Consider the following 56,830-nt stretch of genomic DNA (forward strand, 5'->3'; position numbering starts at 1 on the left):
CGCAGCAGAAAACGCCATGATACTCGTTACTCGAACCGTTCACGCACACCCGGCCGACGCCGGTGGGATTTTGGGGCATCCGAAGAGCGGGCAAACACCACGCCGGTTTCGGAACTGACTGGTTCGAAGCATGACGAATTATGGTAACCAAAGTGTTTACGAGTCCCTGCAAAAATAATTCGTTAAGGTCTGCGCATTGTCAGGCGAAGGCAAAACAATGACTTACGCGGGTACTGCGTGCATCTGCACCCCATCGTCCCGGAAGAAGGCCCCCAAGGGGCGTCATCGGCCTTTAAAGTTTCCGTCGCCGCATCGTCAGGTAAATTCCGACTTGGCCGGAAATTTGCTGCAAATGCGGCAGGACTGCGACAGGGCGCATGCCCATCGCCGGCCCCTGCGCCGGCACAAAGGTTGAAAGGGCACTTGATCCGCCAGGACCGGCTTGGCATCCTGCTGGCAAAAGGGAGGCACATCATGAAGGCGCTGCTGCTCATCGACATCCAGAACGGCTTTTGCCCGGGCGGCAATCTGGCCGTGGCCGAAGGCGACCAGGTCGTGCCCGCCGCCAATGCCCTGATCGACAATGGCGGTTACGATCTCATCGTCGCCTCGCAGGACTGGCACCCGGAAAATCACGGCAGTTTCGCCTCGCAGCACCCCGGCAGGAAACCTTTCGACATGGGCGAACTTTCCGGCAAACCGCAGATGATGTGGCCGGACCATTGCATTCAGGGCACACAGGATGCCGAATTCCACCCCGACCTGAAGACGGAAGCCTTCGACTATATTCAGCAGAAGGGCGAAAATCCCGCCGTCGACAGCTATTCCGCCTTTCGCGACAACGACCAGTCGGCGACGACCGGTCTTGCCGACTATCTGACCCGTCAGGGTGTGACGCAACTCGACATATGCGGTCTCGCCACCGATTATTGCGTCAGTTTTTCGGTACTTGACGCCATCGACATGTTGCCGGGCGTCAGGATCCGTTTCATCGAGGATGCAAGCCGCGGTATCGACCCGCAGGGCATCAAGGCCGCAATTGCGACCATGCGGGAAAAAGGGGCTGCAATCGTCAACAGCGGCGACATATTGCGCGACTGAGGAGCACTGGCCTTCTGACCCCTCCTCATTCCTGTTCCCCGGAACAAGCTCGAGGATGTCACGGCAATGAGGGACGAAACCTGTTCAACGCGGCTTCGGCTTTTCGAGCACGTCGATATCGGCAGCCGCATCGTCGAGACGCCTCAGGATCGCCGCATGGGCATCCCGGAGCCCCTGATTGTAAAACACATATCCCATGTCCTCGGCCAGAAAATCCACGAAGATTTCCGCCTGCAGAAGACCCAACTCGGTTTCGGTCTCTTGGGCTAGATAATCCCTTATCCTTGCCGCCAGCGCGGCCTTTTCCTGCTTTTCCAGCATCGCTCATCCATGATTTCGCGGTTTTGACGCATCGGTGAAATCCCCTGCGGTCTTCCGCCCGGCATTGCCTGTCGGTGTTACCGTAACGGAAGCTTCAAGGGAATCAATCGATCCATTCATGCAATTCGTTTGCCAGCCGGGCGACACGGCGATAGAGCGGCGGCAAGGAGTTTCCAGACATGTTCAATGCAGATTTTCGCGAGGGATTGAAGAGCGGTTTCCCGATCGCCCTCTCCGCCGCCCCCTTCGGCGCGCTGTTCGGCGCGGTCGCGGTCGATAACGGCCTGAGCATCACCGAAGCCACGATCATGAGCGGCACCGTCTATGCCGGCGCGAGCCAGCTTGTCGGCATCGAGCTGTTCGGCCAGAAGGTTGCGCCATGGCTGATCGTCCTTTCCGTCTTTGCCGTCAATTTCCGCCATATCCTCTATTCGGCCACCATCGCCCGGATGATCTCCGGCTGGTCGCTGCTGCAAAAGGCGGCTGGCTTCTTTGTGCTGGTGGATCCGCAATTCGCCGAATCGGTCCGGAAATACGAGAATACCGGCACGGTCGGTTTTGCCTGGTACATGGGCTTTGCCGCACCCGTTTATGTGCTGTGGCTGGCCATGACCATTCTTGGCGCGTCGCTCGGCAATCTCGTCGGCGATCCGAAGGCCATCGGCCTCGATGTGCTGCTGCCGATCTATTTCCTGGGCATGGTCCTGAGCTTCCGCCAGCGGGAGAATTTTTACCCGGTGATGCTGGCAAGCGCAGCCGGCGCGACGGTCGCCTATCACTTCGTCGGCTCGCCCTGGCATGTCAGTCTCGGCGCGATTGCCGGAATTGTCGTCGCCGTCCTTTATCCACCGAAACCCGACGGCGGCGCGAACGCCGAAAGCACGGTGGAAACGCCATGAGCGACATGCTGCACGCCGACACGATGCTCCTGATCGCGCTCGCCGCCATTGCCACCTATCTTACCCGTATCGGCGGCTACGTGCTGATGACGCGGATGAAATCCATTCCGCCGCGCATGGAGGCGGGGCTGAACGCCGTCCCCGTCGCGGTTTTGACCACGCTTGTCGCACCCGCCTTTTTCGAAGGCGGATACGAGGTCAAGATCGGCATGGTGGTGGCGTTGCTGGTTTGCCTGCGCTTTCCCGGCTTGACGATGCTCGCCATCGGCTGGGCGGTTGTCATCGCCATCCGGCACACCCCGCTGTTCTAGGCAGCCCGTTCCAGCGGTGTCGTCGCAGCGATGAGCCACGCCTTCACCTCTTCATCGGTGATCAGCGGCGAAAGCTTCTCGAGAACCCCGGCGTGATAGGCGTTCAGCCAGTTGAGTTCCTCATCGGTCAGGAGCGCGGTCACGACAAGCCGGCGGTCGATGGGGCACCAGGTCAACGTCTCGAAGGAGAACATCGGCTGGTCGCCGCCGGCCACCTCTTCCGCCGCGCGCACGTAGATCAGGTTCTCGATGCGGATGCCGAAAGCGCCGGGGCGATAATAACCCGGCTCGTTCGAGAGAATCATGCCAGGCAACAGTTCCTGCGTCGAAAGCCGCGAGATGCGCTGCGGCCCCTCATGCACCGAAAGATAGGAGCCGACGCCGTGGCCGGTGCCGTGGGCGTAATCCGCACCCGCTTTCCACAGCGCGATGCGCGCCAGGGGATCGAGGTCGCACCCGCGTGTTCCCTTCGGAAACCGTGCCGCACTGATGGCGATCATGCCCTTCAGCACCAGCGTGAAGAAACGCTCCTGCTCTTCCGGCACCGTACCGATCGCGACGGTACGCGTAATGTCCGTGGTGCCGTTGACATATTGCGCGCCGGAATCGACGAGGAACATCTCGCCATCGGCAAGAGTGCGATCCGTATCGGTGGTGACGCGATAATGGATGATGGCGGCGTGTTCGCCGGCACCGGAAATCGTGTCGAACGACACATCCTTCAACGGGTTCTGCAGCGCCTGCCCCACCCTCGCGCGTGCGGCCTCCAGCGCCTTGACGGCGGCGATTTCGGTGACGCTGCCCGGCTGCTGGCGATCCAGCCAGGAGAGATATTCGACCATGGCCGCGCCGTCCTGCACGTGGGCTGCGGCCGAACCGGCAAGCTCCGCCCCGTTCTTGCAGGCGCGCGGCAGGCGGACGGGATCGGCCGCCTCGACCAATGTGCCGCCCGCAGCCGTGATAGCACCCGTCAGCGCCACCGGCGTCAGATCGGCATCGACCATGACCCGGCCCTTGGCGCTGGCGATCGCATGCAGGCGGTCGGCGATCTTTGAGGGCGGCAATTGCGTCGCCAGCTGCGCCAGATAGGCCTCGGCCTCGATGCCGGTCTTGCGTTTGTCGAGAAAAATATCCGCCCTGCCGTCGGCATAGACGATGGCGCGGGCAAGCGGATGCGGCGTATGCGGCACGTCGTTACCGCGAATATTGAAAATCCAGGCGATGGAGGACGGATCGGTCACCAGCAGGGCATCCGCCCCCCTGGCCGAAACCGTTTCCGCCAAGAGCGTGATCTTTTCCTTCGCCAGAATCCCGGTAAAGGCGTCGGGCTGGATGACGACCGGTTCCAGCGGCTCGGAAGGACGATCCTGCCACAGGGCGTCGAGCGGATTGCGTTCCAGCAGGACAACGGAGCCTCCCTTGCCGGCCAGCGCCTTTTCCAGGCGCTTCAGTTCCGCGCCGGTATGCAGCCATGGATCGACGCCGAGCCGGAAACCCTGCGTCGCATGGTCGGACAGCCAGACGGAGGGCGGCGCCCCCACCAGATCGCCGCCGGTAAACACCAACTGATCGACCTGGGAGGCGAGCTGCGTCGTATACCGACCATCGACAAACACCACCGCCTGCGCGCGCGTTACCAGCGCAATGCCGGCCGAACCGGTGAACCCCGTCAGCCAGGACAGGCGCTCGGCGCAGTCCGGCACATATTCCCCCTGATATTCATCGGCCCGCGGCACCAGAAAACCATCGATGCCGAGGGCATCGAAACCGGCGCGCAGCGCCTCGACACGGGCCTTGCCGAATTGCGGCGCGGATTTGTTTTCAAAGGTCTGGAACATGGACGTCTTTCGGGAACTGTCATGAAAAAAGCGGTTCTGTCACGCCGTCGCATCATTGGCGCACAACGACAATGCCATGCCGGCAAAGCCGGTTTCAAGCCATATGTGACGGCAGCCGAAACGGCGATAAATTATGCATAATCAGCTAAATAAGTAATACTCAATGTTACGTGATATGCATTAATCGCATATCTACCTTGAAGTATCTCCTCTAACCAAACAAAAACACATCGCTTATCTTCACTTCAACACGGCGAGAGAAACACTCTCCCGGCAACCAAGGATTTGAAGCAATGGCAAAATCTTTCCTCCGCACCGCCTTCGATCGCGTCATTGAAGCACGCGAGCGTCAGGTCAGCCGCCATGTCAACGCAGCCCTTCTGAACCTCGACGACAAGTCGCTCGAAGCGCTCGGCATGAACCGCGCCGATCTTCGTCGCAAGGCAAAATCCAGCTACGTATTCTGATCACGTCGGGCGCGGCCTTCCTCCCTTACCGCGCCGGAGAGGAATACGTCGACCCGCTTGAGCAAGCTCCTCCCAGGTGCTCGCGGGTTTCCAGGCGGCGCGAAAGCGCCGCCTTTTCTTTTGCCGCTAAGGGATGCTGCGGGACCCTCAGTCCTTGCGCAGATGCAGCGTGACCCAGCCGTTGCGCCAGATGGTGCGGACGTGGGAAAGCCGGGCGCCATTATAGGCGGAAAGCACCTTCCAGCGCTGCGAGGCAAGGATGCCCGACAGGATGACGGTGCCGCCGGGCGCCAGATGCGTGACGAGCTGCGGCGCCATCTTGATCAGCGGCCGCGCCAGAATATTGGCGATGATGAGATCGAACGGGCCATGCTTGCGGAAAGCATCGGAATGGAAGCCCGGCGCCGTTTCCAGCGCCAGACCGGAAACGATGCCGTTCAGCCGCACATTTTCCTTCGCCACCTTCACGGCAATGGGGTCGATATCGGTAGCAAGCACGGGAACGGGACGCATCTTGCGCACGGCGATCGCCAGCACGCCGCTGCCGGTGCCGAGATCGAGCGCGTTGCGCACGGTCCGTGCCCGCAAAACCTCCTCGATCATTTCAAGGCAACCCGCCGTCGTGCCGTGATGGCCGGTGCCGAATGCCTGACCCGCCTCGATTTCGATCGCCAGATCGTTCGGCCGCACCTTGTCGCGATCATGCGCGCCATGAACGATGAAGCGCCCCGCCCTGACCGGCTTCAGCCCCTCAAGCGATTTGGCGATCCAGTCGACGTCAGGAACGATTTCCTTTTCGATGACGAGACCGGGAAAGGCAGGAGCAAGCAAAGCGCTGACGCGCTCGCGGAACTCCTCCTCCTGCTCGGCCATCAGATAGACGGAAGCTTCCCAGATGTCGCGCTTCTCATCCACCTCGGTCGTGGCGATCGCAACATCCTCCTCGCCGAAATAATCCGACATGAGATCGAGGATTTCGCCGGCGTTGATTTCGGTCGTGGTGACGTAAAGGCGGATTTCGCTCACGGCGGGCTGCTTTCCCTGGCTAGGGCATGCCTCCCAAAAAGTGCAGCGGTTTTGGGAAGACGGCATGCATCGAAACAAAAATTAAAGCGTGCCGCATTGGTGACGCGCTTTAATGGTCCTGTGCTTGCCTTTGCCACAAAAGCCGCGCCAGTCCAATAAGCCTGGCGCAATTATGCCGCCTCGGTCAGCCCTTCAGCAGATTCTGGAGCTTCTGCTCGGCGACATCGGGGTTTTCGCCATAAGCGATGGTGCCGGAGAACCGGCCATTGGCGTCGAGCAGAATGACGGATGCGGTGTGATCCATGGTATAGTCGCCATTCGGATCCTTCTCGTCCACCGGCACCTTCTTGGCGTAGATGCGATAGCCTTTCAGCGTCTCGGCGATCTTGTCGGCCGGACCGGTGATGCCGGTGATGCGCTTGGAGACGTTGGAGATATATTGCTGCATGATTTCCGGCGTATCACGCTCGGGATCGACGGAGACGAAATAGGCTTGCATCTTGTCGCCGGCCGGATCCACCTTCTCCATCCAGCCGTTCAGCTCGAACAGCGTTGTCGGGCAGACTTCCGGGCAATGGGTGAAACCGAAGAACAGTGCCGTCGGCTTGCCCTGAAACGCCTTTTCGGTGATCGGCTGGCCGTTCTGCGCCGTCAGCTCGAAAGGCACGCCGTAAGCCGTTTCCACCATCTCCTCGCGGGTCTTCGTCATTTCGATCGTCAGCCAGCTGACGACACCGGCAAGAACGACCACCACGGCCCACAAAACGATGCGAATATTTCTCATTGTCCAATCCTACCCCGAAAGCCGGCGGCATGTCGCAGGCCTTTGGCCGACTGATACCGAAGGACGGCGGCAACGGCAAATCAACTGGGCGTATTTGCGGGAACCGCGCTGATTTGTCACAAAGCCCGGACGGCCGAAAGGATCACAGACACCAGGCGATGCCGCTCTGCACCGTGGAAAGGAAAATATCCGTGCTGTGCCGTACCCAGCCGTCAAAGGCAAGAAGCACGATGGCAAGCGAAGCCGCGGCCGCAAGACTTGCCAGAATAAACTTCAGCGGATGGGATGCGTGTGCCTTCATATCCTTGTTATAACCTGTTTGCATGGGCGCGAAAACCGCCAAATTACTGGGCTTTGGCGCTATTGCAGCGGCAATTGTTAGGGAAAGTTTAAAAACTTGCGGCGCATTATGACCGCAGCGGTTAGAAGCCTCGACATGATGTCTCCCGGTCCATGCCGGCCACCGCATAAAGCTCAATCCTGCGCGGGCCTGTTAGAGAGCCATCAGAGGAAACCTGTCGTCATGTCCAACGCCATCAAGCAATCCGGCGCATATCTCGAAATCGTTTCCTTCCATCTGGGCGATCAGGAATTCTGCATCGACATCATGGCGATCCGCGAAATCCGCGGCTGGGCGCCGGTGACCCCGATGCCGCACACGCCGCCCTATGTTCTCGGCCTCATCAACCTGCGCGGCGCCGTCATTCCCGTCATCGACATGGCCGGCCGCCTCGGCATGAAGATGACCGAACCGTCCGAGCGCTCCGCCATCATCGTCACCGATATCGGCGGCAAGCTGGTGGGACTTCTGGTGGAACAGGTCTCCGACATGATGACCATCCGCTCCGAGGATCTGCAGCCCGCACCCGATATCATTCCGGAAGAGCAGCGCAGCTTCTGCCGCGGCATCGTGGCGCTGGAAAAGAGCATGGTCTGCTTCCTCAACCTCGACACGGTCATCGCCGACGAGCTGGCGCGCGAAGCAGCCTGACTGGGCCGGCTATTGCCTCTTGATAGGATTTGGAGCGCCTAGCGCCAGCACCATTGAAGCGGCGCGGGGCTCATAGTCTGGCAGTCCCGTTGCATCCGCACACCGTCACCCCGGACTAGATCCGGGGTCCAGCGCGATCAAGTCCTTGATCGCAAGAGACTCTTCTCACGGCGCAGACGCGCCGTGGCTGGATGCCGGATCAAGTCCGGCATGACGGACAGGGTCTGACAAACCCTCAAGGCTTGCCCTTCTGCCACGTCACCTGCTGGTTATAGAGCGGCACCGTCGATATCGCCATCTTGGCCGAACCGTCGGTCAGTTCGCGCGCATGCACCAGATAGATCAGCGTATCGTTCGCCTTGTCATAAACGCGGCTGACGACAAGCTTCTTCCAGACCAGCGACATGCCCTGCCGGAACACCTCTTCCCCGCCCTTCGACAGATCGATGTCGCCGATCTCCACCGGCCCCGTCTGGCTGCAGGAAATGGCGTTGTTGGACGGGTCTTCGAACCAGTTGCCGTTCTTCAGCCGGTCGATGACGCCGCGCTCGAAATAGGTAACATGGCAGGTGACACCCTTGATCTTCGGATCGGCGATCGCCTCGATGACGATGTCATTGCCGATCCAGTCGACCCCGACCTCGCCAACCACCTGGGAATGCGCCGCCGTCACCGGAAACAACGCCAGAAAGCCCGCAAACAAACCCGACAGAGTTTTCATCGTCATCGCATCTTCTCCGTTACCCTGCTTCAAAGATAGGTGCGGCCAACGGTTACGCAACCCGGAAGACGGCGCGTTTTTTCATGCTGCAGGGCTGATAGCCGCCGGAGGTAAGACGCCCGGCCACCATGCCGATCTTTTCCGGCAGGTCGTGGATATGGGCAACGCGCATTGCCTTTGCCGCCGCAATCGACGCGGCCGCACAGACGACGGCATCCTCGGCGGCATTGTGGTGCACGAAGCGCAGCTGGAGATGGTGGGCAATCACATTCAGCTTGTGCGATTCCAGATGTGGCCAGACATGCCGGGCGATCTTGACGCTGCACAGATAGGAAAGATCGGGATAGGACTGCCGGTACTTGTCGAAGGACGCCCGCATGACGCTGAAATCGAAGGCGGCATTATGGGCGATCATCATGGCGCCCTGGACGTCGTCGATGAACTCCTCCATCACCTCCGGAAATTCCGGCGCGTCCTCGACATCGGCCGGGCGAATGCCGTGCACGGCGATGTTGAAGGGCGAAAACCGCATGTCCTTCGGCCGGATGAGACGTTCCTCGACACGAACGATCTCGCCGCCCTCTATCCATGCAAGCCCGACGGAACAGGCGCTGCCCCGTTCCTCATTGGCGGTCTCGAAATCGATGGCGATGGTTTTCAAGAGTGATTCCCGTTGTTTCATTCCGGCATAGACCGGATCGACGTCAAAGAGAACCGGCCTCGGTCGAACGCGCCTCCGAAAGCATCCAGTCTATCAGCGTCGCCAGATCGGGATTATCCAGCATGCGCCGCGGATAAACGATGAAATAGGCAAGCGTGCTGGCCATGTCCTTGCCAAATGGTGCGATCAATTTGCCCTCCGCAAGCTCGCGGGAAACGAGCGAGCGCCGCGTCAACGCAATGCCATGCCCGGCCTTGGCCGCATCCAGCGCGCCATTGCTGTCAATGAAGACGGTGCCGCCGGAAGCGTCGACTGCGGATGCGCCTGCCGCCTCCAGCCAGCGTCGCCACTCGTTGCGGTTTTCATCATGCAGCAGCGGAACGGATTTCAAATCATCCGCTTCCCGAAGCGGTCCGTATTTTTCAAGAAGCGGCGGCGCGCAGACCGGCAATGTACTGTCATCGATGAAACGGATGCTCTCCAGCCCTTCATAACGGCCAAAACCGTGCCGCACCGCCAGATCGACATCGTCCCGCGAAAAATCCACCAGCCGGTTCGTGACGCTGATGCGGACGTCCACATGCGGGTTTTGCTGCTGGAAGGCAGGCAATCGCGGCATCAGCCATTGCACGGCGAAAGTAGGTGTGCAGCTGAGCGTCAGGACGATGGTTTCCGCGCGCACCGTCAGTTCCGCTGTCGCCTCGCGCATCATCCGGAAGGCAGTGCGAAGCGCGCCGTAATAACGCTCCCCTTCGCGCGTGAGCTGGATGCTACGCGGCCTGCGGAAAAACAGCTGCACGCCAAGCCGCGCCTCAAGCTCCCGGATCTGCAGGCTGACCGCGCCGGGCGTGACGTTCAGTTCGTTGGAGGCAAGCGTGACGCTGCGATACCGCGCGGCGGCTTCAAAGGCCTGCAATCCTTTCAATGATGGAAGTTCCGCTGCCATGATTTAGTCCAGCTCAATTATCTGGCGAGAAACAATCGTTTGAAAACACCATAAAACCGGGCGTAAATAGATGCAATGGGACATGAAAAGCAGCAGCAGGCCTGCAATATCCGCTTCAGATAAACTCAACCGATATCGGGTGGCTGACAACGTGCCTTCCTGCAATCATGTCGATATTCATACCCCGTGGGAGACGACGATGGCGATACAGAAACAGATGGATGCCCGAGAGTGGGTGATGCTCATAGCGCTCTCGCTGCTCTGGGGCGGTTCGTTCTTTTTTATCGGCATCGCGGTCAGGGAACTGCCGCCCGTCACCATCGTCACGCTGCGGGTCACGCTTGCCGCCGTGGCGCTTCTCGTCGTCTGCCGCATCATCGGCCTTCGCCTGCCGCGCCAATGGGCGGTGTGGCGGGCCTTTTTCGGCATGGGCCTGCTTAACAACATCATTCCCTTCTGCCTGATCGTCTGGGGCCAGACCCATATAGCCAGCGGGCTTGCTTCGATCCTCAATGCCACCACGCCGCTCTTCACGGTCATCGTCGCGCATTTTCTGACCTCGGACGAAAAAATGACCGGCAACAAGCTTACCGGCGTGCTGATCGGCTTTGCCGGCGTGGCGACGATGATCGGCCCGGCGGCCTTTGCCGGCTCATCCGGCCTCTGGGGCCAGATCGCCATTCTCGGCGCGGCCATCTCCTATTCCTTCGCCGGCATCTTCGGCCGCCGCTTCAAGGCCATGGGCGTGCCGCCGTTGATGACCGCCACCGGCCAGATTTCCTCCTCGACGCTGATGCTGATCCCGGCCGCCCTTCTTATCGACAAGCCATGGACGCTTGCCATGCCAAGCCTTGGCACCTGGGGCGCGCTGATCGGCATCGCCCTCCTGTCGACGGCGCTTGCCTATCTCATCTTCTTCCGCATCCTCGCCAGCGCCGGCGCCACCAACCTCGCGCTCGTCACCTTCCTCATCCCGGTCAGCGCCATCCTGCTCGGCTCGCTCTTGCTCGGAGAACAACTGGAAATGAAGCACTTCGCCGGCATGGCGATGATCGCCGCCGGGCTTGCTGCGATCGATGGCAGATTGCTGTCCAGATGGCGCCAGCCTCGCCAGCGGCTGCAATGAAGGCGGGACGATTAAGGCCTGCGTGATGAAGCCACACAGGGCACATCCACGGCCCGCCCTTCGAGGCTTCAAGCGCGTGAAGAATGATCCGCAAACACCTGCCGAATGGTCCGTCGCGACCATTCGGCCATTTTTTCGTTACGCCCGCGCTCGGCATCGAGCACGATCAGCGCCTTCCACAGTGCCCAGCCGCGCCCGCGCTGCCATGTGGCCTCGTCGAGATCAAGCGCCCGGCGAAAAACGCCCAGGCTTTCGGCTTCAAGCAGATTCCACGCGAGAATGAGATCGGACGACGGGTCACCCACACCGGAACTGCCGAAATCGATAACGGCCGACAGGTGGCCGTCCTGCACCAGCAGATTGCCCTCGGCAATGTCGCCATGTACCCAAACACCATCGCCCTGCCAATGGCTCGAAAGCGCGAGCTGCCAGATCTCCATGGCCAGCGCCTGATCCACCTCATCGACAAGGCGCGCCGTCGAGGCCCGCACTTCCCCGTCATAGACCGCAAGCGATCCGCCGCGATGGAAGTTATGCGCGCCCGCGCGCGGGCCATCCGAGGCATCGATATTATGCAGGGCCGTCAAAAACGCGGCAACATCCATGGCGATGACCGAAAGATCGATATTGCCCGGATGACGGGCGAGAGGTTTACCCTTGAGCCAGCGATAGACGGACCAGGAAAATGGATAATCCTCTCCTGGCCCTCCAAGCGCCAGCGGCACCGGGATCGGAACCGGCAGAAGCGGTGCAAGCACCGGCAGCCACCGATGCTCCTTCTCCACCTGCGCCACATAGCGCTCGGCGCTCGGCATGCGGATCAGCATATCGTCGCCAAGGCGAAAGCTGCGATTGTCCCAACCGCTCAGGTCCACCGGCTGAACATCGAGCGCCGCCCATTGCGGAAACTGGCTGGAAATAAGCGCCCGAACCTGCTGAATGGTGACGACAAGGCGGTCATCCATGGTGCGTTCCCCGTTTCAGGCGCAAACCGCTGCGGTACAGGACAACACGGCGATAACGCCGTATCAGCCGCCGATCAGCGCCAGCCACTCGTCCTCGTCCATGGTCTGCACGCCCAGTTCCGTCGCCTTGGCGAGCTTGGAACCTGCCCCCGGCCCCGCCACCAGAATATCCGTTTTTTTGGAGACGGACCCTGCCACTTTCGCCCCGAGGCTTTCGGCGCGGGCCTTCGCCTCGTCCCGGGTGAATTTTTCCAGCGAGCCGGTAAACACCACCGTCTTGCCCGCCACCGGGCTGCCTTCTGTCGAAGGCTTTTCAGCCTCCTTCGGCTGCAATTCGCGTATCAGCCGGTCGATGACATCGAGATTGCGCGGCTCCTTGTAGAATTCGACGATGGCGCGGGCCACAACCTCGCCGATGCCGTCGATGCTGTTGAGTTCCGCCCAGGCATCGCCTGCCGGATCCGCCGCCGCCTTCATGCTCTCTTCGAAATGTTGATAAGTGCCATAGGAACGCGCCAGAAGCTTGCCCGTGGTCTCGCCCACATGACGGATACCAAGCGCGAAGATCAGCCGATGCAGATCGATCTCGCGACGGGCGTCGATGGCGTCGAACAGTTTCCTGACACTCACCTTGCCGAAGCCGTCGATATTTTCGAGCTTGGTGAGATGCGACGCCTCCTGTCGTTCCCGCAGCGTAAAAATGTCCGGTGCGGTCTTGATCGACAAAGCGGCGTCGTCGCTTTCGAAGAAGAAATCGATCTGTTTGGTGCCGAGCCCTTCGATATCGAAGGCATTGCGCGAGACGAAATGTTTCAGATGCTCCACCGCCTGCGCCCGGCAGACGAAACCGCCGGTGCAGCGCGTGACCGAATCGAGCTTGCCTGTCTTCTCATTGCGCTCCCGCACCGCATGGCTGCCGCAGACCGGACATTTGTCCGGGAAAGGATATTTCTCCGCCCCGGCCGGGCGCTTTTCCAGAAGCACGTCCAGCACCTGCGGAATGACATCGCCGGCCCGCTGCACGATAACCGTGTCGCCGATGCGGATATCGTGATCCTCCGGGCGGATGCGCTCGCCGTTATTGCCGATGCCTTCGATATAATCGGCATTATGCAGCGTCGCATTGGTGACGACGACACCGCCGACGGTGATCGGGGTGAGACGCGCAACCGGCGTTAACGCGCCGGTGCGCCCGACCTGGATTTCGATATTCTCGACCGTGGTGAAGGCCTGCTCTGCCGGAAATTTATGCGCGGTCGCCCAGCGCGGGCTGCGCGAACGGAAGCCCAGCCGCTCCTGCAGATCGAGCCGGTCGACCTTGTAGACGACGCCGTCGATATCGTAATCGAGATCGGGCCGTGCGACACCGATTTCATTATAATGCTCAAGCAATTGCTCGGCGGAGGTGAATCGCTTCATCAGCGGATTGACCGGAAATCCCCACGCGCGGAACTTCTCGACGATGCCATATTGTGTATCGGCAATCCGCGCCGGCTGGCCGCCATTGGAGACTTCACCCAGGGCATAGGCGAAGAACCGCAGCTTGCGTTTCGCCGTCACATTGGCGTCGAGCTGACGCAGGGAACCGGACGCCGTGTTGCGCGGGTTCACATAGGTCTGCTTGCCTTCGGCTTCCATCTGGGCGTTCAGCGCCATGAAGTCGCTCTTGGCCATATAGACCTCGCCGCGCACCTCCACCACGTCGGGCGCATCGGCGGGTAGCGCGTTCGGAATTTCCTTGATGGTCCTGATATTGGCGGTGACATTTTCACCTGTCGTGCCGTCGCCGCGCGTCGCCGCCGTCTTCAGCCTGCCATTCTCGTAGCGGATCGACATGGAAAGCCCGTCGATCTTAGGCTCGGCGGTAAAGGCAATGGAATCGTCGGGCAGATGCCCGAGGAACCGATAGACCGAAGCGACGAAATCCCGCAGATCCTCTTCGGAAAACGTATTGTCGAGCGACAGCATCGGCCGCGCATGCACGATCGGCGCGAAGGTCGGAAGCGGCGTGAAACCGACTTTTTTCGACGGGCTGTCGGCCCGCACCAACGCCGGAAAAGCCGCCTCGATGGCATCGTTGCGCCGCTTCAGCGCGTCATATTCCGCATCTGAAATCTCCGGCGCGTCCTTGCCATGGTAAAGCGCATCGTGGCGCGCTAGCTCCGCCGCCAGAAATGCAAGCTCGGAAGAGGCTTCAAGCTCGGTGAGGGTTTCGACGGGTTTCTGGTCTTTCGACATGGCGGCCTCTTTTCGGAATTACCGAACGCTTTTAGCCGAAATAAAACACAATAAAAACAGGTTTTGCCGCCGGACTCACAGTCCGAAATCCCGGCCGGCAGCGGTCAGTCCTTGGCCGCCAGCAGGCGAGCCGCAGCAGCCCTCGCCTCGTCGGTCACCGACGCGCCGGCAAGCATGCGGGCAATCTCTTCGGTGCGGTGTTTCGGCTCCATGGTCGCGACGCGGGTGGCGATGCGCTCGCTGCCGTCGCCGGAAGGACCCTTGGAGATGAGAAGGTGGGTCGCAGCCCGCGCCGCCACCTGCGGCGCATGGGTGACGGACAGGACCTGCACGGTTTTCGACAGGCGGCGCAGCCGCTGGCCGATGGCATCCGCCACCGCACCGCCGACACCCGTATCGATTTCGTCGAACACCAGGGTCGGTGCCGAACCGCGATCCGCCAGCGCCACTTTCAGCGCCAGCAGGAAACGGGACAATTCGCCGCCCGAGGCCACTTTCATGATCGGTCCCGGCCGTGTGCCCGGATTGGTCTGGACATGGAATTCAACCGTGTCGATGCCGTCAGCCGTCGCCTGCTCCGGATCGGAGGTCACCTCGACGGTAAACCGCGCCCGCTCCAGCTTCAGCGCCGGCAGTTCCGCCATCACCGCATTGGAAAGCGCATCCGCCGCATTGCGGCGTTTGTCGGAGAGCGAATGCGCGGCACGGTCGAAATCGGCCTTCACCACGCTGAGATTGGCCTCAAGCTTGCCGAGCTTCTCTTCACCGGCATCAAGATCGGCGAGATCGGCCACCATTTTTTCGGCAAGAGCCGGCAGGTCAGGCACGGCGACATTATATTTGCGGCCGGCGGCGCGCAGTGCGAACAGCCGCTCCTCCACCCGCTCCAGCTCCCGCGGATCGAACTCGGTACGGCGCAGCGCCGCTTCCACTTCCATCTGCGCATTGGAAAGGCTGTCCAGTGCGGCATCCAGCAATTGCACGGTGTCTTCCAGCAGCCCGGGAGCTTCGTGGCTCTTGCGCTCCAGACGCCGCATCATCGAGGCGATGACGGGCACGGGCGAAGCATTGCCGTTGAGGAACTCGCTGGCTTCGGCGATATCGCCGGCAATGCGTTCCGACTTCTGCATCACCGCCCGGCGCTCGGCCAGCTCTTCCTCTTCCCCATCACGCGGCGAGAGTGTCTCAAGTTCCTCGACGGAAGAGCGCAGGTAATCCGCCTCACGGGCGGCAGCCTCCACCTTGGCGCGATGCGTCTTCAGCGCACGCTCGGCATCCTTCCAGATGCGATGAAGGCCCTGAACGGTGCGGGCTTCATCGCTCAGCCCGGCAAAGGCGTCCAGCAGCGTGCGGTGGGCATCGGTATCGACCAGCGCGCGGTCATCATGCTGGCCGTGAATTTCGACCAGCAATTGCCCAAGCTGGCGCATCATCTGTACGCTGATGGCCTGGTCGTTGATATAGGCCTTGGTGCGCCCGTCGGAGGATTGCACGCGGCGGAAAATCAGGTCGCCATCGTCATCGAGGCCATTTTCCCGCAGCAGAAGCCGTGTCGGATGATTGTTCGGGACTTCGAACGTGGCGGTAACCTGCCCCTTTTCCTCGCCATGCCGCACCAGGCCGCCATCACCGCGACCACCGAGCGCCAAAGAAAGGCTATCGAGAAGAATGGATTTGCCGGCGCCCGTTTCACCCGTCAACACGGAAAGGCCCGCCTCAAAACCGAGGTCGAGCCTTTCAATCAGGACAATATCGCGAATCGAGAGCTGGACCAGCATGGCCTATGCCCCGTCTCAGGCGCCGATGAGCTTCTTGCCGGCGCGCGAAATCCAGGACCCCTTGTTTTCCCGCGGCTCCAGCCCGCTGCCCTTCAGCAGCTTGTAGGAATCCGCATACCATTGGCTGTCGGGATAGTTGTTGCCGAGAACGGCGGCCGCAGTCTGCGCCTCGTCCGTCAGGCCCATCGCATAATAGGCCTCGGTCAGACGCGCCAGCGCTTCCTCGATCTGGTTGGTGTTCTGGTACTGCTCGACGACGATGCGGAAACGCGAAACGGCGGCGAGATATTCCTTGCGCTCAAGATAATAGCGGCCAACCTGCATTTCGCGGCCGGCGAGCTGGTCGCGGGCGAAACGGATCTTGGCCTGCGCGTCGGCGACATATTCCGAATCGGGATAGTCGTTGACGACCTTGTTCATCGCCTCGACGGTGCGCTGCGCTGCGCGCTGATCCTGCGTCACGTCGGCGATCTGCTTCGAATAGGCAAGACCGATCATGTACTGGACATAGGCGGCATCCTTGGCGCGCGGATATTGCCGCAGGAACCGGCTGCCGGTTGTGATAGCCACGTCGTTCTTGTTGGTGCGCGTGGCGATGAAGGTCTGCATGACAAGCGCCTTCTGGCCCCATTCGGTAAAGGGATATTGCTTGTCGATAGCCTCGAACTTGCGCGAGGCTTCCGTCATGTTGCCGGCGTTCATGTTGGCAAGCCCCTGCTTGTACAGAACATCCGGCGGATCGGTCTCAAGGCCGAGCTTGGTGATGTCGATATCCGGATCGGACTGGCAGGCCGTGACGGCGACACTTGCACCGATCAACAACAACGAAACGGCGATCCCCCGCATCGTACCCTTCATTGCACCAGACCCTACATGCTTCATTCGACAGTTCCCACTTCCCGCGCAAATACATAAGCATCGGCTTTGCACTGGCGTTTCTAGCCATAAAAGCATCCGCAGGGCAACGCAATGATGACGCATTAACGCATTTTTATGGCATCAGCCCGCGCAATCGCATGAATATCAGGCGATATGACGAAACATCTTGCCCTGCATCACAAAAAAGCCGCCCACGAAGGAGCGGCTTTTTCTGTCAATTGATAGCCTGCAAACAAACTCAGGCAGACCAGGGTGCGAATTCCGGCATGTTGACCGCAACGAATTCACGGGCGCGCACCATCTGGTTGCGGGCGGCCGGGGCTTCGACGACCTCATAGGCCGTACGATCGCTCAACAGCGCCTTCAGCGCATTCGCATTGACCTTGTGGCCGCCGCGGTAGGAGCGGTAGCAGCCGATGAACTGCGCGCCGGCAAGCGCCAGGTCGCCAACGGCGTCCAGCGTCTTGTGACGGACGAATTCGTCCTTGGCGTAACGCAGGCCTTCCATGTTGATGACGCTGTTGTCGTCGGAAATGACGACCGAATTCTCAAGCGAGGAGCCAAGCGCATAACCGGCGGCCCACAGGCGCTCCACATCGCGCATGAAGCCGAAGGTGCGGGCGCGCGACAGTTCGCTCTTGAAGCTCTCCGCCGTCAGGTCGCCCTTCCAGGACTGCTTGCCGATCAGCGGCGTATCGAAATCGATGTCGACCTCGAAGCGCGTGCCGTCATAGGGACGGAACTCCGCCCAGGACGCACCCGAATCGATACGCACCGGCTTGATGACGCGAATATAGCGGCGCTTCACGCCGAGGCTCTTGATGCCGACCGATTCGATCGCTTCGATGAAGGGAGCGGAACTGCCGTCCATGATCGGCGCTTCCGGACCGTCAACCTCGACGACGAGGTTGTCGAGGCCCATGGCATAGATGGCCGCCATGACGTGCTCGATCGTCGCCACCGACTGGGAGAGCGAACGGCCGAGCACGGTGCACAGATCGGTATTACCGACATTGGCCGAAACGGCCTTCAATTCGGTAACACTGCCATTGTCATGAAGGCGATGAAACACGATGCCCGTTCCGGCTTCTGCGGGCTGGAACGTCATCGAAACCGGATTGCCGGAATGCACGCCAATGCCTTTAAGCTGAACAGCATGGGCGATAGTTGTCTGAAATCCGAGCAGTCCGATAGTCATGCGTATATGCCTTGTTTTGCAAACCGCGCCGCCTGGGCGCCGTTCAAGTTTTCAAGCCGGTTTTGGCAACCGGCCAAGTCCGTATTTTCCCTTACCCAGGCTCATACATACGCACATGTAGGTGCCACGACAAATCACTGTTCGTTTCGGATTGTTACACACGTAAGCCTTTGAAAAGGCAAATTAATTTAGTGTTAATAACGTAAAATAAACAAAACGCCCGGATCGTGAAACCCGGGCGTTCGAAGAGGCGGCGGAATCGCCTTTAGTTGGACTGGCGGCGCAGGAAGGCCGGAATTTCCAGCTGGTCGTCGTCGTGATGGCTGGACGAGGCAGGCGTTGCGCGGCCGTGGTCGTCAAGCTGGCCACGACGCGGTGCGTAGAGGCTGGCTTCCGGCGAAAGCGGCGCGCGGCGCTGCTGCGGGGCCATGCTCGGCGCATCCATCATGTCGGAGGGAACTTCTTCTTCTTCCCGACGGCCAAGCGAGTTGGTGATGCGCTTCAGAAGACCCATCGGGCCACGCTCTTCCTGGGCAGCAGGAGCGGCATGGGTGCGATGGTCCAGCTCGGCTTTGACGACCGGCGGGAAGTCTTCGACCTTCGGCATGCGAACCGGCTCGGGCTGGCGGGCAACCGGTGCGGGTTCCTGATAGACAGGAGCCTGCGGCTGCTGCATGCGCGGTGCCGGAGCGGCGACCTGTTCCGGAGCATGATAGACCGGTGCCGGAGCAACCGGAGCCGGAGCGGCCTGCTGAACCGGCTGGGCCGGACGAAGGGCCGGCGCTTCAGCCGGAGACGATGCGAACAGCTTGCTCTGCGGACGGAAGTCCTGGGCGGGCTGCTGGTGTGCGGCAAAACCGAGTTCACGTTCCATTTCGGCTTCCGCCGAACGGATGGTCTGGGCGATCGGGTCTACGGCCTTCGGTGCCTGCGAGACTGCTGCAGGCTGTACTGCGGCCGGAGCGGAAGCAACGGCCGCGGAAGGACGGATAAGCGGCTTGGCAACGGCTGCTGCGGCGCGCATATCGGCGATGTTCTGCTCGCCAACGCCTGCAACACGATCGATGCCGGTTGCGACGACGGAGACGCGGATGAGACCTTCAAGCGCTTCGTCGAAGGTCGCGCCGAGGATGATGTTGGCATCCGGATCGACTTCTTCGCGAATGCGGGTCGCCGCTTCGTCGACTTCGAACAGGGTAAGGTCGCGACCGCCGGTGATGGAGATCAGCAGGCCCTGCGCGCCCTTCATCGAGGTTTCGTCGAGCAGCGGGTTGGCGATCGCCGCTTCTGCAGCCTGCATTGCGCGGCCCGGACCGGAAGCCTCACCCGTACCCATCATCGCGCGGCCCATTTCGCGCATGACCGAACGGACGTCGGCGAAGTCGAGGTTGATGAGACCTTCCTTCACCATCAGATCGGTGATGCAGGCAACGCCGGAATAGAGAACCTGGTCGGCCATGGCGAAGGCGTCGGCGAAGGTCGTCTTGTCGTTGGCAATGCGGAAAAGGTTCTGGTTCGGAATGACGATCAGCGTATCGACGGACTTCTGCAGTTCCTCGATGCCCTGTTCGGCAAGACGCATGCGGCGACCGCCTTCGAAGTGGAAGGGCTTGGTGACGACGCCGACCGTGAGGATACCCTTGTTGCGGGCAGCCTGTGCGACGACAGGAGCAGCACCCGTACCGGTGCCGCCGCCCATGCCGGCGGTGACGAAGCACATGTGGGTGCCGTTCAGGTGATCGATGATCTCGTCGATGCATTCTTCCGCAGCGGCGCGACCGACTTCCGGCTGGGAACCCGCACCGAGACCTTCGGTGACGTTGACGCCGAGCTGGATGACCCGGTCTGCCTTCGTCATGGTCAGCGCCTGCGCATCCGTGTTGGCGACGACGAAGTCGACGCCCTGAAGGCCGGCTGTGATCATGTTGTTGACAGCGTTACCACCACCACCGCCGACACCGAAAACAGTGATGCGTGGCTTCAGCTCGGTGATATCAGGCTTTTGCAGCTGTATCGTCATTTTAGCATTCCTTCTTTCTCTGGCCGCATCGCCCCGCTGGCCGATTCTTGAAAACTCAACTCTGAAACCTCCGGCTTACGCCACGAGGCCACTCAAAAACTCTCTTTCAGCCATTGCCCCACCCGGGCTATCCGGCCGCTACCCGTACCAAACGGCGAGAACATTCCGCCTTGCGCCGCATGAATTTCGATATCCGCCACCTGCGGATAGATCATCAGTCCGCAGGCGGTTGAAAATGCCGGCCCCTTGGCCGCCACCGGCAGACCGGCCACGCCCATCGGGCGGCCGATGCGAACGTTGCGGGCAAGAATGCGCCGTGCCGTTTCCGGCAGCCCCGTCAGCTGGCTTGCGCCGCCGGTCAAAACCACGCGCTTGCCGACGATGGGGCTGAAACCGGACTTCTGGATACGATCACGGATCAGTTCCAGCGTCTCTTCGATACGCGCCCGCACGATACGGGTTACCAGTGCTCTTGAAACCTGCGATGGCTGATCGCGATCATCTTCGCCAATCGGCGGGATCGAAATCATGTCGCGCTCATCCGCGCCATTCAGCAAAGCCGAACCATGCACCACCTTCAGTCTCTCCGCATCTTCGATTCGTGTCGAGAGGCCACGTGCAAGATCTGTCGTGACGTGATGGCCGCCAAGGCCGATCGCGTCGGTGTGAATGAGACGGCCTTCGGCGAAAACCGAGATCGTCGTGGTGCCGCCGCCCATGTCGATGGCCGCGCAGCCGAGTTCAACTTCATCGTCCACCAGCGCCGCAAGGCCGCTGGCATAGGGCGTCGCCACCATCCCCTCGACGGAAAGATGCGCGCGGTTGACACAAAGCTCGAGATTCTTCAGCGCCGTGCGCTCGACCGTCACGACGTGCATGTCAACGCCGAGAAGATCGCCATACATGGAGAGCGGATCGCGGATGCCGCGCTCGCCATCCAGCGAATAACCAGTCGGCAGCGAATGCAGGATCGCCCGGTCCTGACGCATGGACTGCTGGCTTGCGGCCACCAGAACCTTGCGCAGGTCGCTTGCTTCCACTTCCTGGCCGCCGAGATCGATGCTCGCGGTATAGATGTCGCTTGCCAGCCGCCCGGCCGACACATTGACGATCAGGCTGTCGACCGTCAGGCCCGCCATGCGCTCGGCCGCATCGACCGAAAGACGGATCACGCCTTCCAGCGCGTCGAGATCGGCGATCACGCCGGATTTCACGCCGCGCGAGCGCTGGTGGCCGATGCCGATGATTTCGACCTTGTGGGTGCGGCCGGGTAAGATTTCGCTTTCCTGGCGCGGCGTCAGACGGCCGATCATGCATACGACCTTGGTCGAGCCGATATCCAGCACGGAGACGATGTGGCTGCGCTTGGAGGACAGCGGCTTCAGACGCGGCAGACCGAAATGGGAAGAACCGAAAAAGCTCATGTGTTCTTCTCCGCCTTCTTGAGAGCCTTGGTGCGCGCATCGACAGCGGCCTGACGGCGTTCTGCGGCGCCCTCGGTCAGCTGGATCGTGGTGCGGTCCGAGAGCCGGAGATCAACGGCGGCGACATCGCGCGACAGCACCTTTTCCTCAAGGTCGAGCCGCGCCAGCAATTGCAGCGCCTGCGGCAGATTTTCTTCCGGCAGCTTGACGACGATACCGTTATCGAGATGCAGATCCCAGCGGCGGCCGGCAATGCGGACATAAGCGCGGACACGGTTGCGGATTTCCGGCCAGTCGGCCAGCTGCTCGACGAAGCCGGCGGCACCCGTTTCCGCGTCACGTCCGACAAAGAGCGGCAGGGAAGCGAATTTATTGTCGCGCAGCGGCGCAATCACGCTGCCGCTTTTTTCGATCAGCGACAATTCCGTCCCATGCTGCCAGATGCCGAAGGCCTGACGCTCCTTCAGGCGAACTTCCACCGTCTTCGGATAGACCTTGCGGATATCGACATCTTCCACCCAGGGAAGCTGCACCAGCTTGCGGCGCGCCGCATCGATATCGAGCGCAATCAGCGAGGTGCTGCCATCGAGGCCGAGAAGCTGGAACACTTCGATTTCGGAGGTCTGCAGATTGCCGGAAACCTTCACGTCCTCGACGGCAAAGCCCGCGGCCGACGTCGTGGTTTGGGTGACGATGTTCGTGTGCCCACCGAGCGACATGCCGTAGAGCCCGGTCACCGCGTAAAAGGCGACGGCCGAAATCGTGCCGGTATGGGCGGGGATATGAATGCGTCCGGTCGCAAGGCTGACACCGAAACGCACGACGCGACGCAGCGGACGCGGCAATACCATCCGGTCGTCGGCACTGGCCGCCGCCGCGAATTGTTCGCGCTTTTTTGCCGTCGACTTTTTGCCGATCACCGCAAACACGAAGCGTCCTCCACCATCCAGCTGACAAGGTTACCAAAGGAGCGGCCAGCATGGGCCGCCATTTCCGGCACCAGGGAGGTCGGCGTCATGCCCGGCTGCGTATTCACTTCAAGCCAGATAACTTCGCCATCTTCTGAGAAGCGGTCGTCGTAACGAAAGTCTGAACGGCTTACGCCACGGCACCCGATCGCCTGATGCGCCATAACCGCCAATGTTTGAATCTTTTGGTAAATTTTCGGTGAAATTTCCGCGGGAATGACATGTTTCGAGCCACCATCCGCATATTTCGCATCGTAATCATAAAAATTGTGACCAAGCGGCACCACCTCGGTGACGCCCAGCGCCTCGCCGTCGAGCACACCGCAGGTCAGTTCGCGCCCATGAATGTAGCGCTCGACCATGACCTGATCGCCGTAACGCCATTCCGACGAGGTGAGGATTTGCGGCGGATGCGACTGGTCTTCCTTGACGATGACGACGCCGAAGCTCGAACCTTCGCGCACCGGCTTCACCACATAGGGCGGCGCGAGCGGGTGTTCGCTGGTGAAATCGAAGCGGTTCATGACGCGCTCGGCCGCGACTGGAACGCCGGCGGCGGCGGCGACCTTCTTGGCCTGCGCCTTGTCCATGGCAAGTGCTGAAGCAAGCACGCCGGAATGCGTATAGGGAATGGCGAGATATTCGAGGATGCCCTGGATGGTGCCGTCTTCGCCAAAGGGACCGTGCAGCGCATTAAAGGCAACATCCGGGCGCAGCTCGGCGAGCACGGCGGCGACATCGCGCCCCACATCGACCCGGGTGACCTTGTAGCCCTCGCCTTCAAGTGCAAGCGCACAAGCATTGCCCGACGACAGGCTGACCGGCCGCTCCGACGAAAACCCACCCAAAAGAACAGCTACGTGCTTGCCGCCCATAGAACCCTCTGACACCAACTCTCCGTTGCGAACCACCGCCGAACCGACCGAATGAAACGAGCGGTGATTCTGGCACATGATCCTTGAGATCAGTTAAACGCCATTAAGGTTAATGAATCGTTTACTTTCGTTAACCGCCGCGCCCAACATGCCGAGTTTCGTTAAAGAATCAGCATCGATCCGGATTCCCTCCTTGGAATCAGAGAGTTGCGCGGATTGCAACATGCAGGTTTTCAATGATCGGAAATAAAATCGCGCCGTCGAGGCTGGGGCTTCGTGGGGAAGGCAAGGTCGAAACGTTAACAGAGGGGATTATTCCCCAGGGAAAATAATCTGGCGTTTCAGCGTTTTAAATCCATGGCCTGAATCAGTCTCTCAATCGCCCGAGCGCAGCCAGACTTTACGGCCCAGCCTGTTGCATTGATCAATCACATTATTTGCATTCTTTCTTTTTTAGCATTCCATAAGAACAAAAATTGCGTTAACGCAGACATCGCCTCCCAAGGCATGACATTGCAATCCTCCAAAATGGAACCAAACCATGACTGACGCGGTATCTCCGGTATCGCCGACAGCTGGCAATTCGAACGTTGTAAAGACAAATTCGCCTGCACGAGTTCTCACTGCCAGCCTGGTCGGCACGACCATCGAGTTTTTCGATTTTTACGTTTACGCCACGGCCGCAGTGCTCGTGTTCCCCACTTTGTTCTTCCCGAACAATGACCCGATGACGGCGCTTCTGGCGTCCTTCGCCACCTTCTCCATCGCCTTCTTCGCCCGTCCGCTGGGCGCCGTGGTCTTCGGTCATTATGGCGACCGCGTCGGCCGCAAGACGACCCTCGTTGCGGCACTGCTGACCATGGGTGTCTCGACCGTCATCATCGGCCTGCTGCCGTCCTACGAGACGGCTGGCGTTCTGGCGCCGCTGCTGCTGGCGCTTTGCCGCTTCGGTCAGGGCTTCGGCCTTGGCGGAGAATGGGGCGGCGCCGTGCTGCTCGCGACGGAAAACGCGCCTCCAGGCAAGCGCAGCTGGTACGGCATGTTCCCGCAGCTCGGCGCGCCTGTCGGCCTGTTCCTTTCCTCCGGTGTCTTCTGGATTCTCCTGCACTTCATGTCGCAGGAAGCGCTGCTCAGCTGGGGCTGGCGTATTCCCTTCGTCGCCTCGATCATCCTGATCGCAGTCGGCATGTGGGTTCGCCTGTCGATCACCGAAACGCCGGACTTCCAGAAAGCGATCGAAAAGGAAGAACGTGTGGCCGTGCCGGTCGCGGAACTGTTCCGCAACCACAAGCGCAGCCTCGTGCTCGGCACCTTCGTGGCACTCGCCACCTTCGTGCTGTTCTACATCGGCACCGCCTATCTGCTGTCCTACAACGTCAAGGTCCTGAAAATCCCGTTCCTCGACGCGCTGGAAGTACAGATCCTCGGCTCCGTCGTCTTCGGCATCTTCATCCCGGTCGCCGGCAAGCTCGCCGAGAAATTCGGCCGTCGTGAAATCCTGATCCTGACGACCGTGCTGATCGGCCTGTTCTCCTTCCTGCTGCCCGGCCTGATGAGCGGCGGCGAAGGCTCGATCTTCGTCTTCGCGGCTCTGGCCATGATGCTGATGGGCATGACCTACGGCCTGATCGGCACGGCGCTCGCCGCGCCCTTCCCGACCCGGGTGCGCTACACCGGCTCGTCGATTACCTTCAACATGGCCGGCATCTTCGGCGCATCGCTGGCGCCCTACATCGCCACATGGCTGCAGGTGAATTACGGCATGGGTTATGTCGGCTATTATCTCTGCATATCCGCCCTCATCACGCTCGCCTGCATTCTTCTGTCCCGCAAGGACGAAGTCTGAGCCACGACAAAATTGACATGAAAAGCCCGCGAAACTGAGGTTTCGCGGGCTTTTCTTTATCTTCTCCTGCTCCTGCTCATGCGCTTACGCCACGGCCTGCCGCCGCTCGACATGCCCCGTCATGCAGACGCGATTGCGCCCTCCCCCCTTTGCCCGGTAGAGCGCCAGATCGGCATTGTGCATGACCTTGTCGAAAATTTCGGCATCGCCGCGGAAGGCCACCCCGATCGAAATCGTCACGGTAATCCGCAGGCCCTGATGCTCCACCGGTGTGGCCTCGATCGCCGCACGGACCTTCTCACACATCTGCAGAAAGACGAGCCGGCTGGTCTCTTGCACGACCACGAATTCCTCGCCGCCCAGGCGCGCGACATGCGCCGGCGGATCAAAATGATCCCTAATCCTGGCCGCGACGCTTGCAATGACAAGGTCGCCGACGAGATGGCTATATCTGTCGTTCACCGACTTGAAGTGATCGATATCGAGGAACGCAACACAATATTCGCTGCCGAGATTGGCGCATTCCGCATATAGCCCGAGCCGGTTGCTGAGGCCGGTCAGGGCGTCCGTATGGCTCAAATGCAGAAACCGCTCATGGGATTGGACGAGAATCTGCACTTCCCTGGCATTCAGCCAACAAATCAGCAATGTCACCGTAAACGCCACGGCGCCGCCGAGCGTCACGCTCAACATGATGCCGTTGGCGAGATCCGTGACCATCCCGAACTGCGCCAGAAACATCAGGCCGCCCGTGCACATCACGACGACAATCGCCGTCACCAGGCAGGCAATGCGAATGGAGAATTCCAGCGGTTCCAGCCGCCGGCGGCCTTCCGCTGTCGCGACCGAGAAACTTATCATTTCGATCGGCTTTTTCCAAAGACCCAATATCATGATCAAAAGCGCCTAAATCACGTAATGTCGTCAGTATTTTCTAATAAAATTGACTTGAATATTGAGGGGGACGAAGCCTTTTGACCTCGCCCCCTCACGCATTTCTTCAATAGTATGGGCAAAATTATTGATCGACCGTTACGACGAACGCCACCGCTCGTATCAATAGCTGCTTATCGCAAATTACAGTTGAGCAACCGGCTCACGCTCCGAGGAAGGGTTCGACTTCCCGACCGGGCATGAACAGGCCAAGGCGCTTGATTTCCCATTCCAGCCGGATGCCCGATTTCTCGAACACGCGCTTGCGGATGGTCTCGCCCAGATATTCCAGATCGTACCCGGTCGCATGGCCGGTATTGATCATGAAATTGCAATGCAGCGATGACATCTGCGCGCCGCCGATGACCAGACCGCGGCCCCCCGCCTCGTCGATCAACTCCCAGGCCGAATGACCTTCGGGATTCTTGAAGGTCGAACCGCCGGTCTGCTCGCGGATCGGCTGAACAGTCTCGCGATGATGGCGCACGGCGTCCATATCGGCGCGAATCTTCGCCTTGTCTTCCGGATAACCCTCAAACAGCGCGCCGGTGAAGATCAGGCCCGCATCGGCGCCGGAATGGCGGTAGCTGTAGCCCATATCCGCATTGGATAGCACATGCTGGTTGCCCTGACGGTCGACCGCATAGACTTCCACCACGCGATCGCGCGTCTCGCCGCCGTTTGCGCCCGCATTCATGCGCAGCGCCCCGCCAATGGAGCCTGGAATGCCGTAATAGAAATGGAAGCCGCCAATGCCGTTATCCATGGCCATGGCCGCAATATGTTTGTCCGGGCAGATCGCGCCGGCCTTGATGCGGTTGTCGCCGGCAAGCTCCACCTGGCCGAAACCCTTGGCGGACAGACGAACGACAACGCCCGGAATACCGCCGTCGCGCACCAGAAGATTGGAGCCGACACCGACCACGGTCAGCGGCACGTCTTCCGGCAGAATTTTCAGGAAGGCGATCAGATCGTCGGCATCATGCGGCTGGAACATCACCTCCGCAAGACCGCCGGCTCTGAACCACGTCACGCGGTCCATGGGCGCATCCGGTGTCAGACGTCCCCGCAATTCCTTTACCCCGTCGCCGAGCCTCCCCAGCAATTTAACCCCATCGACCTGTCTCATTCAGACTTTCCTGATATGCTCTTCAATTCCGAAGGCAGCGCTGCTGCCCATTGCGTGATATTTCCAGCCCCCAAGAGAACCACGAAATCACCCGGATTCGCAATGGCTGCGACCTGTGACGCAAGGTCCTCCCGCTTTTCGAGGAAACGGGCGTCGCGATGGCCGGCGGCCTTGATGGCCGAAACCAGCGCTTCGGAAGTTGCGCCTTCGATCGGATCTTCGCCCGCGGCATAGACCGGGGCAAGGATAATCGTGTCGGCATCGTTAAAACAATGGGCAAAATCGTCAAACAGGCTGGAAAGGCGGCTGTAGCGGTGCGGCTGGTGCACGGCGATGATGCGGCCCTTGCAGGCTTCCCGCGCCGCCCGCAACACGGCCTTGATCTCGACCGGATGGTGGCCGTAATCGTCAAAGACCTGCACGCCGTTGGCTTCGCCCGTCAGCGTGAAACGCCGCTTGACGCCGCCGAAGGAGGCAAGACCTTTCTTGATGTCGGCTTCTGAAATGCCGAGACGATTGGCGACGGCGATCGCGGCTGTCGCATTGGAAACATTGTGGCGGCCGGGCATCGGCAGCACGAGATCCTTGAAGGAGAATATCTTGCCCGTGCGGCGGCGGCGGATTTCCACATCAAAGATCGAACGCGTGCCGTCGATGCGCACATTCGAAAACCGCACGTCCGCCTGCGGGTTTTCACCATAGGTGATGACCTTGCGGTCTTCGATACGGCCCACGAGCGCCTGCACTTCCGGGTGGTCGAGGCACATGACGCCGAAGCCGTAGAACGGCACGTTCTCGACAAACTGGCGAAATGCGGCGCGCACGGCATCGAAATTGCCGTAATGATCCAGATGCTCCGGATCGATATTGGTGACGACGGCCACATCGGCCGGCAGTTTCAGGAAGGTGCCGTCGGATTCGTCCGCCTCCACCACCATCCACTCGCCCTCGCCCATGCGGGCATTGGTGCCATAGGCGTTGATGATGCCGCCATTGATGACGGTCGGGTCGAGATTGCCGGCTTCGAGCAGGGTCGCGACCATGGAGGTCGTGGTGGTCTTGCCATGGGTGCCGCCGATGGCGATGGCATTGCGGAAACGCATCAGCTCGGCCAGCATTTCGGCGCGGCGAACGATCGGCAGGTGCTTTTCCCGCGCGGCGATGAATTCCGGATTGTTCTTCTTGATGGCGGTGGAAACGACCACGACCTCGGCATCGCCGATATTATCCGCCGTGTGGCCGACAAAGACCTCGATGCCCTTGTCGCGCAGACGCTGCACATTGGCGCTGTCGGCCTGATCCGACCCCTGCACGCGGTGGCCGAGATTATGAAGCACTTCGGCAATGCCGCTCATGCCGATCCCGCCTATGCCGATGAAATGGACAAGGCCTATGGCTTTCGGCATCTTCATGCCCCAACTCCTTCATTCTTCTTCTTGAATTCCTCTACGGACCGGCCAGAAGCGACCGCCTCCACCAGATCGGCCAGCACATCCGCCGCATGCGGCTTGCCGGTCGCCTTGGCCGCTGCCGCGGTGGCGGAAAGCCGATCCGGCTCCGCGAGCGCCGCCGACAGCAGGCCTGACAATTTCTGCGGCGAGAGCTCCGCCTGCTTGATGACGCTTGCCCCGCCCGCCGCCGAAAGCGCCGCCGCATTGGCAGCCTGGTCGTGATCGAGCGCATGCGGATAGGGCACGAGGATCGACGGCCGGCCGATCACCGAAAGCTCCGATACGGTCGAGGCGCCCGAACGGCTGATGACCAGATCGGCCTCGCCGATGCGTGAGGCCATGTCGCCGAAGAAGGGCGAAACATCCGCCTTTACGCCAAGCTTCTGGTAGGACGTTATCACATTATCCTTGTCTTCGGGACGCGCCTGCTGGGTGACGACGATACGCTTGCGCTGCTCGTCCTTCAGCAGGCAGATCGCCGCCGGCACGGCGCTCGAAAAGAACTGCGCCCCCTGGCTGCCCCCGAAAACAACGAGCTGGAAGGGCTCGCCCGTCTGCGACGGGGTATAGGGGATGTCCGAGGCCGCCAGCACCGCCGGGCGCACCGGATTGCCGGTTGCAACCGTCTTGTCGGAATATTGGCCGTTGGCAGGCGGCAGGAAACCGCCGGCAATCGCCTTCACCCGGCCGGCCAGCGCCTTGTTGGCGCGGCCCATCACCGCATTCTGCTCGTGGATGATCGAGGGCACACCAAGACCCGTGGATGCCAGAAGCGGCGGCACGGTGGGATAACCGCCGAAACCGACGACCGCGACCGGCTTCAGTTTCGTCACCAGGCGGCGCGCCGCGCGAAGACCCACCCACAGCTTCCACAGCGAACGCACGACGGAAATCGGGTTCTTCGAGCCGATGGTGGCGGATGGCACGACATGGATTTCATCGGCCGGAAATTTGCCGGCATAACGCTCGGCGCGGCTGTCGGTGACGAGATGCACCTGATAACCGCGCGCCTTCAGCGTGTGTGCGAGCGCCTCCGCCGGAAACACATGGCCGCCGGTTCCCCCGGCGGCAAGCAGAACAATACCCTTGCTCATCAACATTTACTCCGCAGGAACGCCGGAACCGACGCGGAAGAAGCTGCGCTCCTGCGCCCGCTTTTCAGGTCTGTGGCGTGTCAGCGCCAGAAGGAAGCCGGCGGTCACGCAGATCGCCATCATCGACGAACCGCCATAGGAAATCAGCGGCAGCGTCATGCCCTTGGCCGGCATCAGCTCCAGATTGACACCGATATTGATCATCGACTGCATGCCGATCTGCAGCACAAGGCCGGCCACGGCGAAACGGCAGAAATCGTCCTTTTCCTTGAAGGCGTGCGACAGGCCGCGCAGCACGATGAAGGCGAAGATCGCCACTAGGAACATGCAGAAGACGATGCCGAATTCCTCCGCCGCCACCGAGAAGATGAAGTCGGTATGGCTGTCGGGAATGATGCGCTTGACGATGCCTTCGCCCGGTCCGCGCCCGAACCAGTCGCCACGAATGATCGCCTCGCGCGCCGTATCCACCTGGAACGTATCGCCCTCACCCGTCCAGAACCGGTCGATACGGCCGGCCACGTGCGGCAGCATGAGATAGGCGGAAACTATGCCGCCGACACCAAGCCCGCCGAGCATGATGATCCAGAACCACGGAACGCCGGCCATGAAGAACATGCCGCCCCAGACAACGGAAGTCAGGATCGTCTGACCGAAGTCCGGTTGGGCGATCAGCAGCGCCGCCACGATGCCGAAGGTGATGATGGCAAAGAGATTGCCCGGAATTTCAGGATGGCGCGCCCGTTCGGCGAAAAGCCAGGCGCAGACGATGACGAAGGCCGGCTTCATGAATTCCGACGGCTGGATCGAGAAGGTGCCGATGGAAATCCAGCGCCGCGCGCCCTTGACCTCGATGCCGAAGAACAGCGCGAAGATCATCATCAGCAGCGAAGCGATGAGCATGATGACCGCGACGCGGCGTACCTGGCGGGGCGACAGGAAGGACAGGCCGACCATGATCGCCAGCGACGGCACCATGAACATCGCCTGACGCTCGACGAAAAAGAAGCTGTTGAGACCGATACGCTCGGCAACCGCAGGCGACGCCGCAAAGGACAGCATCAGGCCGATACCCATCAGGGCGACGAACGCCGCCAGAAAGAAACGGTCGATGGTCCAGAACCACTCCGCGACCGGACCGCGATCAACTCGGCTTACCATGGCCTTCAGCCCCCTTTTCCAGAGTGAACGAGCATCGTCATGCCATCGAGCGCCGCGACCTGCGCGACGAACGAATCACCTCTGACTTCAAAGTTCTTATATTGATCGAAGCTTGCGCAAGCCGGGGACAACATCACGATATTGCCGGCCGTCGCATCTTTTTCCGCATCCGCCGCCGCATGCTGGACGGCCTTGTCCAGCGTGCCGGATATTTCATAAGGCACAGCCTCGCCAAGCGTCGCGGCGAATTCGGCGGCCGCCTCACCGATCAGATAGGCCTTGGCGATGCGCGGAAACAGCGGCGAAAGGCTGGTGATGCCGCCGGCCTTGGGCAGGCCGCCTGCGATCCAGTAGATGCGGTCGAAACTCGAAAGTGCCGGGGCGGCCGCATCGGCATTGGTGGCCTTGCTGTCATTGACGAAGGTGACATTGCCGCGCCGGCCCACCGGCTGCATGCGATGCTTGAGACCGGGGAACGATTTGAGACCGGCACGAACTTCATCTTCGGAAACGCCGACCGCAAGGCAGGCAGCGATTGCCGCAGCCGCGTTCTGTGCATTGTGGCTGCCGCGCAGGGTCTGGATGCCGTCGAGATCGACCAGCAGCGAAGAAGTACCGCCGTGTGCCCTGAGAATCCGGCTGCCCTCGGCATAAAGACCTTCGGAAACGACATTGCGCTTGGAGATGCGCTCGACCTTGACGCCGGCGCGTTCGATACGGTCGGCGATCAGCGTCGAATGGCTGTCATCCACGCCGACGATGCCCGTCTGGCTACCCGCCACCAGCCGTTCCTTGACGTCGGCATAATGCTGCATCGTTCCGTGCCGGTCGAGATGATCGGGCGTCAGATTAAGCAGGATGCCGGCGGTCGGATTGATGGTCGGAGCCAGATCGATCTGGTAGGACGAGCATTCCACCACGTAGAAACGTTGCGCCTTCGGCGGATCGAGGCTCAGCACCGCCGTGCCGATATTGCCGCCGAGCTGCGTATCGCGGCCCGAAGCGTTGAGAATGTGCGCGATCAGCGCCGTCGTCGTCGACTTGCCGTTGGTGCCGGTAATCGCGATGAAGGGGCAATCCGGCGCATGCGCCCGGCGCTCACGGATGAAAAGCTCGATATCGCCGATCACTTCGACGCCCGCCGCCTTCGCAAGGTCCACCGACCAGTGCGGCTTCGGATGCGTCAGGGGCACGCCGGGTGCCAGCACGAAAGATGACAGGGAGCGCCAGTCTATCGTCCGAAGATCCGCCGTCGTAATGCCCTCGCCTTCGGCCTTGGCGACGCTGTCGGGATTGTCGTCGAAGGCAACGACATCCGCGCCACCGGCAACCAGCGCCCGGGCCGTCACAAGCCCGGAACCGCCGAGCCCGAAGAGAGCGACTTTCTTACCTTTGAACGACGTGACCGGGATCATCGCTCACCTCAGCTTCAGGGTGGCGAGGCCGAGCAGGGCGAGACCCACGGAGATGATCCAGAAGCGGATCACCACCTGGCTTTCCGTCCAGCCTTTTTTCTCGAAATGGTGGTGGATCGGCGCCATCAGGAAGACGCGCCTGCCGGTACGCTTGAACCAGAAGACCTGGATGATGACCGACAGGGTTTCCATCACGAACAGACCGCCGACGATGACCATGACGATCTCGTGTTTGGTGGCGACGGCGATGGAGCCGATCAGGCCGCCAAGCGCCAGCGACCCCGTATCGCCCATGAAGATGGCGGCGGGCGGCGCGTTGAACCACAGGAAGCCGAGACCCGCACCGATGACCGCGCCGACGATGACGGCGAGTTCACCCGTGCCGGGTACGAAATTGATCTGCAGGTAATTGGCGAAAACCGCGTTGCCGGCAAGATAGGCGATCACACCGAAGGTGGCGGCGGCGATCATGACGGGCACGATGGCAAGACCGTCGAGACCATCCGTCAGGTTCACCGCATTGCCCGCGCCGACGATGACAAAAGCGCCGAAAAGCACGAAGAAATAACCGAGATTGATCACGAATTCCTTGAAGAACGGAAAGGCGATGGAGCTGCCGAGCGTGCCGCCATGCGGTGCCGAGGCAAGCGCCATCTTCATCATGAAGAACACGGCAATCGCCGCGATCAGGAATTCGATGCCGAGACGGGCCTTGCCGGAAAAACCCTTGTCGCTCTGTTTCGTGACTTTCAGATAATCGTCGTAGAAACCGATGGCGCCGAAACCGAGCGTCACCATCAGAACGGCGACGACATAGACATTCGACAGGTCGCCCCAGAGCAGCGAACCGCCGAGAATGCCCGCAAGGATCATCAGCCCACCCATGGTCGGCGTGCCGGCCTTCTTGAAATGCGTCTGCGGCCCGTCGGCGCGGATCGGCTGGCCTTTGCCCTGACGCACGCGCAGCGAGTTGATGATCGCCGGTCCGAACAGGAAGACGATCAACGCAGAGGTGAACATCGCCGCGCCCGCCCGGAAGGTAATGTACCGGAAGAGGTTGAAGAGTTGAATTTTATCCGACAGTTCGACGAGCCAGATCAGCATAATTGCCCTTTCAAAAGGCTATTTCAGACTTGGCGTTCCGTCTCGGGGAATGCCGGATACTTGTCAAGCAGGGCGGCGACAATCTTGCCGAAACCAAGCCCAAGTGACGATTTTACCATCAACGCGTCTCCCGGTTGCACCCATTGCAGGGCGAAATCGGCAAGTTCCGCCGTCGTCGGGAACCAGATGACGGTGACGCTGTCCGGCAGCGCATCGCGAAGAGCGGCCATCGCCTCGCCCGCCAGCCACACATGTTCGATACCGGCGGCGAGCAGCGGCCCGGCCAGTTCCTCATGCAGCTGCGCGGAAAACTCACCCATCTCCAGCATGTCGCCAAGAACGGCAACGCGCCGGCCATGGCCCTGCGTTTCGGTTTCCGCCAGCACGGCAATCGCCGCCCGCATGGAAGCCGGATTGGCGTTGTAGCTTTCATCGATCAGCAGAAAGGACGCGCCGTCTATCGTCAGGCGATGGCGCTGGCCCCGTCCCTTCACCGCCTCGAGCGATCCCAGCGCCTCGAAAGCGCGATCGAGATTGGCGCCGGTGACGGCCACGGCGCCCAGAACCGCCATGGCGTTATCGGCAATGTGCCGGCCGGGAATATTGAGATGCACTTCGCTGGTTTCACCGTTCAGGATCGCCCAGATGGTCGAACCCGTCACCGTGCTTTCGAAGTCGGCAAGGCGGAAATCGGCTTTGGCGTGCTGCCCAAACGTCAGAACATGCTCGATGCCCTGTTCCTGCGCTGCCTCTTCAAGCTGCTCGAACTGGGCATTGTCGCGGTTGAGAATGACGGAACCGCCCTCCTCCAGACCTTCGAATATCTCCGCCTTGGCGGCGGCGATCTCTTCTATGTCCTTGAAATTGCCGAGATGTGCCGGCGCGATGGTGGTGATGATCGCCACATGCGGTCGGACCATCTTCACCAGCGGCCGGATTTCGCCGGAATGGTTCATGCCGATTTCGAAAACGCCGAATTCGGTGTCGGCCGGCATGCGCGCGAGCGTCAGCGGCACGCCCCAATGGTTGTTGAAGGAGGCGACTGCCGCATGCACCCGGCCGGAGGGCGCAAGCGCCTGCCGCAGCATTTCCTTGGTCGTCGTCTTGCCGACCGAACCGGTCACGGCGATGATGCGCGCCGACGTTCTTTCCCGCGCCGCGACGGCAAGCTTGCCCAGTGCGGCGAGCACGTCTTCCACGACGATCATCGGCACGGTCAACCGGCCGAGCGCCGGCAGCTTGCCTTCGGCGACAACCAGAAGACCGGCGCCATTGGCAACGGCAAAGCTGGTATAATCATGACCGTCCACCCGGTCGCCCTTGATGGCGAAGAAGGCTTCGCCGGGCTTGACCGTCCGGCTGTCGATGGAAATGCCGGTGATTCCGGTCGGCAGGTTGCCCACCGGGCGTCCTGCCGTGATGGCGATCATGTCGGCGACTGTCCATAACCAGCTCAAATCTTCGATCCTTCCAGCCCTGCCAGTGCAGAGCGCACCTGTTCATGATCGGAAAACGGCAGTGTCACGGAACCTACGATCTGCCCTTCTTCATGCCCCTTGCCCGCGACGATCAGCGTATCGCCATTCGAAAGCAGCGATACCGCGTGGCGGATCGCCTCTGCCCTGTCGGCGATTTCCAGTGCGCCAGGCGCCGCTGCCATGACTTCGGAACGGATCGTTGCGGCATCCTCAGAGCGGGGATTGTCGTCGGTAACGATGACGATGTCGGAAAGACGCGTCGCCACTTCGCCCATGATCGGGCGCTTGCCCTTGTCGCGGTCGCCGCCGCAACCGAAGAGGGTGATGATGCGGCCGGAGGTGAAGGGCCTGACAGAGATCAGCACATTTTCCAGCGCATCCGGCTTGTGGGCATAATCCACATAGGCAAGCGCGCCGTTCTTCGTCTGGCCCACCAGTTCCAGACGGCCGGCCGCGCCGATCAGCTTTTCGAGCGCCTTGAGCGCCGTCGCGGCGGCAACACCGGTGGATATGGCAAGACCGGCGGCAACAAGCGCATTCGCAACCTGGAAATCCCCCGCCAGCGGGATGTCGACTTCATAGATCACGCCGTCATGATGTACTTCGATCATCTGCCTGTGGCGGAAATGCTCGACACGCTTCAAAGTCAGATATTGACCGTTGCGGCCGACGGTGCGCACATCGAGACCTGCTTCGCGCGCCGCGCGGATCGCCTTGTCCGACCATGGATCGTCGGCAAAGATCACGGCGGGAGCGCCTTTTTCCATCAGCGTATCGAAGAGCCGCATCTTCGCGGTCATATAGTCCTCGACGGTCGGATGATAGTCCATGTGGTCACGGCCGAGATTGGTGAAGCCGGCGGCTGAAAGCCTGACACCGTCGAGACGGCGCTGGTCGAGGCCGTGGCTGGACGCCTCCATCGCCGCATGGGTCACGCCCTCGGCAGCAAGCTCGGCCAGAAGCGCATGCAGCGTCACCGGGTCAGGCGTCGTCAGCGCGCCATAATCCTCGCGGCCGGGAGCGATGACGCCCGTCGTACCGATCTGCGCGGCGGCATGGCCTGCGAAAGCCCATATCTGCCGCACGAAGGAGGCGACGGAGGTTTTTCCCGCCGTTCCGGTGACGGCGACCATGGTGTCGGGCTGTTTTCCATAAAAACGGGCGGCGGCGCGAGAGAGATAAAGCCGCGGGTCGGAGACGACCAGCACCGGCACGTCGGCTTCCACCGCATGCCCGGAAACGACGGCAACCGCACCCTTGGCAACCGCGTCCTTCACATAGGCCGCGCCATCCGCCTTCGTGCCCGCAACCGCCACGAACAGGCTGCCGGGCTGAGCCTTGCGGCTGTCTGCGGTTATCCCCCCGATTTCGACCGCCCCTATCCCAGACAGGAGCAATTCATTCAATTCCGGAAACGCATTTCCGGATATATCTCGCAAATTCATCGACTGTGTCCGTCTTGTCCCCCCGGCGCGAATCGCCGGAACATCATAAGCTCTAACAATCAATAAGACACGAGCAAGGCCGAGCCATCCTTGCCGAACTTCGGCTTCACGCCCAGCACCGCCGCCGTGCGGGTGATGATATCGTGCACCATGGGTGCGGCCGACGTGCCGGCAAGCGCCGCGCCGTTGCCCTTGTCGGTCTTCGGCTCGTCGATGAAGGACAGCACCACATATTGCGGATCGTCCATCGGAAAGGCCGACAGGAAGGCGTTGAAGTTCTTGTCGTGCACGTAACGTCCATTGACGACCTTGTCGGCCGTGCCGGTCTTGCCGCCGACATTGAAACCGTCGACGCGCGCATTGCGGCCCGAACCATTGACGCCGTTCCACTCGAACAGGAAACGCATGTCCTTGCTGGCGCCCGGTTTCAGAACCTGCTTCGCCACCAGGTCCGCCTGTTCGCGGGTGCGCGGCAGGAAGGTCGGCTCGATCAGCTTGCCACCATTGACCAGTGCGGCACCGGCAACCGCCGTCTGCAGCGGGGTCGTGGAAACGCCGTGGCCGAAGGAAATGGTAATCGAGTTGATCTTCTTCCACTCGCGCGGCTGCGACGGCAGCGCCACTTCAGGCAGTTCCGTCTGCATGCGGGTCAAAAGGCCTAGCCGCGTCAGGAATTCCTTATGGCCTTCGGTGCCGACGGTATCGGCGATCTTGGCCGTGCCGATATTCGACGAATACTGGAAGATTTCCGGCACCGAGAGCATGCGCCCCTTGCCGTGGAAATCCTTGATGGTGAAGCCGCCGATGCGGATCGGGTAACGCGCATCGAACATGTCGCCGAGGCGGACGCGGCCCGAATCAAGACCCATGGCAATCGTGAAGGACTTGAAGGTGGACCCCATTTCGAACGTGCCGTTCGACATGCGGTTGAGCCAGCCTTCTTTCGCCCCTTCGGCCGGGTTGTTCGGATCGTAATCCGGCACCGAGGCCATGGCGAGGACTTCGCCCGTATGTACATCCAGCACCACGGCACCGGCGCCGATTGCCTGGAACTTGGCGATCGCCGATGTCACGACCTCACGCACGATGGACTGCACGCGCAGATCGATCGACAGCTTCACCGGTTCCAGCGGCTGGTCGCTGGTCATGCCGAGCGCGGTCAGATCGGCCAGCCCCTGGCTGTCGACGTAACGTTCCATGCCGGCCACGCCGCGATTGTCGATATTGACGTGGCCGACCACGTGGGCCGCCGTCGGACCGCCCGGGTAGAATCGGCGTTTTTCCGGACGGAAACCGATGCCGGGAATACCGAGCGCCAGAATCTGGCTCTGCTGCTTCGGCGTCAATTGACGGCGCAGCCACTGGAAGCGCGAATTGGATGTAAGCTTCTGATAGGTGCCACGCTGGTCGAGGTCGGGCAGCACGGTACGCAGCTTCTCGATCGCCTCATCGATGTCGACGATGCGATGCGGCTCGGCAAACAGCGAGACGGTGCGGATATCGGTGGCCAGAACCTCGCCGTTGCGGTCAAGAAGATCGGGGCGCGACGCCATCAGCCGGTCTGCGGGCGCAATGCTCGAAACGGTTTCCTGTTCCGCCATGCCATATTGCACAAGACGCCCGCCCACGACGGCATAAAAGGCCACGAAACCGAAGATGATGAGGCCGACACGGCTTTTCGCCTGGGCGGCGCGCCTCTTGCGGGCGCCTTCGAAAGCCGCATGATCGGTATAGACGCCGGTTGTGCTGGCGGAAAAATGAGCCTTGCTCTTCAAAACCATGACGCGGGAGAGAAAAGACATCAGCGGTTCACCGATCCTGTTATCGTGTCATCCATGTCGTCGGCTTCATCGCCCGCGACGGCGGAGACGGCCGGAGCCGCTGTTGGACGGGAAACACGCGCCCGGGGCGTTGGAACCGGGGCGCCATTGGCAGCGATCTGGCCCGCCGGCGGCGACTTCTTTTTGGCCGCAGCGCCAAGCGTCGCGCCCGGCTTGGAACCGTTGACGGCAGCGGCGATCACATCTTCGACGCTCATGCCTTCCGGCTCCGGCGGCTGCGGCAATTGCGAGCGCAGCATGGGAAGTTCGCGCGGCTGCGCCAGCTGTGTGGGCAGCGTCGGGGAAAGACCAAGCTCGTCCTGATAGGCGTTAACGAGGCGGTGCAGACGGTTCGGCTGCGTCAGCAGCGCCCAGTCCGCCCTCAAGAGATCGATCGTGTCCTTTTCAAGCTTGATCTCGGCCTCGATCTTGCGGACCTCTTCGAGCTTGAGATCGGTCTTGTGCTTGATCGAATAGGTCACGACGGCTGCGGCGACCATGACCCCCATCAAGATGACATCGAAAGTGCGCAGCATATCAGCCTCCCATCTTTTCAAGGCTGGCGAGATCGGGAAGCTCGAAGATCGAGAAATCCGCCGCGCGCGCCGGCGCGGTCGTGCGCAGACCGGCCCGCAGCTTGGCTGACCGGGCACGCGGATTGAGTTCCGCCTCTTCGTCGCTGGCGGCGATCATAGGCTTGCCGATAGCATCGAAAATGGCGGGCTTGTCTTCGACCATGGGCAGATGCCGGGAACCGGCGGCCTTGCCGGACCGATCCGCGAAGAATTTCTTGACGATACGGTCTTCCAGCGAATGGAACGTGACGACGACCAGCCGGCCGCCGGGCTTCAAAACCTGCTCGGCGGCAAAAAGCGCCTGCGCCAGCTCACCCAGCTCATCGTTGACGAAAACGCGCAGCGCCTGAAACACCCGCGTCGCGGGATGGATCTTGTCCTTGGCTTTACGCGGCGTGACGATCTCGATGAGACCGGCCAGATCGCGGGTGGTGCGGAAAGGCTCTTCCGCCCTTCTCTTCTCGATGGCGCGGGCGATGCGGCCCGGCTGCTTTTCCTCGCCGAGAAAACCGAAGATGCGGATCAGATCGCCGACTTTCGCACGATTGACGACATCCGCCGCCGACACGCCGGAAGCGGACATGCGCATGTCGAGGGGGCCGTTCTTCTGGAAGGAAAAACCGCGGTCGGCCTCGTCGATCTGCATGGAGGAAACGCCGATATCGAGAACCACGCCGTCCAGACCGCCTTCGGGCGCGTGCCTGGCCAGATCGGAAAACTGCGACTGAATAAGATTGAGCCTGCCGCCATTGGCGGCAACCATTGCCTGACCACCGGCTATCGCGGTCGGATCGCGGTCGAGCGCGATGACGTTGGCGCCCTGATCCAGAATGGCCTGGGTGTAGCCGCCGGCGCCGAAAGTGCCGTCGAGAATGGTCTTTCCGGATGCAGGCTCAAGCGCGGCAACGACTTCGCGAAGCAGGACCGGGATGTGACGCTGAGGTCCGCCATCGGCATCAGAAGATCGTCCGCCAGAATTCGCCGCCATTCCGTATCCCCGTCCTATGCGGGGCGTGCAGCCGAAAAACCGCGCCCCGCTCTTGCTTCCGCCTGCGCCGCCAGAAACGCATTCGGTTGCCAAAGCTGAAAATGATCCGCCCGTCCGACGAAGGTGACCTCGGTGGAGATGCCGGTGAATTCCCGCACGAAATCCGTCACCATCAACCGACCTTCCTGGTCGAGCTTCATGAAGACACCGCCGCCGTGAACCAGCAGCGACATCGCGTTCGCCTCGGGCGAGAAGGCATCCATGGATGCAATCTGCCGCTCGTAGCGCTCCAGCAGATCCGGACCGCCGACACTGATGGCCGGAAAGGCGAAATCCTGAAGGCAATAAAGCTCCTGGATGCCGCGCCTTGCCAGCACCGAACGAAACGGAGACGGAACCGAAACGCGCCCCTTGGCGTCGATCCTGTTCGTCACGTTCGATAAAAAGCGGTCCATTACTCAACTCGCCCAAACCGCATTCCGCCAGACGAACCATCCGCCCCGCAGACAACACCGGTACGCACGACACATCGCCAAGCGCCAGGGCGACATGCCCTGTAGCAGCCCCTTGCAGGCTCCTCACTCGTTTCAGCGATTGCGGGTCAAAAACACGACCCAGTGTGGTGTGCATTTGGGATATCATGGGACACTATGGGCGTCAATGGGAAGAAGCCGGCACGATACCGACTTCGCATCGGAAATTCATAAGCCGTTAAGTTTAACGAATGGTTTACTTCAGGTGCGCGGATGCGCTTTCACGGCGCGTAAATGCGCAGCGGGATCGCCGTTTTGCTTGTGAAAACAAGGAAATGATTTGCAACGCCGCTCCGACTGCAAAAGGCAATCCGCCGGACGCCACTTCACGGCAAGGACGAACTTTCCCCTGGTGCGACCCTTTTGGACACAGTCCAACCCCTCGCTGGTCTTGTTGAAGGGAATGGCCCTATGTACCCCCGGTTCCTGCTCTCCCCCGCGATCAAGGAAGCAATCTTTTGGCGCCATCCGGCGTTTGCGGCCATGAACAGGAAGTAATAACGCACCGAAGGTGCTGATACCGACCACATTGATATTGAATACAGCCGATTAGAGCTTGACTTCTTAAACTTTCAATTGAATTTATGCTCCGAAAATTGATCTTTATTGAGATATAGTGATGACAATATACGCGGCGGGCTTACCCGCCTTTTTAAGTTATTTCAGTATCGGCCTGGTTTGTTTCGCGATTTTTTCCGCCATTTACACCCGACTGACGCCACACGAAGAAGTTGAACTCATCAAGGCCGGAAATATTTCGGCGGTCGTCGCCTTTCTCGGCGCCCTGATCGGCTTCAGCCTTCCGCTGGCTTCGGCGGCGGCCAACTCCGTCAGCCTTCCCGACTACGTGATATGGGCGGCGATCGGCCTGCTGGTGCAAGTCCTCGCATTCTACATCGCCAAGCTCACCATGACCGACCTGCACCTGAAAATCACCGAGGGTAATGTCGCGGCCGGGCTCTGGAGCGGCGGCATCGCCGTGGTCATCGGCACGTTGAACGCCGCCTGCATGGCATATTGAGGAACAGGCATGTATCTGGACGTGACGGAACATCCGCGTCTTGCCCTCGGAACCATTGCCGCGATAGGCCTTTTTATCGCGTTTTCATCGGAGGAAGAGGTGCTTTACACCTCCGTGGACAAATGCCTTGCCTCAGGGGTCTATCCCAAGGTTTGCCATGCGGCATCCGAAGACGCCAGGCAACATCACCTCGCCACCGCGCCGAGATTTCGCAACATGGTCGCATGTGAAATGGAATATGGCGCGGGGAACTGTTCTGAACTGAAACAAAGCTTCGATCCCGGCAATTCCACCGGCGTGGGCGCCTTCGCACCTTCACCGGCCGGATTTGTCATGCCTCGCTCCATCGAGCACTTTGCAGACTATAGCGAATACCGCCGCCGTCAGCAAAACAGCAAGTCGGGTTCCGCGGGTGCGATGTCGGCCTATCGCAAACGCAACGGGGATCTCGTCACACCGGATGTGAGCGTCGACCAACGAAACGGCGGCTCCTCGGGCGGAGGCGCTGCAGGAGGCGGCGCGCTGGCGAGTGACATGAAACCGCTCAACGCCAAAACCAACGTCAAGGGCCGCGGCGGATTTGGCGGCCACTCCTTTTCCGGAGGGTGACATGCGTCGCATCACAGTCCCACCGCGTCCGGATTGGCGCGAGAAAGCCAATGCCGTGGGTTTCTCCTTCCATGAAATGCACGGCGAGCCTTATTGGGTGGACGATGCGGCCTATTGCTTCGGACTCGATGAAATCGAGCGCGACATCGAAGAGCCGAGCCAGATCCTGCACGATATGTGCATGGATCTCGTCGCCGACATCGTAAACAGTGAGGAGACGCTCACCCGTCTTGCCATCCCGCGCGATTATCACGATGTGATCCGCAATTCCTGGCGGCGGGGTGACCGCCACCTGTATGGCCGCTTCGATCTTGCCTATGACGGACAGGGTCCCGCAAAGCTGCTCGAATACAACGCCGACACGCCCACTTCCGTCTTCGAGACGGGATATTTCCAATATAACTGGCTGACGGATCAGGTCGCCCTCGGAATCCTCCCGGCGCAGACCGACCAGTTCAACTCGGTTCAGGAAGCCTTGATCGAGGCCTTTGGACAGTTTTCGCGCGACAGGATTTTCCATTTCGCGGCGGTGAGCGACAGCGCCGAAGATTGCGGCACGACGATCTATCTCATGGACTGCGCCATTCAGGCCGGCCACCGCGCCCAATTTCTCGACATTCGTGACATCGGCATCGATGCGAGCGGGCGTTATGCCGACCTCCAGAATCGCGTCATCGAACGCTGCTTCAAGCTTTATCCCTGGGAATTCATGTTACGGGAATCCTTTGCCGCGCATCTGCCTGCGGAGAGCGGCATCTTCATCGAGCCGGCCTGGAAAGCCGTGCTGTCGAACAAGGGCCTGCTGCCCATGCTTTGGCAGCGGCATCGAAATCACCCGAATCTGCTCCCGAGTTTCTTTCCCGACGATCCGGAAATATATGAATTACGGGATTATGTGGTGAAACCGCTTCTGTCGCGTGAAGGCGAAAATGTCAGCCTTTATCGAAACCGGCGCGAAATTTTATCGGCTCCGGGCAGTTATGGCAAAGAGGGCTATGTTTTTCAGGCCTATGCGCCATTGTTCAGGAGCGAGTTCGGATATGCCGTGCTCGGAAGCTGGATCGTCGCCGACCGACCCTGCGGGCTCGGCATTCGCGAGGATCCATCGCCCATTACCGCAAATCTCTCCCGCTACGTTCCCCATATCATAGAGGGCTGACCCCCGCTGAAAAATCGGCAGGAAAATTCGCCAGTTGGCCTGTAAGCCGGGTTCTGTATGGCCCCGGTTTGACCCGGAACGTGGCAGCCATTCATCTGGGACGGCATTTGCATGCCGCCTCGCGCAACCCACCCGGATGACGGGCCTGGAAACCGGCTGTAAACGGGCTTTCGCCCGTCCCGTGTCATCCCTATTCGGTCTTGCTCCCGGTGGGGTTTACCTTGCCGCCGCTGTTGCCAGAAGCGCGGTGGGCTCTTACCCCACCCTTTCACCCTTACCATGCGATGCATGGCGGTTTGCTCTCTGTGGCACTTTCCCTGGGGTCGCCCCCGCCGGACGTTATCCGGCACCGTATTTCCGTGGAGCCCGGACTTTCCTCACCTTACCGTCTTTCGACATTGGTAAAGCGCGGCTGCCCGGCCAACTGGCATGGGCTGCATAACCATGTTCCGAAACGAAAGCCACCGAAAAGCGACGGGAAAGATCAAAGAAATGCCGGTTTGAAATCCGTCGAGAAGGCATCGTCGACGATTTTCCCATCCCGCAGCAGCGTGGCGCCCAGCCGTCCGATCTCGTCGGAACTCTTGGCCGCCGTGCCGTTACCGCCGGTCAGAACCGCAATGCGCGGCGAAGCGGTAAAACCGATGGCTGGATAACCGCTCCGGGTTTTGGAGACGACGCAGGCGGCCATCGAGACACGCGACAGATCAACGGAAGGCACCAGCGTCCCGACGATGGCGGACAGATGATCCCGCACGCTTTCGCGTCCGCCGGACCGGAACCATTCCCGGATTTCCGGGTCGCTGCCGAGCCTTTTATCGTCCGGGTCGCCGCCGATCTTCAGATAGAACTTGCCATCGGGATACAGCACCGGCGGCAGCAGATAAATATGCTTCTTCGTATCGCGCGGCTCATAGATCAGCGACGGCATGCCCGCATATTGCCCAAGGTCCACCTCGTCTATCTCGAAGAAAGCGACCGTGCGCGCATAGATGTCGAGAGAAACCGGCTGCGGCAGCAGATCTTTGGTGATCGAGAAGCCGCCGGCCGCCACCAGCACCCGGTCTGCCTTATAAACCGCACCGGAAGCCGTGCGCACCGAAGCGCGGCCATCTTCTTCCCGCGTCGAAACGACGATATCGTCGATCAGCGTCACACCGGCCTTTGCCGCAAGGATCGCCTGCGCCTTCACCAGTGCGCGCGGATTGACATATCCGGCATTGTCCCTTTCGAACACGCCTTCGCAGCCCGGTTCGAAGGAGAAATAGGGGAAGCGGCCTTTGAGGCTCTCGTCATCCAGCAACTCCGTCGAAACACCCAGCCGCGCCGCCGCCCTGCAGACATCGTCGACAAACATATTGCCGCCGCCCCGCTGCGGCCCCACCATCAGGCAACCGACCGACGCGTAAAATTCGACGCCGCTTGTGGCGGCAATATCGCCATAACGCGCGATCGAGCGGTTGGCGAGCAGCGCCCAGTCGGCATCGCCGTCGATGGTACGGGTAATCCGCGCCTCGTCGTAATGGCTGGCGAAAACGCCCTGATGCGACCTGATATCGGCTGGTTCGCCGGGACCGATCAGCGCCACGCCATCCACCGTTTCCGCCAGATGGCGGGCGGCGGCGGCGCCCATCATGCCGCGACCCACGACGATATAGTTGAAATGTCCCGACATGCCGCCCTCTTCATCCACCCAGTTCAGTAGCAACCTTGTAGCCGCTTCGCAGAAGGATGTCAGACGAAAACCGGCGACATTTCGGCGGCAAATTCGTCCTCGGCCAGTTGACCGTTCAGAAGCAGCACTGCACCAAGCCGCCCGATCTCGTCCGAAGACTTGGCGGAGACGAAATTTCCGCCGGTCAGAACCGCCATGTTGGAGGATTGCGTATAGCCGATATAGGGATAACCGCTGCGGGTGATGGAAGCGACACAGGAACCGGAGGTCACGGCGCAGCCGGCTAGGTCCGGCATCAGCGACAGGGCCTTCCTCTTCAGGAATTCCACCTCATCCGGCGCGCCGTCGGAATGGAACCAGTCCACCGCCTCGGCCAGCGTCTCAAGCCTGCCCTTCTCGCTTTCGCCGCCGATCTTCAGATAGACCTTGCCATCGGGATACCGCACCGGCGGCAGAATGTAGACTATGTCGTCCTCGGTCTCGGCCAGCACGATGGTCGACGGCATGGAGCCGAATATGGCCTGCCTCGCCTCATCCAGCTCGAAAAACACAATGGTGCGGCCTGTCGCCGCCATGTCGACCGGCGAAGGTAGCAGCTCGGCCATGTTGGTGAAGCCCCCCGCGGCCACGATAACCTTTTCCGCAGTGCGGACGACGCCTTCCCGCGTCAACACTTCCACGCCATGCGAGGTATCGCGAATATGGGCTGCAGTTTCGCGCACCAGATGTGCACCCTGTGCCCCGGCAATCGAGCACTGCGCCTTCACCAAGGCGCGCGGATTGATGTGGCCGGCATTCTGCGCCTCGAAATAACCGCCATGATCGGCAGACAGGGAGAACATCGGAAACCGGTCACCGAGGACATCAGCGCCGAGCGTTTCCACCCCGAGACCGAGACGGCCGGCGGAAGAAAGCGCTCGCGACACATAGTCTCCCGCAAGACCCTTGCCGTTTCCGGTAAACAGGCAGCCGGCTTCAGTAAAGAAGCGGATGCCGCTTTTGGCCTCGATCTCGGCATAACGCCGGATGGAACGCTGCGCGAGTTCCGCCCATAACGGATCGCCATCAAACCCACGGGTGATACGCGCTTCGTCATAATGGCTTGAAAACACGCCTTTATGGCTCTTGCGATCGGCGGGTTCGCCCGGTCCGATCAGCGCCACGCCATCCGTTTGCGCCGAAAGATGCCGCGCCGCGGCAGCCCCCATCATCCCGGCCCCGACCACGATATATTTGAAATCCGGCATGACATGCTCCGTATCAGATTTGCTCCTGACTACAGCATGCCCGTGCGAACCGGAATCGCTTTTCGCAAAACCATGGGGCGCGGTCGCATTTCCGGACGGAAAACGGCGCCACTTTTCCGGGAAAGGCTTCCGGAAAAGATAAGCGCAGGTCTCAACCGGCCAGCAGTGCCTGCACCTTGCCGCAATAACGCTTGGATACCGGGTTCATGCGCGTGGCGCCATGGCCGGCATTATACCGCAGGATCGTGCTGCAAACCTCGCCGCCGCCAAGCTGATGGGCAGTTGCCAGATATTGCATGCCCCAGCGAATATTGGTCTCGGGATCGTAGAGCGCCTTTGTCGTGCCGCGAAAGCCCATCATGCGGGCCGTGGCCGGCTTGATCTGCATCAGCCCGACCTCGCCGGCGCTGCCGCGGGCCTTCGGGTTGAACTTGCTTTCCACCGAAACCACGGCATGCGCCAGATTGGTGGGAACGCCGTAACGCTTGGCATATTTGACGATCAGATCGGAGTAATCGTTCCTGAGGGAGGCGGGCAGGCTCTTTTCCGGAATGGGATAACCGGGTTTGCGGAAGAAGGTCTCCAGCGTCACGGTTTTGGTCTTCACGTCCTCGTCTTTGGCAAAAGCAATCCCCGCCTGAGAAGCGAGCATGACAACACCCGCCGCAACAGCAACAACAACCCTGTTCATATGTAGAAAAAGTCTCCAGATCGGACGACCGGCACAATGAAGCGATACAAATATTCAGCGCCCGGAAAGTCGAGATCGACTTTCCGCTGTCCGGTCTCCTTGATTGATATTGACGGTATGTTCCCCTGAAGAACGTCACCGCATGCAGTGACGTTCTTAAACTTCCTCAATGCGGATTAACTGTGGCACATCAAAAAAATCGACTTGAACACCAGGAAAACGGGGAACCATTTTCCAGAATTCACGTTCAGGCAGCCGAAAATTTCGGCAGGCTGGCGATCAGCCGGTGCAACGTGTCGATGGTGGAAAAATCCGCGATGCCATCCACCAGAGCCGGGCGGAAATGTCGCTGGAAGGCTGCCACGGCGCCTTCGGTTTTCTCGCAATAAGCGCCTGTGATTTCAACGCCATATCCATAGATGGACAACATCGACTGCAATGCTTCGACGGGTTGGCCATGGTCGCCGCGCTGGAAAAAGCGGCCGCCGCGGATCGGCGCGGGCTCCACCCAATGGCCGACACCGTGCTGCGACAGGATGTCCCACGGGAATTTCTCACCCGGATCGACCTTGCGGATCGGCGCGACGTCCGAATGGGCAAGCACCCTTTCAGGCGCGATGGACCAGCGCTGGCCGCAATCGCGACACAATTCGATGACGGCTTCCACCTGCTTCTTCGGAAATTCCGGCAGGCCGCCGGGATGGCCCTGATTGGCGATTTCGATGCCGATGGAGCGGGAATTGATATCTTCATCCCCTGCCCACACGCTTTTGCCCGCATGCCAGGCACGGCGGGCTTCCGCAACCAGCTGAACGACACGCCCGTCTTCGAAGACGAAATAATGGCTGGAGACCTGACTGTCCGGATTGCAGAGCCACGACAGGGCGCCATCGGCCGTCGTCATGCCGGTATAATGCAGAAGAATGATATCCGGCCCGGCCACACCCAGCCTTTCGCCATGGTTGGGCGAAGGCGCAACGGCCGCGCCCCGGAAATCCGGGGTAAAATCCGGCAGACATTCACTCATGCGACGCGGCGTTCTTTCTCGATGGCCGCATAGGCGGCATTGAGAGCCGCCATACGCTCATTCGCCGCCGCATGCAATTCCATCGGAACGCCGCGGGCGATGAGCTTGTCCGGATGGTGCTCGGCAACCAGCGAACGGTAACGTTTGCGAATGTCGGAGAAATCGTCGGAAGGCGAAACACCGAGCACGCGATAGGGATCGCGCCCGTCCATGTGCACGTGCCGCGCCATGATCGTTTCGAAGTGATCTTCGGTGATATGGAAGATTTCCGCGATACGGCCGAGGAAGGCCAGTTCCCGCTCGTGGATCAGCCCATCGGCCTTGGCGATATGGAACAGGCCGTCGATGACGCTTTCCAACATCTCGCAATTGTCATGGCCCGAACCGCACAGGCCCGCGAGCCGCTCCGCATAGGCCTCGTAACCGGCGACATCCTGACGGGCGAGATTATAAAGACGGGCGACGTTCTTGGCTTCTTCTTCCGGAAAATCGAAGATCTGCCGGAAGGCGCGCACCTCGGCATCGTTGACGACGCCGTCGGCCTTCGCCATCTTGGCCGAAAGCGCGATGATCGCCACGGAGAAGGAGACTTTGCGGCGCGTTTCCGGGTCACCCTCGAACAGGGTGCGGATGGCTTCCACAACGCGCCCGAGCGCACCGCCCGCCGCGTCGCCGATTGCGCCGAGCAGCCGTTCCCACAGGGATGAAATTTGCAGACAGGCGAAATCGAACATCATGGCGACAAGCATGACGGGATATTGCCGCGAATGCAATATGTCGAGCGGGCCGGCGGCATTAACTTTTATTCATCTTTGCGACAGTTTTGCTTCAGGAACAAGAGCGCAGGAAACCGCGCGGCGGGGGTTTTCCACAGGCGCCGCAAACGAGGACCGGCACGCGGCGGCCTTGACGCGGATTGAAACGATTATATTCGTCCGGCTTCCTCAAGCCGCTGAAAAACCGCGAGAAATCGGCGTTTTTCTTCATAAATTCACTTTACACCTACACGCGGCTGTCGCATCCATTTGCCAGACATGTCTTTGGGTATACGTGAAAAGGAGAGCCATGATGGCCAAACAGAAAGTCGCAATGCTGACCGCGGGTGGCCTTGCGCCCTGTCTCTCTTCGGCCGTTGGCGGCCTGATCGAGCGCTATAGCGACATCGCCCCGGAAATCGACATCATTGCCTATCGCTCCGGCTACCAGGGCGTGCTTCTCGGCGACCATATCGCGATCACGGCGGACATGCGGGAAAAGGCGCATCTGCTGCACCGCTACGGCGGCTCACCGATCGGCAACAGCCGCGTCAAGCTCACCAACGCCGCCGATTGCGCCAAGCGCGGCCTCGTTAAGGAAGGCGACAATCCGCTGCGCGTCGCCGCCGAACGGCTGGCCGCTGACGGCATCACCATTCTCCATACCATTGGCGGTGACGACACCAACACGACGGCCGCCGACCTTGCCGCCTATCTCGGCGCCAACGGTTACGACCTTACCGTCGTCGGCCTGCCGAAGACGGTGGACAATGACGTTGTACCGATCAGGCAGTCGCTCGGCGCCTGGACGGCTGCCGAAGTCGGCGCCGCCTTCTTCGACAATGTCAGCAACGAACAGAGCGCGGCGCCGAAGACCTTCGTCATCCATGAAGTCATGGGCCGCCATTGCGGCTGGCTGACGGCCGCCACCGCCCGCGCCTACATCCAGAAGACCAGCGGCAACGAATATGTCGAAGGTCTGATGATGAACACGCACATGAAGAACATCGACGGCATCTATCTGCCGGAAATGGCCTTCGACATCGAAGCGGAAGCCGAGCGTCTGAAGGAGATCATGGACAGGAACGGCTATGTCACCCTGTTCGTATCGGAAGGTGCAGGCCTTGATTCCATCGTCGCGGAACGCGAAGCGTCCGGCGAAGCCGTCAAGCGCGATGCCTTCGGCCATGTGAAGATCGACACCATCAATGTCGGCGGCTGGTTCCAGAAGCAGTTCGCCAGCCTCATCGGCGCCGAACGCTCCATGGTGCAGAAATCAGGCTATTTCGCCCGTTCCGCCGCCGCCAATGGCGACGACCTGCGCCTCATCCAGGGCATGGTCGACCTGGCGGTCGAAAGCGCCCTCAACAAGGTTTCCGGCGTTACCGGCCATGACGAAGACCAGAAAGGCAAATTGCGGACCATCGAGTTTCCGCGTATCAAGGGTGGAAAGCATTTCGACCTCTCTGCAAAATGGTTTACCGAAGTGATGGAACACGTCGGTCAGCCGTTCACAGCGGCCTGATTTTACGATAGTCTAAAATAAGACGGCGACAGGGAGGGCAAGGAGGAAGAGAATGTCTGGACAGGCCTGGCTGATTTTTTGTGCAGCATGTGCCGTAGTGTTCGCACTTCCCTCTCCCCTTGTATTCTCTGTCGCCTCCTATGCCGCCATTCGCGGCAGGAAGACGGTGTTCGCCTCCGTCAGCGGCGGCGCCCTCGGCATCGTCACGGCGATGACGATTTCAGCCATTCCGGTGGCCGGCCTCGTTTATCTGCCGCAATCCTTCGTTGAAATCGTGCAATGGGCCGGCATCGGCTGGCTGATGCTGTTTTTCCTGTGGACCTTCGCCACGCCCGCCGCCCAGGCAGCCAATGCAGACAACGACAATCTGCCCGGCAAATCGTGGAGTGGCATCTTCCGCGATTGTTACGCCGTCGCCGCGCTGCGTCCGCGCTATTTCGCATTCTTTCTGGCGCTGCTGCCGCAATTCGTTTCCACCTCCGGCAACGCCGTTGAAACTTTCGCCATGGCGCAGGCCGCAATCCTGCTGCTGGCGCTTGCCATCCTGGCGGCGCAGGCGCTGTTTGCCGCATCGACTCTGGCCCTGGTGCGCCGCATGTCGGGCGAGAAGAAAATTCGGCCAAAATACCGGACCCACTTCATTTCCGGCCGCGCCGTCAGCGCCGGATACAGGCGTATCGCCGCCTGAAAAACCGGGAGGCAACCTCCCGGCTTGCCGCTTTCCTTACAATAGGTTAATGAAGGCTCGACGGGACACTGCCTGCTTCGCTCGACGCGGGGGTATCGAAAGACAGGCATAACGAAGGCGACAACATGCGAAATTCGGGCAAATTCCGCGGAAGAAGGGCACTTCTTCTGTCTTCCACGGTGGGCCTCGCACTTGCATTGGCCGGATGCACCAGCGTCGAATATACCGCAAAGGAAGGGCCTGACGGCCCGAAGATCGCGACAGTTCACCCCGCTGCTGCCGGCCAGCCGACCGCACAACCGGCAATGGCAGAGGCCCCGGAAGGTATGGCGCCGGCTACCCAGCCAACGCAGACCGCGGAAGCCTCCTCTCAGCCAGCGGCGCTTCCCACCGCAGTCGCCGTCAAGGGCGGACGCGTGGCACTGCCGCCGGCGTCCGAAATCGCAGCCGCTGCCGCCATCGCCGCGCAGATGCAGCCGCAGCAGAACGAGATGGCGCAGGCCACAGTGACGACATCTGCGCCGGCCACGGCCGCAGCCCTCGCGCCGACGGCTGCAACACCGGCGGCGGCCGCCATCGAAACGGCAGATATGGCCGCAAGACCTGCCACTCACAACGCCGCGGCCGAATTGCCGCAGGTGGTTGCCGTCAAGGGCAGCTTCCCGCCCGCGCCGCCGCCGCCCGGTTCGCCCTCCATCGGCACCGAACTGACGGCGGAGCGGAAAGTCGTTCCGCTGCCGAAGCCGGACAGCACGGTTCTGGCCTATGCAGCCGGCCCCACCAATGCCGCCCTTGCCGCCATCCGGCAAAACGAAACGATGACGGCGCCGCTGAGATCGGCGCCAGCCGGACGCGAGAAGCTGAGCGGGCTGATTTCCAAATACGCCACCATGTATGACGTGCCGGAAGATCTGGTACACCGGGTGGTGCAGCGGGAAAGCATGTATAATCCCGGCGCCTATAATGGCGGCCATTTCGGCCTGATGCAGATCAAGCACGCCACGGCCCGCTCCATGGGCTTCGACGGCCCGGCGTCCGGCCTGTTCGACGCCGAAACCAACCTGAAATATGCCGTCAAATACCTGCGCGGCGCATGGCTTGTCGCCGATAACAACCGCGACAACGCGGTCCGCCTTTATGCGCGCGGTTATTATTACGACGCCAAGCGCAAGGGCATGCTGCACGTTCTGCGGAAGTAATAGCTCCGGCTGCATTCGGAATGCCGTTTGAATTCGTTCGGCTTCTCGAGACCGGTGACAGAAGCGCCTGAAATTTTCTCTCCGTCATCCTCGGGTCAAGCCCGAGGATGACGTCGTATGTGAGGAGGTCTCGCTCGCAACCTAGATGCCGATGGTTTCCCACAGTCTCTTTGATCCGTTGCTTTCACCCACAGGCCCTGTCATCAAACTGTAGCGTCACGGCTGTAGAGGCCTCTCAATCGACTGAGAGGTGAACATATGACGCGTGCGGCACCCAAGACCGGCTTCAGCAAAAACACGAAACTGAAGTCCGCATTGCTCCAGCACAAGGCACTCTCGAAAAGCGGCCTTTCCGAACGCTTCTTCGGGGTTCTTTTTTCCGGTCTCGTCTATCCGCAAATCTGGGAAGACCCGGAAATCGACATGGAAGCGATGGAGCTTGGCGAAGGCCACCGCATCGTCACCATCGGCTCCGGCGGCTGCAACGTGCTGGCCTATCTCTCGCGTAACCCGGCCAGCATCGATGTCGTGGATCTCAATCCGCACCACATCGCCCTCAACAAGCTGAAGCTTGCCGCCTTCCGCCACCTTCCCGCCCATCAGGACGTCGTGCGCCACTTCGGCCGCGCCAATACCCGCAGCAACAGCCTCGGTTATGACCGTTTTATCGCCGATCACCTCGACGATACGACCAAGGCCTATTGGTCGAAGCGTACCCTTTCCGGCCGCCGCCGCATCTCCGTCTTCGACAGGAATATCTATCGCACCGGCCTGCTCGGCCGTTTTATCGGCGCCGGCCACCTCATGGCCCGCCTGCATGGTGTGAAGCTCACCGAAATGGCCAAGAGCCGCACACTGGATGAACAGCGCCAGTTCTTTGACAGCAAGGTCGCCCCGCTGTTCGACAAGCCGGTGGTACGCTGGCTGACGAAGCGCAAAAGCTCGCTGTTCGGCCTCGGCATTCCGCCGCGCCAATATGACGAGCTCGCAAGCCTTTCCGCAAACGGCACCGTTGCCGCCGTGCTCAAGGAGCGGCTGGAAAAGCTCGCCTGCAACTTCCCGCTCAGCGACAATTATTTCGCCTGGCAAGCCTTCGCGCGCCGTTACCCCGAGCCGCACGAGGGCGCCCTGCCCGCCTATCTCAAGCCGGAATATTACGAAACGATCCGCGACAACACCTCGCGCGTCGCCGTGCATCATGCCACCTATACCGAGCTTCTGTCGCGCAAGCCGGCAAGCGCCGTCGACCGCTATATCCTGCTCGACGCGCAGGACTGGATGACGGACACGCAGCTCAACGACCTGTGGTCGCAGATCAGCCGCACCGCCGCGCCCAGTGCGCGCGTCATCTTTCGCACCGCGGCCGAAAAAAGCGTCATCGAAGGCCGGCTGTCTCCCGATATTCGCAACCAGTGGGTCTATCTCGACGAGCGCTCGAAAGAGCTGAACGCCATGGACCGCTCGGCCATCTATGGCGGCTTCCATATCTATCAGAGGGCTATGGCATGAAAACCATCGGTGAGAATGTCGGCCTTGCAGACAGCGCACATGCGGGCCTGATGGACCGCATGTATCGTCATCAGCGGCATATTTACGATATCACCCGCAAATATTACCTGCTCGGCCGCGACAGGACCATTTCCGGTCTCGACGTGCCGAAGGGCGGCACGCTGCTGGAAGTCGGCTGCGGCACCGGCCGCAATTTGTTGCTGGCCAGCCGCAAATTTCCGCAGGCCAGACTGTTCGGCCTCGATATTTCCGCCGAAATGCTGCTGACCGCGTCTGAGAATTTTTCCGGCAAGGCGGAGCGTCCCCTTTTGCGCGTGGCGGACGCCACCGCTTTCCGCGCTGCCGAATTCGGCCAGCCCGATGGTTTCGACCGCGTCATGATCCCCTATGCGCTCTCCATGATCCCGGACTGGGAAAAGGCGATCGAACAGGCGCTCGCGGCTCTGAAACCCGGCGGCTCGCTGCATATCGTCGATTTCGGTCAGCAGGAGCAATTGCCGAACTGGTTCCGCGCCCTGCTGCAGGCCTGGCTCACCCGTTTTCACGTCACGCCCCGCGCCAATCTCCGTTATGTTCTGGCCAATATGGCTGGCCGCTTTGACGGCAATCTTGAATTCGAAGAGATCGCCCGCGGTTACGCGTGGCGGGCCGTCATCACGCTTCCGGTCGCCGAAGTGCAGCCGAAAATCAGCCGGATGTTGGCGGACGCCTGATTCTCGAAAGAGATTGCGGCACCTCCACAAGAGCTGGTGTGGCCCCGCCAACGCGGCCTCCCCTTTACGGCGCTTTGCCGTTATTCCCGCCGCCGCACCGCAAATCGCTTCGAATACAGCGACTTGGGAAGCCTAAAAGGGCCGTTGCCCCTTGCCATATCAGTTTGTTTACCATGTTATGGGTAAATCGGGAGATGCGCCGCACCATGTTGCGGCTGCGGGATGGGCAACAACACTTTCACCAGGGTTCCAATGCGGCTGCGTTTATCGGCACTTTTGTCGGCTTTGCTGTTGATCGGCGGCTGTACCTCCACGAGTTATGACCTGCTTGAAACCGCGTCCGTTTCCAAGCCGAAATTTTCCGATACCGACCCGCAGGATTTCGGCACGAACAACCCGCATCGTCATGAGGTACATGGCATCGACGTCTCCAAATGGAATGGCGATGTCGACTGGCCGACCGTGCGCAAATCCGGCGTGGCCTTCGTCTTCATCAAGGCGACAGAGGGATCGGACCGCATCGATCCGAAATTCGGCGACCATTGGCGCAGCGCCGCCGCGGCGGATATTCTGCACGCACCCTATCATTTCTATTATTTCTGCTCGACGGCGGACGCCCAGGCCGACTGGTTCATCCGTAACGTGCCGAAGGACGCCGTGACCCTGCCGCCGGTTCTCGACGTGGAATGGAACCCCGCCTCCCCCACCTGCAAGACGCGTCCGGCACCCGGCATCGTCCGCGCCGAGATGCAGCGTTTCCTCGACCGGATCGAGGCGCATTATGGCAAACGCCCGATCATCTACACCTCGGTCGATTTCCACCGCGACAATCTCGTCGGCCAGTTCAAGAACTATCATTTCTGGGTGCGCTCCGTCGCCGCGCATCCGACCAAGATCTATGAAGATCGGCAATGGGCCTTCTGGCAATATACGGCCACCGGTGTCGTGCCAGGGGTGAACGGACCAACCGATATCAACGTCTTTGCCGGCAGCGAGAAAAACTGGCGTAAATGGGTGGCTTCCGCCAAATAACACGGCCAAGAAGCAACACATTCGAAAAAACCGCGTTCTCACCTATCGTCAGACCGCGAGACCCGTTTTTTTGTCGCAAACATGTGGGTAAAGCGGGCCTACAACCCATTGAGGAAATTCCCATGTCCACCTTCCGGTCGCGCAGCATCGTTTTTGCCGCCGCTTTGTCGCTTCTCTCCACCGGCTCCGCCTTCGCCACGCCGCCCGTGGCCTCGCCTGACGATCCCAAGCAGGTTGCCTGCGGCGGTGATCTCGGCGCATTTCTCGATGGCGTCAAAACCGACGCGCTCGCCAAGGGCGTTCCGGCCGAAGCAATCCAGAAAGCCCTTGCCGGAGCGCAGATCGACCCGAAGGTGCTCTCGCGTGACCGCGCGCAGGGGGTCTTCCGCCAGACCTTCCTGGAATTCTCACAGCGCACCGTCAGCCAGGCCCGGCTCGATATCGGCCGCAAGAAGCTGCAGGAACTCTCTTCCACCTTCGCCCGCGCCGAAAATGAATTCGGCGTACCGGCCGGCGTCATCGCCGCCTTCTGGGCCATGGAAACCGATTTCGGCGCCGTTCAGGGCGATTTCAATACCCGCAACGCGCTGGTAACCCTCTCGCATGATTGCCGCCGCCCGGAACTCTTCCGCCCGCAGCTGCTGGCGCTGATCGAAATGGTCCAGCATGGCGACCTCGATCCCGCCACCAATACCGGCGCATGGGCCGGTGAAATCGGCCAGGTACAGATGCTGCCCAAGGACATTATCGCCTTTGGCGTCGATGGAGACGGCGACGGCCATATCAACGTCAAGAGCAGCGCGCCCGACGCCATCCTGACCGCGGCGAAATTCATCCAGCATCTCGGCTTCAAGAAGGGCGAACCGTGGATTCAGGAAGTCTCCCTGCCGGAAAACCTGCCCTGGGAAAAATCCGGCCTCGGCGGCCCGCTCACCGCCGGCGAATGGTTCGCGCTCGGCGTGACCCCGCGTGACGGTAACAGGAACTTTGCCTCCCTGCCCGCCGCCCTCATCATGCCGCAGGGCCGCAAGGGGCCGACCTTCATCACCTATCCGAATTTCAACATCTATCTGGAGTGGAACCAGTCCTTCATCTACACGACGTCGGCCGCTTATTTCGCTACCCGCCTGATGGGCTCCCCCGTCTACAACAAGGGCAACCCGGAGCCTGGTTTCGACGATGCGACCATGAAAGAGCTTCAGACCAAGCTCGAAGCGCGCGGCCACAATGTCGGCAAGGTGGACGGCATTCTCGGTTCCGGCACCCGCGTCGCCATCCAGAAGGAACAGCAGCGCCTCGGCCTGCCCGCGGATGGCTGGCCGACGGCCGCCCTTTTGCAGGCGCTTTAACCAATCTTAACGGCGCTCTCCGGCCCTTAATCTGTCGGTCGGAATCAAGGCGGAAATCGTTAATCTCGACTGGATGACTGGGGATAACACCCCGGTCATTTACTTTTTTTAAACTTATGAAG

Annotated in this window: 53 protein-coding genes and 1 other RNA gene (1 of these 54 only partly in view); 17 read left to right on the plus strand and 37 right to left on the minus strand. The window is 60.8% G+C overall.

What is annotated here, in order from left to right:
- A protein-coding gene (locus ACI2KA_RS01425) for a tlde1 domain-containing protein (RefSeq protein ID WP_404498534.1) crosses the window boundary here: on the minus strand, positions 1-18 show its start. Its footprint begins 1,269 nt before the window's first position; only the first 18 of its 1,287 coding nucleotides appear in the window; it begins with the start codon at positions 16-18; its stop codon lies off the left edge, out of view.
- A gap of 456 nt (positions 19-474) precedes the next feature.
- On the opposite strand from ACI2KA_RS01425, the gene pncA reads away from it, so the two are divergent.
- Positions 475-1,101 carry a bifunctional nicotinamidase/pyrazinamidase gene (pncA, locus tag ACI2KA_RS01430; protein WP_404498536.1) on the plus strand — a complete coding sequence of 209 codons (627 nt, stop codon included), beginning with the start codon at positions 475-477 and terminating at the stop codon, positions 1,099-1,101.
- 84 nt (positions 1,102-1,185) lie between these two features.
- Here the strand turns inward: pncA and ACI2KA_RS01435 are convergent, their stop codons facing one another.
- Positions 1,186-1,422, minus strand: a complete 237-nt coding sequence (locus tag ACI2KA_RS01435) for a DUF2164 domain-containing protein (protein ID WP_404498538.1) — start codon at positions 1,420-1,422, stop codon at positions 1,186-1,188.
- 179 nt (positions 1,423-1,601) lie between these two features.
- Here ACI2KA_RS01435 and ACI2KA_RS01440 point away from each other — a divergent pair, with 179 nt between their 5' ends.
- Positions 1,602-2,321, plus strand: coding sequence for an AzlC family ABC transporter permease (locus ACI2KA_RS01440; RefSeq protein ID WP_404498539.1), 720 nt, complete (start codon positions 1,602-1,604; stop codon positions 2,319-2,321).
- Positions 2,318-2,632: an AzlD family protein gene (locus ACI2KA_RS01445; RefSeq protein ID WP_404498541.1), complete on the plus strand. Its 315-nt coding sequence runs from the start codon at positions 2,318-2,320 to the stop codon at positions 2,630-2,632. The genes ACI2KA_RS01440 and ACI2KA_RS01445 overlap by 4 nt, the downstream gene beginning before the upstream one ends.
- On the opposite strand, the gene ACI2KA_RS01450 is transcribed toward ACI2KA_RS01445, so the two are convergent.
- Positions 2,629-4,470, minus strand: a complete 1,842-nt coding sequence (locus ACI2KA_RS01450) for an aminopeptidase P family protein (RefSeq protein WP_404498543.1) — start codon at positions 4,468-4,470, stop codon at positions 2,629-2,631. The genes ACI2KA_RS01445 and ACI2KA_RS01450 overlap by 4 nt on opposite strands.
- Before the next feature lie 293 nt (positions 4,471-4,763).
- Here ACI2KA_RS01450 and ACI2KA_RS01455 point away from each other — a divergent pair, with 293 nt between their 5' ends.
- Complete coding sequence (locus ACI2KA_RS01455; RefSeq protein WP_269709416.1) at positions 4,764-4,937, plus strand: hypothetical protein; 174 nt, start codon at positions 4,764-4,766, stop codon at positions 4,935-4,937.
- A gap of 147 nt (positions 4,938-5,084) precedes the next feature.
- Here ACI2KA_RS01455 and ACI2KA_RS01460 read toward each other — a convergent pair whose 3' ends face one another.
- The 3 genes from ACI2KA_RS01460 to ACI2KA_RS01470 form a co-directional block, all read right to left on the minus strand.
- Positions 5,085-5,963: a 50S ribosomal protein L11 methyltransferase gene (locus tag ACI2KA_RS01460; protein ID WP_404498545.1), complete on the minus strand. Its 879-nt coding sequence runs from the start codon at positions 5,961-5,963 to the stop codon at positions 5,085-5,087.
- Positions 5,964-6,147: 184 nt separating this feature from the next.
- On the minus strand, positions 6,148-6,747 hold the full coding sequence (gene sco, locus ACI2KA_RS01465; protein WP_404498546.1) for a cytochrome oxidase assembly protein Sco: 600 nt from the start codon (positions 6,745-6,747) through the stop codon (positions 6,148-6,150).
- Between the two features lie 142 nt (positions 6,748-6,889).
- Positions 6,890-7,048, minus strand: coding sequence for a hypothetical protein (locus ACI2KA_RS01470; RefSeq protein WP_404498548.1), 159 nt, complete (start codon positions 7,046-7,048; stop codon positions 6,890-6,892).
- Positions 7,049-7,270: 222 nt separating this feature from the next.
- Here ACI2KA_RS01470 and ACI2KA_RS01475 point away from each other — a divergent pair, with 222 nt between their 5' ends.
- Positions 7,271-7,738 carry a chemotaxis protein CheW gene (locus tag ACI2KA_RS01475; protein WP_003522339.1) on the plus strand — a complete coding sequence of 156 codons (468 nt, stop codon included), beginning with the start codon at positions 7,271-7,273 and terminating at the stop codon, positions 7,736-7,738.
- Between the two features lie 235 nt (positions 7,739-7,973).
- Here ACI2KA_RS01475 and ACI2KA_RS01480 read toward each other — a convergent pair whose 3' ends face one another.
- Genes ACI2KA_RS01480 through gcvA form a run of 3 tightly spaced genes read right to left on the minus strand, consistent with a single transcriptional unit; the run spans position 7,974 to position 10,066 of the window.
- Positions 7,974-8,465, minus strand: a complete 492-nt coding sequence (locus ACI2KA_RS01480; protein WP_404498550.1) for a CreA family protein — start codon at positions 8,463-8,465, stop codon at positions 7,974-7,976.
- A 46-nt stretch (positions 8,466-8,511) separates the two neighbouring features.
- Positions 8,512-9,120 carry a 3'-5' exonuclease gene (locus ACI2KA_RS01485; protein WP_404498551.1) on the minus strand — a complete coding sequence of 203 codons (609 nt, stop codon included), beginning with the start codon at positions 9,118-9,120 and terminating at the stop codon, positions 8,512-8,514.
- Between the two features lie 43 nt (positions 9,121-9,163).
- Positions 9,164-10,066, minus strand: a complete 903-nt coding sequence (gcvA, locus tag ACI2KA_RS01490) for a transcriptional regulator GcvA (protein ID WP_404498553.1) — start codon at positions 10,064-10,066, stop codon at positions 9,164-9,166.
- Positions 10,067-10,265: 199 nt separating this feature from the next.
- Between gcvA and ACI2KA_RS01495 the strand changes: the two genes are divergently transcribed.
- On the plus strand, positions 10,266-11,192 hold the full coding sequence (locus tag ACI2KA_RS01495) for a DMT family transporter (protein ID WP_404498555.1): 927 nt from the start codon (positions 10,266-10,268) through the stop codon (positions 11,190-11,192).
- 68 nt (positions 11,193-11,260) lie between these two features.
- On the opposite strand, the gene ACI2KA_RS01500 is transcribed toward ACI2KA_RS01495, so the two are convergent.
- From ACI2KA_RS01500 to ACI2KA_RS01540, 9 genes are all read right to left on the minus strand, one after another.
- On the minus strand, positions 11,261-12,157 hold the full coding sequence (locus tag ACI2KA_RS01500; protein WP_404498557.1) for an aminoglycoside phosphotransferase family protein: 897 nt from the start codon (positions 12,155-12,157) through the stop codon (positions 11,261-11,263).
- 63 nt (positions 12,158-12,220) lie between these two features.
- A complete protein-coding gene (gene ligA, locus ACI2KA_RS01505; protein ID WP_404498559.1) occupies positions 12,221-14,395 on the minus strand; it encodes an NAD-dependent DNA ligase LigA in 2,175 nt (724 codons plus the stop codon).
- A 104-nt stretch (positions 14,396-14,499) separates the two neighbouring features.
- Entirely contained in the window at positions 14,500-16,173 is a 1,674-nt protein-coding gene (gene recN / locus ACI2KA_RS01510) for a DNA repair protein RecN (protein ID WP_404498561.1), read from the minus strand.
- A gap of 15 nt (positions 16,174-16,188) precedes the next feature.
- The gene (locus ACI2KA_RS01515) at positions 16,189-17,055 is read right to left on the minus strand and encodes an outer membrane protein assembly factor BamD (protein ID WP_404498563.1); all 867 of its coding nucleotides are present in this window, start codon (positions 17,053-17,055) and stop codon (positions 16,189-16,191) included.
- Positions 17,056-17,290: 235 nt separating this feature from the next.
- The gene (gene lpxC, locus ACI2KA_RS01520; RefSeq protein ID WP_404498564.1) at positions 17,291-18,250 is read right to left on the minus strand and encodes a UDP-3-O-acyl-N-acetylglucosamine deacetylase; all 960 of its coding nucleotides are present in this window, start codon (positions 18,248-18,250) and stop codon (positions 17,291-17,293) included.
- A 265-nt stretch (positions 18,251-18,515) separates the two neighbouring features.
- Positions 18,516-20,270, minus strand: coding sequence for a cell division protein FtsZ (gene ftsZ / locus ACI2KA_RS01525; protein ID WP_400813315.1), 1,755 nt, complete (start codon positions 20,268-20,270; stop codon positions 18,516-18,518).
- Positions 20,271-20,362: 92 nt separating this feature from the next.
- Positions 20,363-21,694, minus strand: a complete 1,332-nt coding sequence (gene ftsA, locus ACI2KA_RS01530) for a cell division protein FtsA (protein WP_003513208.1) — start codon at positions 21,692-21,694, stop codon at positions 20,363-20,365.
- On the minus strand, positions 21,691-22,623 hold the full coding sequence (locus tag ACI2KA_RS01535) for a cell division protein FtsQ/DivIB (protein WP_404498567.1): 933 nt from the start codon (positions 22,621-22,623) through the stop codon (positions 21,691-21,693). Before ACI2KA_RS01535 ends, ftsA begins: the two co-directional genes overlap by 4 nt.
- Complete coding sequence (locus tag ACI2KA_RS01540) at positions 22,611-23,537, minus strand: D-alanine--D-alanine ligase (protein WP_404498924.1); 927 nt, start codon at positions 23,535-23,537, stop codon at positions 22,611-22,613. Before ACI2KA_RS01540 ends, ACI2KA_RS01535 begins: the two co-directional genes overlap by 13 nt.
- Positions 23,538-24,078: 541 nt before the next feature.
- Here ACI2KA_RS01540 and ACI2KA_RS01545 point away from each other — a divergent pair.
- A complete protein-coding gene (locus ACI2KA_RS01545; RefSeq protein ID WP_404498569.1) occupies positions 24,079-25,383 on the plus strand; it encodes an MFS transporter in 1,305 nt (434 codons plus the stop codon).
- Positions 25,384-25,467: 84 nt separating this feature from the next.
- Here ACI2KA_RS01545 and ACI2KA_RS01550 read toward each other — a convergent pair whose 3' ends face one another.
- The 13 genes from ACI2KA_RS01550 to mraZ form a co-directional block, all read right to left on the minus strand.
- Positions 25,468-26,277 (minus strand): GGDEF domain-containing protein, encoded by an 810-nt coding sequence (locus tag ACI2KA_RS01550; protein WP_404498571.1) that lies wholly within the window; start codon positions 26,275-26,277, stop codon positions 25,468-25,470.
- Positions 26,278-26,479: 202 nt separating this feature from the next.
- A complete protein-coding gene (gene murB / locus ACI2KA_RS01555) occupies positions 26,480-27,445 on the minus strand; it encodes a UDP-N-acetylmuramate dehydrogenase (protein ID WP_404498573.1) in 966 nt (321 codons plus the stop codon).
- A complete protein-coding gene (murC, locus tag ACI2KA_RS01560; RefSeq protein ID WP_404498574.1) occupies positions 27,442-28,857 on the minus strand; it encodes a UDP-N-acetylmuramate--L-alanine ligase in 1,416 nt (471 codons plus the stop codon). The genes murB and murC overlap by 4 nt, the downstream gene beginning before the upstream one ends.
- Positions 28,854-29,990 carry an undecaprenyldiphospho-muramoylpentapeptide beta-N-acetylglucosaminyltransferase gene (gene murG / locus ACI2KA_RS01565; protein ID WP_404498576.1) on the minus strand — a complete coding sequence of 379 codons (1,137 nt, stop codon included), beginning with the start codon at positions 29,988-29,990 and terminating at the stop codon, positions 28,854-28,856. The genes murC and murG overlap by 4 nt, the downstream gene beginning before the upstream one ends.
- Positions 29,991-29,996: 6 nt before the next feature.
- Positions 29,997-31,151 (minus strand): putative lipid II flippase FtsW, encoded by a 1,155-nt coding sequence (gene ftsW / locus ACI2KA_RS01570; protein ID WP_404498578.1) that lies wholly within the window; start codon positions 31,149-31,151, stop codon positions 29,997-29,999.
- Between the two features lie 5 nt (positions 31,152-31,156).
- Positions 31,157-32,566 (minus strand): UDP-N-acetylmuramoyl-L-alanine--D-glutamate ligase, encoded by a 1,410-nt coding sequence (gene murD, locus ACI2KA_RS01575; protein WP_404498580.1) that lies wholly within the window; start codon positions 32,564-32,566, stop codon positions 31,157-31,159.
- A gap of 3 nt (positions 32,567-32,569) precedes the next feature.
- Positions 32,570-33,670 (minus strand): phospho-N-acetylmuramoyl-pentapeptide-transferase, encoded by a 1,101-nt coding sequence (gene mraY, locus ACI2KA_RS01580; protein WP_404498582.1) that lies wholly within the window; start codon positions 33,668-33,670, stop codon positions 32,570-32,572.
- A gap of 23 nt (positions 33,671-33,693) precedes the next feature.
- Positions 33,694-35,127 carry a UDP-N-acetylmuramoylalanyl-D-glutamyl-2,6-diaminopimelate--D-alanyl-D-alanine ligase gene (locus ACI2KA_RS01585; protein WP_404498584.1) on the minus strand — a complete coding sequence of 478 codons (1,434 nt, stop codon included), beginning with the start codon at positions 35,125-35,127 and terminating at the stop codon, positions 33,694-33,696.
- A complete protein-coding gene (locus ACI2KA_RS01590; RefSeq protein WP_404498586.1) occupies positions 35,124-36,593 on the minus strand; it encodes a UDP-N-acetylmuramoyl-L-alanyl-D-glutamate--2,6-diaminopimelate ligase in 1,470 nt (489 codons plus the stop codon). The genes ACI2KA_RS01585 and ACI2KA_RS01590 overlap by 4 nt, the downstream gene beginning before the upstream one ends.
- 59 nt (positions 36,594-36,652) lie before the next feature.
- Positions 36,653-38,395: a peptidoglycan D,D-transpeptidase FtsI family protein gene (locus ACI2KA_RS01595; protein ID WP_404498588.1), complete on the minus strand. Its 1,743-nt coding sequence runs from the start codon at positions 38,393-38,395 to the stop codon at positions 36,653-36,655.
- A complete protein-coding gene (locus tag ACI2KA_RS01600; RefSeq protein WP_404498590.1) occupies positions 38,395-38,949 on the minus strand; it encodes a hypothetical protein in 555 nt (184 codons plus the stop codon). The genes ACI2KA_RS01595 and ACI2KA_RS01600 overlap by 1 nt, the downstream gene beginning before the upstream one ends.
- A 1-nt stretch (position 38,950) precedes the next feature.
- Positions 38,951-39,976, minus strand: a complete 1,026-nt coding sequence (rsmH, locus tag ACI2KA_RS01605; RefSeq protein ID WP_404498592.1) for a 16S rRNA (cytosine(1402)-N(4))-methyltransferase RsmH — start codon at positions 39,974-39,976, stop codon at positions 38,951-38,953.
- A gap of 14 nt (positions 39,977-39,990) precedes the next feature.
- Positions 39,991-40,431, minus strand: a complete 441-nt coding sequence (gene mraZ / locus ACI2KA_RS01610) for a division/cell wall cluster transcriptional repressor MraZ (RefSeq protein WP_400813299.1) — start codon at positions 40,429-40,431, stop codon at positions 39,991-39,993.
- 697 nt (positions 40,432-41,128) lie between these two features.
- Here mraZ and ACI2KA_RS01615 point away from each other — a divergent pair.
- From ACI2KA_RS01615 to ACI2KA_RS01625, 3 genes are read left to right on the plus strand one after another with little or no spacing between them, the layout of a single operon-like run.
- Positions 41,129-41,530, plus strand: coding sequence for a DUF350 domain-containing protein (locus ACI2KA_RS01615; protein WP_404498594.1), 402 nt, complete (start codon positions 41,129-41,131; stop codon positions 41,528-41,530).
- A gap of 9 nt (positions 41,531-41,539) precedes the next feature.
- Positions 41,540-42,139: a DUF1190 domain-containing protein gene (locus ACI2KA_RS01620; protein WP_404498596.1), complete on the plus strand. Its 600-nt coding sequence runs from the start codon at positions 41,540-41,542 to the stop codon at positions 42,137-42,139.
- A 1-nt stretch (position 42,140) separates the two neighbouring features.
- A complete protein-coding gene (locus tag ACI2KA_RS01625; RefSeq protein WP_404498597.1) occupies positions 42,141-43,298 on the plus strand; it encodes a glutathionylspermidine synthase family protein in 1,158 nt (385 codons plus the stop codon).
- Positions 43,299-43,324: 26 nt separating this feature from the next.
- Here ACI2KA_RS01625 and rnpB read toward each other — a convergent pair.
- The 6 genes from rnpB to ACI2KA_RS01655 form a co-directional block, all read right to left on the minus strand.
- Positions 43,325-43,726: RNase P RNA component class A (rnpB, locus tag ACI2KA_RS01630), an RNA gene on the minus strand.
- A 56-nt stretch (positions 43,727-43,782) separates the two neighbouring features.
- On the minus strand, positions 43,783-44,973 hold the full coding sequence (locus ACI2KA_RS01635; RefSeq protein WP_404498599.1) for an NAD(P)/FAD-dependent oxidoreductase: 1,191 nt from the start codon (positions 44,971-44,973) through the stop codon (positions 43,783-43,785).
- Positions 44,974-45,032: 59 nt separating this feature from the next.
- Positions 45,033-46,220: an FAD-dependent oxidoreductase gene (locus tag ACI2KA_RS01640; RefSeq protein WP_404498601.1), complete on the minus strand. Its 1,188-nt coding sequence runs from the start codon at positions 46,218-46,220 to the stop codon at positions 45,033-45,035.
- A gap of 151 nt (positions 46,221-46,371) precedes the next feature.
- The gene (locus tag ACI2KA_RS01645; protein ID WP_404498603.1) at positions 46,372-46,911 is read right to left on the minus strand and encodes a lytic transglycosylase domain-containing protein; all 540 of its coding nucleotides are present in this window, start codon (positions 46,909-46,911) and stop codon (positions 46,372-46,374) included.
- 247 nt (positions 46,912-47,158) lie between these two features.
- Positions 47,159-47,938 carry an N-acetylmuramoyl-L-alanine amidase gene (locus ACI2KA_RS01650; RefSeq protein ID WP_404498605.1) on the minus strand — a complete coding sequence of 260 codons (780 nt, stop codon included), beginning with the start codon at positions 47,936-47,938 and terminating at the stop codon, positions 47,159-47,161.
- A complete protein-coding gene (locus tag ACI2KA_RS01655) occupies positions 47,935-48,675 on the minus strand; it encodes a TerB family tellurite resistance protein (RefSeq protein WP_404498926.1) in 741 nt (246 codons plus the stop codon). The genes ACI2KA_RS01650 and ACI2KA_RS01655 overlap by 4 nt, the downstream gene beginning before the upstream one ends.
- Before the next feature lie 331 nt (positions 48,676-49,006).
- On the opposite strand from ACI2KA_RS01655, the gene ACI2KA_RS01660 reads away from it, so the two are divergent.
- The 7 genes from ACI2KA_RS01660 (at position 49,007) to ACI2KA_RS01690 (ending at position 56,708) form a co-directional block, all read left to right on the plus strand.
- Entirely contained in the window at positions 49,007-50,218 is a 1,212-nt protein-coding gene (locus tag ACI2KA_RS01660; protein WP_404498607.1) for a pyrophosphate--fructose-6-phosphate 1-phosphotransferase, read from the plus strand.
- 52 nt (positions 50,219-50,270) lie between these two features.
- Positions 50,271-50,906 carry a LysE family translocator gene (locus ACI2KA_RS01665; protein ID WP_404498609.1) on the plus strand — a complete coding sequence of 212 codons (636 nt, stop codon included), beginning with the start codon at positions 50,271-50,273 and terminating at the stop codon, positions 50,904-50,906.
- Between the two features lie 125 nt (positions 50,907-51,031).
- Positions 51,032-52,105, plus strand: a complete 1,074-nt coding sequence (locus ACI2KA_RS01670; protein WP_404498611.1) for a transglycosylase SLT domain-containing protein — start codon at positions 51,032-51,034, stop codon at positions 52,103-52,105.
- A gap of 258 nt (positions 52,106-52,363) precedes the next feature.
- Positions 52,364-53,614 (plus strand): DUF3419 family protein, encoded by a 1,251-nt coding sequence (locus ACI2KA_RS01675; RefSeq protein ID WP_404498613.1) that lies wholly within the window; start codon positions 52,364-52,366, stop codon positions 53,612-53,614.
- Positions 53,611-54,327, plus strand: coding sequence for a class I SAM-dependent methyltransferase (locus ACI2KA_RS01680; protein WP_404498615.1), 717 nt, complete (start codon positions 53,611-53,613; stop codon positions 54,325-54,327). The genes ACI2KA_RS01675 and ACI2KA_RS01680 overlap by 4 nt, the downstream gene beginning before the upstream one ends.
- Before the next feature lie 252 nt (positions 54,328-54,579).
- The gene (locus tag ACI2KA_RS01685; protein ID WP_404498617.1) at positions 54,580-55,359 is read left to right on the plus strand and encodes a GH25 family lysozyme; all 780 of its coding nucleotides are present in this window, start codon (positions 54,580-54,582) and stop codon (positions 55,357-55,359) included.
- A 122-nt stretch (positions 55,360-55,481) separates the two neighbouring features.
- Positions 55,482-56,708, plus strand: a complete 1,227-nt coding sequence (locus ACI2KA_RS01690; RefSeq protein ID WP_404498619.1) for a lytic murein transglycosylase — start codon at positions 55,482-55,484, stop codon at positions 56,706-56,708.
- The last annotated feature ends 122 nt before the right edge of the window (positions 56,709-56,830 follow it).

Origin of the sequence: Agrobacterium sp. NPDC089420 (genome assembly GCF_044900305.1) — a bacterium.
Taxonomy (GTDB): domain Bacteria; phylum Pseudomonadota; class Alphaproteobacteria; order Rhizobiales; family Rhizobiaceae; genus Agrobacterium.

Coding starts and splice junctions, on each gene's coding strand:
- ACI2KA_RS01625 (WP_404498597.1), top strand. CDS start 42,141: ATGCGTCGCATCACAGTCCCACCGCGTCCGGATTGGCGCGAGAAAGCC.
- rsmH (WP_404498592.1), bottom strand. CDS start 39,976: ATGGCGGCGAATTCTGGCGGACGATCTTCTGATGCCGATGGCGGACCT.
- ACI2KA_RS01540 (WP_404498924.1), bottom strand. CDS start 23,537: ATGGGCGGCAAGCACGTAGCTGTTCTTTTGGGTGGGTTTTCGTCGGAG.
- murD (WP_404498580.1), bottom strand. CDS start 32,566: ATGATCCCGGTCACGTCGTTCAAAGGTAAGAAAGTCGCTCTCTTCGGG.
- ACI2KA_RS01450 (WP_404498543.1), bottom strand. CDS start 4,470: ATGTTCCAGACCTTTGAAAACAAATCCGCGCCGCAATTCGGCAAGGCC.
- ACI2KA_RS01445 (WP_404498541.1), top strand. CDS start 2,318: ATGAGCGACATGCTGCACGCCGACACGATGCTCCTGATCGCGCTCGCC.
- ACI2KA_RS01665 (WP_404498609.1), top strand. CDS start 50,271: ATGTCTGGACAGGCCTGGCTGATTTTTTGTGCAGCATGTGCCGTAGTG.
- ACI2KA_RS01650 (WP_404498605.1), bottom strand. CDS start 47,938: ATGAGTGAATGTCTGCCGGATTTTACCCCGGATTTCCGGGGCGCGGCC.
- ACI2KA_RS01440 (WP_404498539.1), top strand. CDS start 1,602: ATGTTCAATGCAGATTTTCGCGAGGGATTGAAGAGCGGTTTCCCGATC.
- murG (WP_404498576.1), bottom strand. CDS start 29,990: ATGAGCAAGGGTATTGTTCTGCTTGCCGCCGGGGGAACCGGCGGCCAT.
- ACI2KA_RS01455 (WP_269709416.1), top strand. CDS start 4,764: ATGGCAAAATCTTTCCTCCGCACCGCCTTCGATCGCGTCATTGAAGCA.
- sco (WP_404498546.1), bottom strand. CDS start 6,747: ATGAGAAATATTCGCATCGTTTTGTGGGCCGTGGTGGTCGTTCTTGCC.
- ACI2KA_RS01515 (WP_404498563.1), bottom strand. CDS start 17,055: ATGAAGCATGTAGGGTCTGGTGCAATGAAGGGTACGATGCGGGGGATC.
- ACI2KA_RS01685 (WP_404498617.1), top strand. CDS start 54,580: ATGCGGCTGCGTTTATCGGCACTTTTGTCGGCTTTGCTGTTGATCGGC.
- ACI2KA_RS01470 (WP_404498548.1), bottom strand. CDS start 7,048: ATGAAGGCACACGCATCCCATCCGCTGAAGTTTATTCTGGCAAGTCTT.
- gcvA (WP_404498553.1), bottom strand. CDS start 10,066: ATGGCAGCGGAACTTCCATCATTGAAAGGATTGCAGGCCTTTGAAGCC.
- ACI2KA_RS01495 (WP_404498555.1), top strand. CDS start 10,266: ATGGCGATACAGAAACAGATGGATGCCCGAGAGTGGGTGATGCTCATA.
- ACI2KA_RS01480 (WP_404498550.1), bottom strand. CDS start 8,465: ATGACGATGAAAACTCTGTCGGGTTTGTTTGCGGGCTTTCTGGCGTTG.
- murC (WP_404498574.1), bottom strand. CDS start 28,857: ATGAAGATGCCGAAAGCCATAGGCCTTGTCCATTTCATCGGCATAGGC.
- ACI2KA_RS01655 (WP_404498926.1), bottom strand. CDS start 48,675: ATGATGTTCGATTTCGCCTGTCTGCAAATTTCATCCCTGTGGGAACGG.
- ACI2KA_RS01500 (WP_404498557.1), bottom strand. CDS start 12,157: ATGGATGACCGCCTTGTCGTCACCATTCAGCAGGTTCGGGCGCTTATT.
- ACI2KA_RS01435 (WP_404498538.1), bottom strand. CDS start 1,422: ATGCTGGAAAAGCAGGAAAAGGCCGCGCTGGCGGCAAGGATAAGGGAT.
- mraZ (WP_400813299.1), bottom strand. CDS start 40,431: ATGGACCGCTTTTTATCGAACGTGACGAACAGGATCGACGCCAAGGGG.
- ftsZ (WP_400813315.1), bottom strand. CDS start 20,270: ATGACGATACAGCTGCAAAAGCCTGATATCACCGAGCTGAAGCCACGC.
- ACI2KA_RS01680 (WP_404498615.1), top strand. CDS start 53,611: ATGAAAACCATCGGTGAGAATGTCGGCCTTGCAGACAGCGCACATGCG.
- ACI2KA_RS01615 (WP_404498594.1), top strand. CDS start 41,129: ATGACAATATACGCGGCGGGCTTACCCGCCTTTTTAAGTTATTTCAGT.
- ACI2KA_RS01640 (WP_404498601.1), bottom strand. CDS start 46,220: ATGCCGGATTTCAAATATATCGTGGTCGGGGCCGGGATGATGGGGGCT.
- ACI2KA_RS01645 (WP_404498603.1), bottom strand. CDS start 46,911: ATGAACAGGGTTGTTGTTGCTGTTGCGGCGGGTGTTGTCATGCTCGCT.
- ftsW (WP_404498578.1), bottom strand. CDS start 31,151: ATGGTAAGCCGAGTTGATCGCGGTCCGGTCGCGGAGTGGTTCTGGACC.
- ACI2KA_RS01475 (WP_003522339.1), top strand. CDS start 7,271: ATGTCCAACGCCATCAAGCAATCCGGCGCATATCTCGAAATCGTTTCC.
- ACI2KA_RS01675 (WP_404498613.1), top strand. CDS start 52,364: ATGACGCGTGCGGCACCCAAGACCGGCTTCAGCAAAAACACGAAACTG.
- pncA (WP_404498536.1), top strand. CDS start 475: ATGAAGGCGCTGCTGCTCATCGACATCCAGAACGGCTTTTGCCCGGGC.
- ACI2KA_RS01620 (WP_404498596.1), top strand. CDS start 41,540: ATGTATCTGGACGTGACGGAACATCCGCGTCTTGCCCTCGGAACCATT.
- ftsA (WP_003513208.1), bottom strand. CDS start 21,694: ATGAGCTTTTTCGGTTCTTCCCATTTCGGTCTGCCGCGTCTGAAGCCG.
- ACI2KA_RS01590 (WP_404498586.1), bottom strand. CDS start 36,593: ATGAATTTGCGAGATATATCCGGAAATGCGTTTCCGGAATTGAATGAA.
- recN (WP_404498561.1), bottom strand. CDS start 16,173: ATGCTGGTCCAGCTCTCGATTCGCGATATTGTCCTGATTGAAAGGCTC.
- murB (WP_404498573.1), bottom strand. CDS start 27,445: ATGAGACAGGTCGATGGGGTTAAATTGCTGGGGAGGCTCGGCGACGGG.
- lpxC (WP_404498564.1), bottom strand. CDS start 18,250: ATGACTATCGGACTGCTCGGATTTCAGACAACTATCGCCCATGCTGTT.
- mraY (WP_404498582.1), bottom strand. CDS start 33,670: ATGCTGATCTGGCTCGTCGAACTGTCGGATAAAATTCAACTCTTCAAC.
- ACI2KA_RS01545 (WP_404498569.1), top strand. CDS start 24,079: ATGACTGACGCGGTATCTCCGGTATCGCCGACAGCTGGCAATTCGAAC.
- ACI2KA_RS01595 (WP_404498588.1), bottom strand. CDS start 38,395: ATGTCTTTTCTCTCCCGCGTCATGGTTTTGAAGAGCAAGGCTCATTTT.
- ACI2KA_RS01670 (WP_404498611.1), top strand. CDS start 51,032: ATGCGAAATTCGGGCAAATTCCGCGGAAGAAGGGCACTTCTTCTGTCT.
- ACI2KA_RS01660 (WP_404498607.1), top strand. CDS start 49,007: ATGGCCAAACAGAAAGTCGCAATGCTGACCGCGGGTGGCCTTGCGCCC.
- ACI2KA_RS01635 (WP_404498599.1), bottom strand. CDS start 44,973: ATGTCGGGACATTTCAACTATATCGTCGTGGGTCGCGGCATGATGGGC.
- ACI2KA_RS01600 (WP_404498590.1), bottom strand. CDS start 38,949: ATGCTGCGCACTTTCGATGTCATCTTGATGGGGGTCATGGTCGCCGCA.
- ACI2KA_RS01550 (WP_404498571.1), bottom strand. CDS start 26,277: ATGATATTGGGTCTTTGGAAAAAGCCGATCGAAATGATAAGTTTCTCG.
- ACI2KA_RS01690 (WP_404498619.1), top strand. CDS start 55,482: ATGTCCACCTTCCGGTCGCGCAGCATCGTTTTTGCCGCCGCTTTGTCG.
- ligA (WP_404498559.1), bottom strand. CDS start 14,395: ATGTCGAAAGACCAGAAACCCGTCGAAACCCTCACCGAGCTTGAAGCC.